The organism is Desulfogranum aggregans, assembly GCF_055398265.1.
In genome coordinates, this window is the sequence record NZ_AP042447.1 from 4,575,343 (window position 1) to 4,633,013 (window position 57,671).

The 57,671-nt window shown below is 52.8% G+C and carries 40 protein-coding genes (2 of these 40 only partly in view); 26 read left to right on the forward strand and 14 right to left on the reverse strand.

Going from position 1 to position 57,671, the window contains the following annotated elements; all coding sequences use genetic code 11:
• From ACZ52Z_RS20030 to ACZ52Z_RS20130, 21 genes are all read left to right on the forward strand, one after another.
• Nucleotides 1-370 carry the final stretch of a cell division protein FtsQ/DivIB gene (locus tag ACZ52Z_RS20030; protein WP_464268537.1) on the forward strand. Its footprint begins 581 nt before the window's first position, so 370 of the gene's 951 nt are visible here — the last part of the coding sequence; the start codon falls outside the window, past its left edge; the stop codon is at nt 368-370.
• Nucleotides 371-375: 5 nt separating this feature from the next.
• On the forward strand, nt 376-1,599 hold the full coding sequence (gene ftsA / locus ACZ52Z_RS20035; RefSeq protein WP_464268538.1) for a cell division protein FtsA: 1,224 nt from the start codon (nt 376-378) through the stop codon (nt 1,597-1,599).
• A gap of 90 nt (nt 1,600-1,689) precedes the next feature.
• The gene (gene ftsZ / locus ACZ52Z_RS20040; protein WP_464268539.1) at nt 1,690-2,913 is read left to right on the forward strand and encodes a cell division protein FtsZ; all 1,224 of its coding nucleotides are present in this window, start codon (nt 1,690-1,692) and stop codon (nt 2,911-2,913) included.
• Nucleotides 2,914-3,029: 116 nt separating this feature from the next.
• Nucleotides 3,030-4,781, forward strand: coding sequence for a radical SAM protein (locus ACZ52Z_RS20045; protein WP_464268540.1), 1,752 nt, complete (start codon nt 3,030-3,032; stop codon nt 4,779-4,781).
• The gene (locus ACZ52Z_RS20050; protein ID WP_464268541.1) at nt 4,690-6,255 is read left to right on the forward strand and encodes a two-component system sensor histidine kinase NtrB; all 1,566 of its coding nucleotides are present in this window, start codon (nt 4,690-4,692) and stop codon (nt 6,253-6,255) included. The genes ACZ52Z_RS20045 and ACZ52Z_RS20050 overlap by 92 nt, the downstream gene beginning before the upstream one ends.
• The gene (locus tag ACZ52Z_RS20055) at nt 6,252-7,334 is read left to right on the forward strand and encodes a hypothetical protein (RefSeq protein ID WP_464268542.1); all 1,083 of its coding nucleotides are present in this window, start codon (nt 6,252-6,254) and stop codon (nt 7,332-7,334) included. The genes ACZ52Z_RS20050 and ACZ52Z_RS20055 overlap by 4 nt, the downstream gene beginning before the upstream one ends.
• Before the next feature lie 214 nt (nt 7,335-7,548).
• Nucleotides 7,549-9,873, forward strand: coding sequence for a PAS domain S-box protein (locus ACZ52Z_RS20060; RefSeq protein ID WP_464268543.1), 2,325 nt, complete (start codon nt 7,549-7,551; stop codon nt 9,871-9,873).
• Nucleotides 9,866-10,483: a response regulator gene (locus ACZ52Z_RS20065; protein ID WP_464268544.1), complete on the forward strand. Its 618-nt coding sequence runs from the start codon at nt 9,866-9,868 to the stop codon at nt 10,481-10,483. The genes ACZ52Z_RS20060 and ACZ52Z_RS20065 overlap by 8 nt, the downstream gene beginning before the upstream one ends.
• 4 nt (nt 10,484-10,487) lie before the next feature.
• Nucleotides 10,488-11,117, forward strand: coding sequence for a LysE family translocator (locus ACZ52Z_RS20070; protein WP_464268545.1), 630 nt, complete (start codon nt 10,488-10,490; stop codon nt 11,115-11,117).
• A 256-nt stretch (nt 11,118-11,373) separates the two neighbouring features.
• Nucleotides 11,374-11,928 carry a YdcF family protein gene (locus ACZ52Z_RS20075; protein ID WP_464268546.1) on the forward strand — a complete coding sequence of 185 codons (555 nt, stop codon included), beginning with the start codon at nt 11,374-11,376 and terminating at the stop codon, nt 11,926-11,928.
• A 14-nt stretch (nt 11,929-11,942) separates the two neighbouring features.
• On the forward strand, nt 11,943-12,125 hold the full coding sequence (locus ACZ52Z_RS20080) for a YdcF family protein (RefSeq protein ID WP_464268547.1): 183 nt from the start codon (nt 11,943-11,945) through the stop codon (nt 12,123-12,125).
• A gap of 176 nt (nt 12,126-12,301) precedes the next feature.
• Nucleotides 12,302-13,573: a hypothetical protein gene (locus tag ACZ52Z_RS20085; RefSeq protein ID WP_464268548.1), complete on the forward strand. Its 1,272-nt coding sequence runs from the start codon at nt 12,302-12,304 to the stop codon at nt 13,571-13,573.
• An 83-nt stretch (nt 13,574-13,656) separates the two neighbouring features.
• Entirely contained in the window at nt 13,657-14,127 is a 471-nt protein-coding gene (sixA, locus tag ACZ52Z_RS20090) for a phosphohistidine phosphatase SixA (RefSeq protein WP_464268549.1), read from the forward strand.
• A gap of 45 nt (nt 14,128-14,172) precedes the next feature.
• On the forward strand, nt 14,173-14,604 hold the full coding sequence (lpdD, locus tag ACZ52Z_RS20095; RefSeq protein ID WP_464268550.1) for a prenylated flavin chaperone LpdD: 432 nt from the start codon (nt 14,173-14,175) through the stop codon (nt 14,602-14,604).
• Nucleotides 14,605-14,650: 46 nt separating this feature from the next.
• Nucleotides 14,651-15,190, forward strand: a complete 540-nt coding sequence (locus ACZ52Z_RS20100; protein ID WP_464268551.1) for a methylated-DNA--[protein]-cysteine S-methyltransferase — start codon at nt 14,651-14,653, stop codon at nt 15,188-15,190.
• Nucleotides 15,191-15,417: 227 nt separating this feature from the next.
• Entirely contained in the window at nt 15,418-18,939 is a 3,522-nt protein-coding gene (locus ACZ52Z_RS20105; RefSeq protein ID WP_464268552.1) for an AsmA family protein, read from the forward strand.
• A gap of 4 nt (nt 18,940-18,943) precedes the next feature.
• On the forward strand, nt 18,944-19,339 hold the full coding sequence (gene crcB / locus ACZ52Z_RS20110) for a fluoride efflux transporter CrcB (RefSeq protein ID WP_464268553.1): 396 nt from the start codon (nt 18,944-18,946) through the stop codon (nt 19,337-19,339).
• A complete protein-coding gene (locus tag ACZ52Z_RS20115; protein WP_464268554.1) occupies nt 19,336-19,692 on the forward strand; it encodes a DUF190 domain-containing protein in 357 nt (118 codons plus the stop codon). Before crcB ends, ACZ52Z_RS20115 begins: the two co-directional genes overlap by 4 nt.
• A gap of 148 nt (nt 19,693-19,840) precedes the next feature.
• Nucleotides 19,841-20,347: a PocR ligand-binding domain-containing protein gene (locus ACZ52Z_RS20120; protein ID WP_464268555.1), complete on the forward strand. Its 507-nt coding sequence runs from the start codon at nt 19,841-19,843 to the stop codon at nt 20,345-20,347.
• Between the two features lie 540 nt (nt 20,348-20,887).
• Complete coding sequence (locus tag ACZ52Z_RS20125; RefSeq protein ID WP_464268556.1) at nt 20,888-22,615, forward strand: FAD-dependent oxidoreductase; 1,728 nt, start codon at nt 20,888-20,890, stop codon at nt 22,613-22,615.
• A gap of 36 nt (nt 22,616-22,651) precedes the next feature.
• The gene (locus tag ACZ52Z_RS20130) at nt 22,652-24,292 is read left to right on the forward strand and encodes a response regulator (protein WP_464268557.1); all 1,641 of its coding nucleotides are present in this window, start codon (nt 22,652-22,654) and stop codon (nt 24,290-24,292) included.
• Nucleotide 24,293: 1 nt separating this feature from the next.
• On the opposite strand, the gene ACZ52Z_RS20135 is transcribed toward ACZ52Z_RS20130, so the two are convergent.
• The gene (locus ACZ52Z_RS20135) at nt 24,294-25,118 is read right to left on the reverse strand and encodes a histidinol-phosphatase (protein ID WP_464268558.1); all 825 of its coding nucleotides are present in this window, start codon (nt 25,116-25,118) and stop codon (nt 24,294-24,296) included.
• A gap of 51 nt (nt 25,119-25,169) precedes the next feature.
• On the reverse strand, nt 25,170-25,367 hold the full coding sequence (locus tag ACZ52Z_RS20140) for a hypothetical protein (RefSeq protein ID WP_464268559.1): 198 nt from the start codon (nt 25,365-25,367) through the stop codon (nt 25,170-25,172).
• Nucleotides 25,368-25,834: 467 nt separating this feature from the next.
• Here ACZ52Z_RS20140 and ACZ52Z_RS20145 point away from each other — a divergent pair, with 467 nt between their 5' ends.
• Nucleotides 25,835-26,791 (forward strand): YkgJ family cysteine cluster protein, encoded by a 957-nt coding sequence (locus ACZ52Z_RS20145; RefSeq protein WP_464268560.1) that lies wholly within the window; start codon nt 25,835-25,837, stop codon nt 26,789-26,791.
• Nucleotides 26,792-26,954: 163 nt separating this feature from the next.
• On the opposite strand, the gene ACZ52Z_RS20150 is transcribed toward ACZ52Z_RS20145, so the two are convergent.
• The 3 genes from ACZ52Z_RS20150 to ACZ52Z_RS20160 all read right to left on the reverse strand — a co-directional run bounded on the left by ACZ52Z_RS20150 (nt 26,955) and on the right by ACZ52Z_RS20160 (nt 31,791).
• Nucleotides 26,955-27,419 carry a CBS domain-containing protein gene (locus tag ACZ52Z_RS20150; protein ID WP_464268561.1) on the reverse strand — a complete coding sequence of 155 codons (465 nt, stop codon included), beginning with the start codon at nt 27,417-27,419 and terminating at the stop codon, nt 26,955-26,957.
• A gap of 166 nt (nt 27,420-27,585) precedes the next feature.
• Complete coding sequence (gene nifJ / locus ACZ52Z_RS20155; RefSeq protein ID WP_464268562.1) at nt 27,586-31,161, reverse strand: pyruvate:ferredoxin (flavodoxin) oxidoreductase; 3,576 nt, start codon at nt 31,159-31,161, stop codon at nt 27,586-27,588.
• A 447-nt stretch (nt 31,162-31,608) separates the two neighbouring features.
• A complete protein-coding gene (locus ACZ52Z_RS20160) occupies nt 31,609-31,791 on the reverse strand; it encodes a hypothetical protein (protein ID WP_464268563.1) in 183 nt (60 codons plus the stop codon).
• A 362-nt stretch (nt 31,792-32,153) separates the two neighbouring features.
• On the opposite strand from ACZ52Z_RS20160, the gene ACZ52Z_RS20165 reads away from it, so the two are divergent.
• The 4 genes from ACZ52Z_RS20165 to ACZ52Z_RS20180 all read left to right on the forward strand — a co-directional run bounded on the left by ACZ52Z_RS20165 (nt 32,154) and on the right by ACZ52Z_RS20180 (nt 36,554).
• The gene (locus tag ACZ52Z_RS20165) at nt 32,154-33,935 is read left to right on the forward strand and encodes a chloride channel protein (protein WP_464268564.1); all 1,782 of its coding nucleotides are present in this window, start codon (nt 32,154-32,156) and stop codon (nt 33,933-33,935) included.
• 182 nt (nt 33,936-34,117) lie between these two features.
• Complete coding sequence (locus ACZ52Z_RS20170) at nt 34,118-34,486, forward strand: RapZ C-terminal domain-containing protein (protein ID WP_464268565.1); 369 nt, start codon at nt 34,118-34,120, stop codon at nt 34,484-34,486.
• A gap of 47 nt (nt 34,487-34,533) precedes the next feature.
• Nucleotides 34,534-34,845 (forward strand): phasin family protein, encoded by a 312-nt coding sequence (locus tag ACZ52Z_RS20175; RefSeq protein ID WP_464268566.1) that lies wholly within the window; start codon nt 34,534-34,536, stop codon nt 34,843-34,845.
• 11 nt (nt 34,846-34,856) lie between these two features.
• The gene (locus tag ACZ52Z_RS20180; RefSeq protein WP_464268567.1) at nt 34,857-36,554 is read left to right on the forward strand and encodes an ABC1 kinase family protein; all 1,698 of its coding nucleotides are present in this window, start codon (nt 34,857-34,859) and stop codon (nt 36,552-36,554) included.
• A 49-nt stretch (nt 36,555-36,603) separates the two neighbouring features.
• On the opposite strand, the gene ACZ52Z_RS20185 is transcribed toward ACZ52Z_RS20180, so the two are convergent.
• The 9 genes from ACZ52Z_RS20185 to ACZ52Z_RS20225 all read right to left on the reverse strand — a co-directional run.
• Nucleotides 36,604-36,927: a YdbL family probable chaperone protein gene (locus ACZ52Z_RS20185; protein WP_464268568.1), complete on the reverse strand. Its 324-nt coding sequence runs from the start codon at nt 36,925-36,927 to the stop codon at nt 36,604-36,606.
• A gap of 13 nt (nt 36,928-36,940) precedes the next feature.
• Complete coding sequence (locus ACZ52Z_RS20190) at nt 36,941-37,129, reverse strand: YnbE family lipoprotein (RefSeq protein WP_464268569.1); 189 nt, start codon at nt 37,127-37,129, stop codon at nt 36,941-36,943.
• Between the two features lie 34 nt (nt 37,130-37,163).
• Nucleotides 37,164-39,647: an intermembrane phospholipid transport protein YdbH family protein gene (locus ACZ52Z_RS20195; RefSeq protein ID WP_464268570.1), complete on the reverse strand. Its 2,484-nt coding sequence runs from the start codon at nt 39,645-39,647 to the stop codon at nt 37,164-37,166.
• Between the two features lie 61 nt (nt 39,648-39,708).
• Complete coding sequence (locus ACZ52Z_RS20200; RefSeq protein WP_464268571.1) at nt 39,709-41,847, reverse strand: site-2 protease family protein; 2,139 nt, start codon at nt 41,845-41,847, stop codon at nt 39,709-39,711.
• A complete protein-coding gene (locus ACZ52Z_RS20205) occupies nt 41,844-43,715 on the reverse strand; it encodes an efflux RND transporter periplasmic adaptor subunit (protein ID WP_464268572.1) in 1,872 nt (623 codons plus the stop codon). The genes ACZ52Z_RS20200 and ACZ52Z_RS20205 overlap by 4 nt, the downstream gene beginning before the upstream one ends.
• A 17-nt stretch (nt 43,716-43,732) precedes the next feature.
• Nucleotides 43,733-44,032, reverse strand: coding sequence for a hypothetical protein (locus tag ACZ52Z_RS20210; protein WP_464268573.1), 300 nt, complete (start codon nt 44,030-44,032; stop codon nt 43,733-43,735).
• A gap of 100 nt (nt 44,033-44,132) precedes the next feature.
• Complete coding sequence (locus tag ACZ52Z_RS20215) at nt 44,133-45,083, reverse strand: efflux RND transporter periplasmic adaptor subunit (RefSeq protein WP_464268574.1); 951 nt, start codon at nt 45,081-45,083, stop codon at nt 44,133-44,135.
• A 37-nt stretch (nt 45,084-45,120) separates the two neighbouring features.
• Complete coding sequence (locus ACZ52Z_RS20220) at nt 45,121-46,932, reverse strand: TolC family protein (RefSeq protein WP_464268575.1); 1,812 nt, start codon at nt 46,930-46,932, stop codon at nt 45,121-45,123.
• Between the two features lie 22 nt (nt 46,933-46,954).
• Nucleotides 46,955-57,671 carry the 3' portion of an SdrD B-like domain-containing protein gene (locus ACZ52Z_RS20225; protein WP_464268576.1) on the reverse strand. 788 nt of this gene lie beyond the right edge of the window, so the window shows 10,717 of its 11,505 coding nt (coding positions 789-11,505); its start codon lies off the right edge, out of view; it ends in the stop codon at nt 46,955-46,957.

Here is a 57,671-nt window from a genome sequence, read left to right on the forward strand (position 1 = left end):
GGACTATGATTTTCCTGTTATAACTGGTGGAAAGACGGAACGGATCGGGGCGTATGAACGGCTCACTGCGGATAGTCCATCCGCCTCGGCATTATTGCTGTTGAAGTTAGCAGCCAAAGGCAACGCCATTTTACCTGTGCAGTCCATATCAGAGGTGCACGTGGACCCTCGAGAAGGACTGGTGGTCTATCTGGTCGACCACCCCTTCCCGATTTATTTTGGTGTAGAGAACGTGCATACCAAATATTACCGCCTGGTAAAAATTCTGGAACGATTGTATCGTAAGGAGCAAATAACTGGAATTTCATCCATACGGATGGACTACATGGAAAATAAGATTTTAGTCGCTCGAGCGGAACTTGACAGGTAAAAAGTATGGAAGAAACGGAAATACGTGAACCCGGTGAACTCGTAGCCGGCCTGGATATAGGGACAACCAAGATTCTTGCCGTAATAGGTGAAGTCTTTGATGATCGAATAGAGGTGGTTGGGGTCGGTACGGCGCCTTCCTCGGGATTGAAGAATGGGGTGGTTGTTAATATCGAAGCTACGGTAAAAGGTATCCGGCAGGCTGTGGCGGCTGCCTCGGACCAGGCCGGCTGTGATATAGAGACAGTATATGTAGGTATAGCCGGCAACCATATTAAGGGGTTTAACTCTCCCGGGATTATTGCCGTTAATAACCAGGAAATAAAAGAAAAGGATATAGAGGCCGTTATCCGAGCCGCCCAGACGGTGAAAATATCTGATAACCAGCAGATCATCCATGTCCTCCCGCAGGAGTATATGGTGGATGACCATACAGGTATTCAAAATCCTCTGGGGATGACCGGTGTTCGCCTGGTCACCAACGTGCATATTGTTACCGCCGATGTAACTGCCCTGCATAATCTGGTTACCAGCTGCAACCGTTCCGGTCTTGCGGTATCGGAGATTGTACTGGAATCAGTGGCCTCTTCCCATGCAGTGCTGACCAGGGACGAGATGGAATTGGGGGTTGCCCTGATCGATATAGGCGGCGGCACCACCGATTTGGCTGTGTTCTGTAATGGTACGATCAAGCATACCTGGGAACTGGCACTTGGCGGTAATAATTTGACCAATGATTTGAGTGTAGGATTGCGTACACCGCTGCAGGAAGCGGAAGAACTCAAATACTTGTATGGCGGCGCACTTTCGTCCATGATCAAGGAAAACCAGATCATTGAAGTGCCGACAGTTGGGGATCGCAAACCAAGGAAAGTCTCTCAACGGGTGATGGTGGAGATACTTGAAGCCAGGATCGAAGAAATTCTGGAGATGGTGAACAAAAATATTTACGGCTCAGGTTTTCGTAATCGCATCAATGCCGGCGTGGTGATCACCGGCGGATCAGCATTGCTTGCCAATATTGTGGAAATGGCGGAGCAGATATTTGATCTGCCGGTCAGGATAGGGTATCCGTCTGGGGTAGAGGGGCGAATGGAGGAGGTTAATTCGCCGCGATGCACCACCGGCGTGGGCCTGGTCCTCTATGGCAGCAAGGCCAATCACTATGTGCCGAAAGAGGCCGGCAATATGGTGACAAAGTTGAAAAATTGGGTAAAACAAATTGTATAGATTCCATGAAAATACCTTTAGTATGGGTACGTTTGATGGTATATTCGACTGCAATAATTCAACCAGGAATATTGTTCACGGGAGATGAGCATGCCGTTTAGAATGGCCGAAGAAGAGTCTGTTGCTGTAATCAAGGTAATCGGTGTCGGCGGGGGTGGTGGAAATGCCATTAACACGATGGTCGAAAACCGACTGGCCGGCGTGGAATTCATAGCGGCGAATACAGACATGCAGGCACTGGAAAAATCCCGTGCCGATGTCCGTATGCAATTGGGGCCGGGAATAGCAAAGGGCATGGGTGCAGGTGCCGACCCGGAGATGGGCAGAGAATCTGCTCAGGAAAGCTATGATGACCTCCAGGAGGCCTTACGCGGTGCGGATATGGTCTTTGTGACCGCCGGACTGGGGGGCGGAACAGGAACCGGTGCAGCACCGGAAATCGCTAAGCTCGCCAAAGAAACAGGTGCGCTGACCGTAGCTGTTGTCACGAAACCGTTTTATTTTGAAGCAAAAAAACGGATGCGCAATGCAGAGGCGGGGTGGGAACAGCTCAAGGAGTATGCCGACACCATTATTACCGTGCCCAATGACCGTCTGCTGGGGTTGATGAATAAAAATTCAACCTTGGTCGACATGATGAAGATGGTCGACAACGTCCTGCTGCAGGCGGTGAAGGGTATCACCGACCTCATTAACCTGCCGGGGCATATCAACGTCGACTTTGCTGACTTGAAGACGGTAATGAAAGAAGTCGGTCCGGCGATTATGGGTTCTGGCGCCGCTGTTGGAGAAAACCGAGCCAGTGAGGCTGCAAAGCGTGCGATCGACAATCAATTGCTGGAGGATGTCGGCATTGACGGTGCCCGTGGTATCCTGATCAATATCTCTGCTGCTGAAGAGACGTTGACCATGAATGAATTTATGGAGGCCTCTGCGCTTATCCAGGAAAAAGCCCATGACGATGCCAACATTATTATTGGAGCCCTTTTTGACGAGTCTCTCGGAGAGGAGTTGCGGGTAACTGTGATAGCCACCGGTATCCAAAGCATTGATGAGACGGAGACTATCTCGCAGCTCGAAGTCGTCCGTCGAAAGCAGCCGCAACAACAGGAAGCCAAGGTTTCGCAGCCGAAACAGGCGAAGCAGGCCAATGCAGGCGAGGAAAGGAGCAACAATCATGATAATGCCTCGTTTACCATTGCCAAACCCAACCGGGTCCCGCAAGGGCTGCCATCCATGCCCCGACCGATCTTTGAAGATCGCGAGCTGCACGATTATGATGAACCTGCCTATCTGCGTAAAAAGGCCAATTAAAGCAACGGACAGGCTTTTCCACGCCTGACCCGCAAAACAGGGCCGGGATATCTACGGAGGAGAGTTTTCCTCTCCGATCCGTGAGATTCCGGCCTTTTTCTCTTTTTTGTATATCTTTGCATCCATCGCTTACCACAGAAACCGGAACGGTCTATAAAAAGTGGGCGAACCGTCTGCCCATTGCTCTGCTGTATCCAAACATCTACTCGGTTGCTGTATCCAATCTCGGGTTCCAAATCGTTTACAACCTTCTTAATCAGTACGAGGATATTGTCTGTGAACGCTTTGTCTATCCTGAAGCCGGTGCACCGTTTCGCTCTCTGGAAAGCGGCCGTGCACTCAAGGAATTTCCTCTGATTTGCGGGTCAGTCAGTTTTGAGGATGATTTTCCCCGCCTTGCAGCGATGCTACCCGCAGGTCGGATTGAACCATATGCCGCGGATCGAAAAGGCCGTGTGCGAGCCGGAACCCCGCTGGTGATACTGGGCGGAGTAGCGGTGATGATGAATCCCGAGCCATTGGCTCCCTTCGCTGACCTCATGATTATCGGTGAGGCCGAAGGGATTGTATCCGATTTGGTCACCTTGCTGCAGGAGCACCTGACCGCTGAGCGCAATGATCTGTTGCTTGCGGCTGCGCAGACGCTTCGGGGGAGCTATGTCCCTGCGCTGTATACCTTTACATATGATAATCAGGGCAGGGTTACGGAGGTAGACGTTCCATCCGGCATTCCTGAACGAATACCTAAGGTTACGGCTCCGCCTCCACTACGTGCAGGGCACTCTCACCTGCTTTCTCCTGACGCGGAATTGAACATGTACATGGTCGAACTCGGCAGAGGATGCAGCCGGGGATGCCGATTTTGCGCTGCCGGCTATATCTATCGTCCGCCTCGCCTGTGGCTAGGCGAAGCCGTTCTCGCTGCAGTTGAGGAAAGACCGCAGGGGGTGGCAAGAGTTGGTATGCTGGGCATGGAAATGGCCCATCCCTCTACCCTGGATGCTCTGGCCAGTCATCTGCAGACCAGTAACTGCTCTCTTTCTTTTTCCTCCCTGCGGGCGGACCACATCTCTGACAGTCTGCTGTCATTATTGGCAGCATCGAACCTCAAAAGCGTTGCCATCGCTCCTGACGGTTCCTCTGAGCGTCTCAGAAGGGTTATCAACAAGGGGCTGTGTGAAGAGGATCTGGTGGCAGCGGCCGTACGACTGGCAGGCGCAGGCATATATCATCTCAAACTCTATATCATGATCGGCCTGCCAACGGAAACCAATGAGGATCTGGCGGAATTGGCCGACCTCATCCAGCGCATACAGACCGAACTCCTGGCCATAGGGCGTGAGCGTGGTAGGTTGACCGAGCTGACGCTGTCGGTAAATTCCTTTGTTCCCAAACCATGGACCCCGTTCCAGTACTGCTCCTATGGAGGCCTTTCCTCGGTTCAGGCCAAGGAGGATACAACCCACAGAAAGGCAGTCATGGCGTTGAAGGAGAAAATAAAGTATCTTCGAAAAGCACTGCGATTGATTCCCAATGTACGAATCAATGTTGACCGGCCAGAACGGGTGCTTCATCAAGCCGTTTTTGCGCGGGCTGACAGAAGGATCGCTCCGCTTTTACTGGACCTGGGTATGGGCAGATTGTCCTTTACACAGGCTGCCCAGCGCCACAACCTCAGTCCCTGGCAGTACGCCGTTCGTCCACGGGAAGAGGGCGAACGTATGTGCTGGGAAATTATCGATCACGGGCTGAAGCCTGGTTATTTGTGGAAAGAATATGCAAAATCAATGGCTGGACAAGTTACGCCGCCATGCGAGACAACTGTATGCCGTCGTTGCGGCATATGCAACCAGAATACCCCTTCCTGATATCCAGCGACTCCCCCACCTCCTGAACCATTGGAGAAAAAGCGAAGGGCTGCTCCCGTTTGAGCTGGTCAAATACTTTGCCTTTACCGCTTTGCTGGCCATGCTGATCAGCTCTGTCATCCTTTCCTGGATGATTTCCAACAATGCCCGTCAGGTGCTGCTGCAGCGCAGTGAAGCATATTCTCAGTTATTTGCCGACAACCTCAATCGCCAGGTTTTCCTCCAGTTTGTGCTTCCGACAGTGGTCCGATATGGACGAATAGCGCTTTCCGAGGAAAAACAATACCGGCGACTTGATCAGATCGTCCGCAACATCACCCAGGGGATGCGGATTGATTCGGTTACTATATTTGACGCCGGTGAAAATCGAATCAGCTACTCCACCAAACCTGAACTTATGGGAAAGCTCAATATGGGGGGGCTGGAATACCAGCGAGCGCTTGAAGGTCAAAATACAACCATTCTCATTACAGGCGGGTCACTGTTGAGCCTGCTGCCGGGTATGCCCGCTGTTTTCTGTACCCTCAAAACCTATGTACCGTTTCATCAGGAGGATCGCCTCGGCAAGCGAACCGGTGAAATCATGGGCGTGGTTGAGATTACCCAGGACCTCTCTGATGACCTGAAAGCCATCATTGAACTCCAGGCCCGAATCATCGTTTTCTCTCTCTTTATCATGGGGCTGCTGTTTTCGATTCTCAGCCTGATTGTTGTCAAAGCCAACCGCACCATGGCCAGGCGGGCGGCCGAACGGATACTGCTTGAAGAGCAGCTGAACAAGGCGCAGCGGCTCGCATCACTGGGAAAAATGGTTGCCTCTGTTTCGCACGAGATAAAAAATCCGTTGGGGATTGTACGGTCCACTGCTGAGATTCTTCGTAAGCGTATATCCACAGTCGCCCCTGGCAACGAGCATCTAGCCGACATTATAGTTGAAGAGACAACCCGTCTGGATACCATTGTTCGAGAATTTCTTGATTTTGCCAGACCGCGCGAGGGAGCAGTGAAACCGGATAGCCTCAACAGTGTCGGTGAACGGGTGCTGCGTTTTCTCGATTCGGAACTCACCAAGCATGACATAGGCGTAAATGTGCGGTTTCAGCCTGATCTTCCCCTGATTCCAATGGACTCTGAGCAGATTTATCAGGTTGTCTTTAATATTGTTTTCAATGCCGTTCAGGCCATGGCGCAGGGCGGTGAATTGACCATGAGAACATCCCACGATCCACAAGGGAAAACCGTTGAGCTTATGGTGCAAGACACCGGTCCGGGAATAGATCCAGATAAACTCGACCAGATATTTACCCCTTTTTATACCGATAAGAACAGGGGAACCGGGCTGGGGTTGGCCATTGCTAAAAGTATTGTCGAAAAACACCACGGCCTCATCGACGTGAACAGTACCCCTGGTGCAGGGAGTTGCTTTGTCGTAACCTTGCCCGTACCGGTTTCGGAGCCAGAGAATCCTCGGTGAAGACAGGCTTCTGTATTACTGCTCACGGCTACGGACATGCTGCACGAGCAACGGCGATCATGCAGGCGTTGGCAAAAAGAGGTAGCCCGGAGTTAATCATCCTTTCCACCGTCCCGCGTTGGTTTTTTGAGCATTCCCTTGAGGTTCCTTTCCACTATCACCCGATAGTTACCGATGTCGGACTGGTTCAGCAAACCTCATTTGCGGAGGATGCAGAGGCTACGGTGACAGCACTCGACTCGTTTCTGCCCTTTGAGCGCGAACGGCTGCTCGAGGTTGCCGACCTGTTGGCACAGTGTCATCTGGTGGTCTGCGATATTGCGCCCTTGGGAATCATGGCGGCAAAAATGGCAGGGGTACCATCGGTGCTGGTGGAAAATTTCACCTGGGACTGGATCTACGCCGCTTACCAGCATAAGTGTCCAGCCATAGGTCGGTATATTGATGCCTTTGCAAAAATCTTTCAGCAGGCCGACTACCATGTACAGGCACAGCCGATCTGTGCTCCTGCACCCTGTGACCTCACGGTGCCGCCCATTTTCCGAGAGCAAAAAAATACCAGCGGCGAACTTCGCAGGCGATTTGCCTGCGGTCGTGATTACCTTGTCCTGCTCACCATGGGGGGCGGAACGCAGTCTCGTTCTGCGGCGGTGGCATTCCTGGAGCAGTATGACAATTGTATGTTTGTACTCACCGGCAATCCCGGGGTGACCGAAAGGCAGGGTAACCTGTGGTTCTTGAGTCGCAGTAGCTCGGTCTATCACCCCGATCTGGTCGGCGCCGCTAACCTTGTTGTTGGTAAGTTGGGGTATTCAACCCTGGCTGAAGTGTATCAGGCTGGAGCTGTTTTTGCCTATGTTCCCCGATTGTATTTTCCCGAAAGCCAGTCGTTATCGAGTTTTGCTGCCCGGGAAATGGTCTCCAGGTCGATTGCACCTGCCAGCTGGACAACTGGCCGTTGGGCTGATCAGCTTGTGAAGCTGCTTGGGCTGGGAAAGCAGAGGCACAGGCAGGTCAGGGTAAATGGTGCTGATTTGGTTGTTGATTTGCTTGTTCGAATTCTCGAGCAGGACTCCTGACCGATAGCGTCTTTTGTCGTCAAGGCCTTCTGCCTATTAACCTCTTTATATTTTTAGCGTTTTTGATTGTCCGGCTGTGCGTTGAACAGTATGATGTTGGGTTGCTTGTAGTCCTCTGTATTACGGGAGGGAGTACATGAGATGTCATCTTGCGGGATAAACCTTTGCGTTGATTTTCTTCTGTTCCATATGCAATCCGCCTGCGGTTAGTGCAATGAACGTCTTTCCTAAAGAAAGTATTTATCGTCTTTTGGTTGAACAATCGCCTGATCTTCTGTGGGCAAAAGATAGGCAGGGCCGATATCTGTATGTGAACAGGACCATCTGCGAAAAACTGCTTATCGCTGAAAATACCCAGGAGCCTCTGGGGAAAACCGACCTTTATTTTGCCGAGCGGCAGCGGGCTCTTTTCCCTGATAATCCACACTGGCACACTTTTGGAGAATTATGTGTTGATTCGGACCAGGTTGTACTTCAGTCAGGACGCGGACAGCGATTTGATGAGTTCGGCAATGTACAGGGAAAGTTCCTCTATATAGATGTCTATAAGACTCCGCTGTGGGACGAAAACAGCGAATTGGTCGGAACGGTGGGAAGTGGACGCATTGTTACGAGGGAACACAAAGAGCAGGGAATACTGCGGCAGCGTGAAGCCCATTTTCAGCCATTTGCCGAGAACTCTGAGGACCTTTTTTTTCGACTCGATCCTGCCGGAGGCGTTACTTATCTGTCGCCTGCCTGCCGTGCTCTGTTTGGCATAGAGCGAGAACAGCTGCATGGTACGTTTTATCTCAATTCCATTGTCCCGGATGATCACGCTCTGGCGGAAAAATCCTTTGCCGAACTGCTGAATGGCAAATCGGGGGAAAGGATGCTGTTGCAGGTGTACGACCTACAGCGACGAACCCTGTGGGTAGAGGTCCACGCCGCCCCATATTACGATCAATCAGGGATTGCGGGGGTGCAGGGGAGATTGCGGGATGTTTCCGAGCGCAAGCGTCATGAAGAGCAGCTGCATCTTTTCAATCAGCGTCTGTTGCGCATGGTTGACTTACGTACCAAAGAATTATACAGCAGCACCCAACTGCTGCAAAATGTGCTTAATACCGCAGCCGCAGGCATAGGGATTGTCAGTCAGCACTGCTTTAGTTATGTGAATGACACCATGGAGGAGATCAGCGGCTACGGAGTAGAAGAACTGGTGGGCCTGGAGTGGAAAACACTTTTGGCAACAGCCGAAGACGAGCAGGTTATTGACCGACTCGTTTCGAGCAGTTCTGCCGTTGAGCGGGCGGATGCTGCAGAAATACGCTGGCGAAGAAAGGATGGCCGGCTGTGTACCGTTCTTCTCGACGTGCAGCCGATTTTTCACGAAGAGGGTGCAGCCGGTGATCTGCTGTTTACCGCTTTTGACATTACCTCTGCTAAACAGATGGAGAGTGAGCGGGCAAAAGCCTATAATGAGCTCAACCAGATATTCAATGTGGCTATTCCGTTTTGCCTGCTGTCAACAGAGTGCCGGATTATCAGGGTCAATCAGGCCTTTTGTGATTACTTGGGTATGGGGGAAGCCGATATACTCGGTAAAAGCGGCCGCAATGTATGGCAATGTAACAGTTGCAGCGATGAGAAATGCTACATTAAACGCTTCTCTCGCGGGGTTGATAGAATTGTTGACGATATTGAGTTCACACTGAACGGCAGGGTATTCGTCTGCGCGGTGCATGGTGTGCCATATCGTAATACAGAGGATCGCTTGAAAGGGATTATCCTCAACTTTCTCGATACGTCGGCGCAAAAGAAAATAGCCCAGGATCTGGAGCATACCCAAAGACAACTGATTCAAGCGGAAAAACTCAGTGCCGTCGGCGCACTGGCGGCCTCTATCACACATGAATTCAATAACCCCGTCTGCGGGATAAAAAATGTGCTGCAACGGGTCCTCCGGAAAGAGCTCCTCGATGAAAAAGAAAGCGCGCTTATGCAGATGGCAAGGGATGAATGCGCGCGTCTTGAACAAATGGTGCGTGAGTTGCAGAATGTCTGCGTGCCGCCGACTGCAGAAAAAACGGTGTTTGATCTGCATGCGATGTTGACGAGTGTGGCACTTTTGGCCGGAAAATATCTTCAACAGAGCAATGTTTTACTGAAGCAGGAATACCAAGGTGCGCTTCCAGTCGTTGCTGCCGAAGATCAGGTCAAACAGGTATGCATTCTTCTTATATTGAGTAGTATCAAGTGGATGGCAACCATTGGTGGGGAGATTGTCCTGTCAACCTGCACCTTTGCCGATCACCTGCAATTATCTATCACCTGTACAGGGCCGGATATGGGTGCACACCTGGTGACAAAAATGTTTCAACAACCTGAATCGCTGCACAGCAGTGATTCAGGCAGTGGGTTGGCAGGAGTATCCATCGCCCAGAGTATGGTGCGGGATCATGGTGGGGATGTGCAGGTTCAGGCAGTATCCGAGAGTACAGCGGTAATAAAGCTATTGCTGCCTGCCTCTCTAGGCGAGGGAGAGCCGGATGAGTGAAGAAGGGTATTCCATACTGGTGGTCGATGATGAGCCAATCGTCCGACAGACCTTGGAGCAGGATCTCCTTGATCAGGGGTACGTCGTTAATACTGTGGAAAGCGCGGAAAAAGCATTGGACATCCTCGAGCAAAAACAATATGCACTCATTATTACCGACCTGTTGATGGGAAAAAAAGACGGGATTGAACTGTTGGAGTGGGTGAAAAAGAAAAATCCCGAACAGGCTGTCTTTATCCTTACTGGTTACGGCCGGTTAGAATCAGCGGTAGCTGCCCTTCGCTTGGGAGCGACCGATTACTTGCTCAAGCCCTATGATTATGACGAGATGATCCTCCGGGTAGGTCGCTGCCTTGCCATGCAGCGGATGGAACAAACCCTTTCTCTCTATGAGAACCTGCTGTCTATTTGCAGCGAGTGTAAAAAAGTTCGTGACACTACAGCCGTCGGCGACAAGAAAGAGGAGGCATGGATTAGTATTGAGCAGTATCTCAGCAAAATCACAGGAAGTGACTGCAGTCACGGTATCTGTCCGGATTGCTACAAAAAAAAGATGGAAGAACTGGAAAGGTTTATGAGAAAGAATCCATGGGCTGGTAAAAAGGTGTAAGCCAATGGGATTTTTACACGGCTTGCTTGTTATAACCTTTGTTCATCTGCTGGCCGCTGCTTCACCAGGCCCGGATTTTGTTTTGGTTTCCCAGCAATCGCTGGCCCATGGAAGAAAAACCGGAATCCTGTGCAGTCTGGGGATAGCCTTTGGTCTGTCTGTACATCTTACCTATTCTGCACTGGGCTTGGCTGCACTCATTGCCAGCTCGACGTCTATCCTCCTGGGTATCAAGCTGCTGGGAGGGTGCTATTTGCTTTTTCTTGGTATCAAGGGGCTGGGCGCACGACCGGAGACGGTCAGCCTCGACCTACCGGTCAGCCTTTCTGGCGCCTCTGTCAGTCGGACGGTCGGTAAAGGGTTTCTCTGCAATGTCCTGAACCCCAAGGCCCCGGTATACTTTGTCTCGCTGTTTACCATTGTTCTTTCACCATCGATGCCGCCAATCTACCTGGCCGTGTATGGTATATGGATCATGATGCTGCAGTTTTGCTGGTTCTCCGCGGTGGCCATTTTGCTTTCCAGTCCGCCGGTTGTGCAGCGATTCACCCAATGCGGCCATTATCTTAACCGGGTCATGGGTGGCGCAATGGTTGTCCTTGGAGTAAAGGTACTTACATCTCACACGGGATAGGCAGAACGTGCGGCACATGCAGGTGCCCCTATCGAAAAAATCAGCCCTCGCACTGCGGCCGGTTTCACAGCAATGAACAAACAGCAAAACAGTCTGTGCACAACAGACCAGAAGGATGTTCTCCCGGATAGTTGTCCTGGTTCTTGGGCGACGATCACGGTCTCTGCCCGTGAGGATGATGAACAGGCAGCTGACACCACATCGGCAGTTCAATAGCGAGAACACCGCCAGGAACACCCAGAAGGAGTGAACGAGGATGGAGCTGCGCTATCTGCTGAAGAGCTTACTCCAGCCACCCGCTGTGCAGTTGCTGCTATTATTGTTTGGATGGTGTATTCATCGCCGGTTTCCCCGCACGGCCCGACTGTGCATGGTCATAGCGCTGGGCACGTTATGGGGGCTTGCCACCCCGATTGCAAGCACGTATCTTGCTCGGACCTTGGAACACCACGTTCCGTTATCCGTGGAGCAGGTCGACAATATACATGCTGATGCCATTGTCGTGCTCTCGGCAGCACAACGGGAGTATGCGCCTGAATATGGCCAACCCGTGAGTGGCCAACGTCAACTTTGTAGACTCAGATACGCGGCTTATCTTCACCGAAAAACAAGGCTGCCTATACTTGTTAGCGGTGGTTCCCTTTATGGAGACGAGCGACGCACCCTGGCAGAAACAATGCATTTTGATCTTTTCAGCGGATTTGGTGTAGAGGCACGCTGGAAAGAGCAAACGAGCCGCACGACTGGGGAAAATGCGCGTTATAGCTACAGAATCTTGGCTGCAGAGGGAAAAGCACGGTTTTGCTGGTAACTGGCAGTCTGCACATGAAACGGGCGAAATGGTCTTTTGAGCAGGCAGGTTTTACGGTGATTCCCGGACCTACCTGCTTCATTGATCGGGAGCCGATACGGCTGAACGCTTTCATTCCGGGAGCCCATGCGCTGGCGCTCAGCGCTGAGGTATTGCATGAGTGGCTTGGTTGCTGGTGGTACAGGCTGGTTGGGTAGAGGTGAGGCGAGCTATGACCACAGATAACAGAGCAACTACCCTCTGCATATGGCGAGAGAGCAACACCAGGGCTGGAGAGAACAGAAGTGAAGAGGGGAAAGATGGAAGGGGGGTGCTTGTCTGCAAAAGGCCCCGTTGAGACTGTGAACGTAGCAGCAGCACATACGGAGCCGGTATGACAGGCCCTTTCGCTGAGCATATCGGCTGGGTGATTTTCGGGACCCTGGTGTTTTATCTGCTGAGCATTCCCTTTCCCTTTCTGTTGCCGGTCTCCACCTTCCTTGCCTGGCTGGTACCGCTTATCAGTTGGGCCAGGCTGGCAAAAAATGCCCGTCGTCAGGCCCTGCTGCTGCTCATCCTTGGTGTGAGCACCTTGGTATATGCCGCTGCCCATGGTGTCAGCATTCACTGGGAACAGGCATTGACCACCAACCTCCCATTGCTGGCCATGTTCGTGGCTGTCTCCTTTCTTACCTTGACCAATAGCAGTGACGGTGAGGACGCCCTCCCACAAGGCCGAACGGCAGTTGTCGCCACTGCGATAGGAACGCATCTGCTAGGTGCGGTGATCAACCTTTCGGTGCTGTTTGTTTTCGGTGATCGGCTGACCAGGAAGTCGCTGCTCGGGAAAGGTCAGCTGGTGGTACTTAGCCGCTCTTTTACTGCCGCCGCCTGGTGGTCCCCTTTCTTTATTGCTACCGGCGTTGCCCTTACCTATGCGCCGGAGATGCACTGGCAGGAGGCCATGGTCCCCGGCCTGTTAATGAGTGCCATCTCCCTCGTCTACTCAAGTATCGAGGTCAGCTGCTTGCACAAGGGTACTTTTGTCGGTTACCCCTTGAAGGGGCAGGGGATGGTTGTGCCACTCTTTCTTGCCGCCCTGGTACTGCTGATCCATCTGCAGTGGCATCAGGTGAGGGTGTTGCTGCTTATTTGTCTGTTCGCTCCGGTCGGAACGCTGGTATTTATGCCGGGCCGTCCGAGAATATCGACCCTGGCAGACTATATCGCCAACCGGATGGTTTCAATAGCTAGTCCTTTTGCCCTGTTTCTGGCTGCAGGTGTGTTTTCTACCGGTATACAATCGCTCACATACCTCTATCCCTCCCTTTTTCAGCTGCATGATACCTCTCTGAGTCCCATGCTCTTTGCCCTTATTTCGGCGGCAATGATACTCGTCGGTATCGCCGGTGTTCATCCGGTGATCAGTATCTCTATTGTAAGTCCGCTGCTTCTTCCGTTGGAGCCTGACCACTCTCAGCTCGGTTTTCTTTTTCTTACCAGCTGGGCAATATCTACCTGCAGCAGTCCTCTGTCCGGGGTCGGGTTAGTCATGGTCAGTCGCTTTCAGGTCGAACCGAAGACGATTATTCGCAGCAACCTGCTTTATGCGGTGGCGATGTGGGCAATTGCCACGCAAATGAATATATTTTTTTTCACGATGTAAAAGCGGGTTGTACAGCTGCAGGCTGAGCGCCCAGGACGCGCTTGGCCAAACCGTATCACGTTGAAATGAAACAGGAGCGCAGCATGGCACTATATCTTGTTCAACATGGTGTGAGTGAACCAAAGGAAAATGATCCTGAAAAGGGGCTGAGCCCGCAGGGCAGAGAAGAAACCACGCGAATTGCTCGGGTTGCTGCCGGCTATGGGGTTCGGGTCAATCAGATTTTCCATTCAGGGAAGAAACGGGCACTGCAGACTGCAGCAATTTTTCATCAGGAGCTTGCGGTTCCTGCTCCGCTGGAGGCCGTCAGCGGAATCGCGCCGATGGATGATGTGGTGTCTTTTGGTGCCAAGCTCAATTCGGATTCCGGTCTGATGGTGGTGGGGCACCTGCCGTTCATGGCGCGTTTGGTCGGCCTGCTCACCGCCGGAGATCAGGGGAAGCTGGTCTATCGGTTTCAGCATTCCGGAGTGGTATGTCTGGATGCTGAGGAGCAGGATAGTGGCGGACTGAATTGGTACATTTGCTGGACGCTTAACCCGCACATACAATGAGTGTCGGCATTTTTTTTCATGGTATCGGCCTGGAGGGGTGGGGTATTGAAAGGTGAATATGAGCGAGGGGTAATCCATGCACAATATAAGGGACGCAGCCTGTTCATGAAGGGAGTGAGGGCAGGCCGTGACCTCAATATTACCTTGTCCGGTGGTGATATACCACATATCGGGGCAGTAGCTGTGAGCAGTATTGGTCCGGCATTGCATCAGCCGGAACGCCTCACCTGTACCGATTCCATGATCGGGTTGTCGGGCCATAAGGAGGCCGAGCTTGCCAGGCAGGTGGCCAGCCGTCTGGCATCACAGCTCCAGTGCACCGTTGCCGTTGCCTGTGGAATCCATTTCAACCAGGCGACCGCAGAGGAGATTAGCGGTATCCTCAAGGTGGTCGATTCCATGGTCGAGCGTTTCCTCCAGTTCCCCCTTGTTGACGCGTCTGCAAAAAATGAGGCAACGGGAGAGCAGGCGCAATAACCTTGTGTGTCCTGGCGGAATTATTGCCGGGAAGGTAGGTGCCTCTATGGCTGAAAAGAAAACATATTACTATGCCCTCTTTCCTTCTCCTTTCTGTGATATTTTTGTCGCAGGCAATGGGACGGCGGTTCAAATGCTCCATCTTGATACCGGTGAGGGGAAACGCAGGTTTGCGGTGGATGAAGAGTGGGTCAGGGCAGATACAGTGTTTGAACAAGTCGGCAGGCAGCTTAAAGAGTATTTTTCGTTGAAGCGACAAATCTTTACAGTTCCGGTGGAACCGATTGGCACCGCCTATCAGCAGCAGGTATGGCGGGCCCTGCAATCCATTCCGTACGGAGAGGTGCGCACTTATAAGGAGATTGCCACCCTTGTCGGCAACAAAAACGGTTCCAGAGCTGTTGGTTCGGCCAACAGCAGGAATCCGATTCCGCTCCTCATCCCCTGTCATAGGGTTATCGGTACGGGAGGCAGTCTGGTCGGGTTTGCCCACGGTACAACGATAAAGCGCCAGTTGTTGGAATTAGAGAAAGCGGGCGTTTCCGGTCTGGCCCGAAAGGGAATCCATCCGCCCCTTTTTCGGTGATGCAGCCAGGTCGTGGGTGTCCGTTGCAGCGTATCGCCCAGAGCAGGTTCGTTTTCCCATGTATGCACTCCCTATCCGAAAGAGGTGTTTCCTGTACGGAGAACCGTGAGTTAACATCTTCTTTCTTTCCTGCAGATAAAGGATAAATCACCATTGACAACCACCGGCTTTCGAGGCAAGGTGCTGGTGTTGTGCTGAAAACAGTGGCAGATCGGGGAGGAGAGGTTATGGGAAATACGGGAAAAAGCAAATGGGCGTGGATTCTTCTTTCCTGCCTGGGTGTTGTTGTGCTGGTGGTGGCCCTCTTGCCCACACTGCTCCTTTCTTCGCCTGGATTGCGTCTGCTGCTCCCCCCGCTCAATGAACGGATTGGCGGGAATCTGACTCTCGGTAATTGCAGCGGAGGGTGGTGGACGGCAATTGAGTGCAGTGAGGTTCGTTTCCAGGAGGGCACGGATAAATCAGTTTTCCACGCTCGTCGGGTAGCCACTGACCGGAGTCTTCTACGACTGATCGCTGCTCCGCATAACCTCGGTGTTGTTGCTGTCGAGGAACCGGTGTTTGTGTTGAAGACGGCGCAGCGGAGAAAAGCGGCAGCAGGGATTGGAGATACGGAGCAGAAGCCGTCTTCACCACCATCGGAAGGGGGGAAATCCACATTCGGCGACTCCACTGTTGCTGATCAATCCTCCGCCATTAAAACGGACAAACCGTTCTGGGAGGGGATGCTGGCGGGTCTTCACCTTACTCACGGAAAGGTGGAAGTGCCCAACACGAGTGTCCCACTAGGGACGCTTGCTGAAGAAATCGATCTTCAGGCCAGCCTTCGCGACGGGACCGTTACCTATGATCTCCACTTTCTCTCAGGAGAGCAGCACGGTCGTTTTTCGGCCCAAGGCTTTTTTAATCTTCCCATAGCCAATCAACCCATCCTTCCCTCCCTCGTCTCTTCTACTGATGTCGCAATTACCAGGCTTGATTTGTCCGCTTTTCTGCAGGCGGCTGCAGCGATGGATGGCGGTGGAACGGCTATTCCTACTGGCGCCGGGGTATTGGATGGGAAGTGGCAGATTCGAACGGCCGGGCTGCACGATATTAGGATCAAAGGAGAGAGCCGGGTCGAGCAGTTGGCTCTCACTGGTGGAGCATTGGGCGCTGATCACCCGGTATTCGACCAGCTTGAACTGACAGTGGATGCGGCCTCCAATACTCGGGGCGAGTGGCAGCTCAACACCTTCTCTCTTGAATCGGCGCTTGCTGATATTGAGGGGCACGGGGTGATACGTGATGCAGTCGGAGAGATACAGGTAAACGGGAAACTGTATCTCCCTGTCCTGCTCTCCATGTTTCCCAACACCCTGCATATTCAACCCCATACCTCGTTTTCCCAAGGTGAGTTGGACGTAGCCCTTTCTGTGCAAAAAACAGCCGAAGGAAGTGCGGTGGGACTAACCATAGAGAGCGGCACCTTGCGTGGTACCTATGGTAACCAGCCGATTATATGGGATAAGCCGCTGTCTTTCTCCGCGAAGATGCAGCATGAGCCGGATCGAGTCTTCTTTCCTGAGGTGCGGCTGACAACCGACTTTCTTTCTTTGAGCGGAGGCGGCAGCTTGGATAATTTCTCTCTTGCTGGCAACGTCGACCTGGACAAGGGGTCACGGACTGTGCGCACCTTTGTTGATACCAGGTATGCAGCCCAGGGGAACATGCAGTTCAGCAGCACATCCACCGCAGTGCCAGACCATGGGTACCAGGTGGAAACATCCCTGACGGTCGATCGTTTTTCACTGAAAGCCGACAAGGCAGAAATTGTGCCCCCCCACCCTCTTCGTTTGTCCTTGCGTGCAGTCGCTCCACGCAATTGGCCTGGGGCAGCGGAGCCACTTCGTTTTGACCTGAACATGGAAAACTGGTTGGGAGAGGTTGATGTTCAGGCACGGGATTTCTTTGCACCTCTCCAAAACAAGCAATGGCCGCGAGGCACGTTCACCTTTACCTCCACCCTGGATCTTGATCCGCTGACCGGTTTCCTTCAACAGCTGCAGCCACCGAGCGTGCCTTTTTCAGCTCGGGGTGCGCTTACGCTTTCAGGGACAGTTGCAACCCAGGCTCACATGCTCAGGGTAGGCGAAGTAAAGGCGGAAGCCACCAACCTGGATATGGCGTACCAGGAGACGAGTTACCAGGATCAACGGATCAGCTTGACCCTCTCTGGCAGCCCTTCGCCGACTGACCCCGAGGTGCCGGTAGTCGTCCGTCCGCTGGCGGTTTTTCCAGCTGTTGATACCTACCGCGTGCCCATGGATGAATGGGCAGTTTTTGATTTTGAGCACCGTCGAATGGATGTTCCGTTCATTGCTCTTGATTCAGGCATTCTTGCTTTATCCGCCACAGCCGTTCATGCGGGAGATTGGCGGGACCCTTACAGCGATTTTCGTCTGGATTTTTCTTCGGCCTTCCGGGTAGAACACCTGATGGATGTGCTGCACCAACTGGGGCGGGTAGCTGAGCATACCCGCGCTGATGGCGAGGCAAGGCTGAAGGGTACGGTCACCGGCCATGAGCGACAGCTCGAGACCAAGGTTCAACTGGAAGGGGATCACATCGGATTTACCCATAAAGATCAACCGATCCTGCAAGGCGAGCAGGTGGCTGCGCAGGCGAATCTGGTACAGGCCCAGGGAAGCCGAAACGTCGAATTACCGGTGGTGGCGATGGAGTCGTCACTGCTTACCTGGAAGGGAAGCGTCGCCTATGAAGGGGATGTCCAGCGTATACTGACCATCGAGGGAAAAGCCCTGCCTGATTTTTCCCGTCTGGCGCAGGTTGCCGAAAAGCTTATTGACAGACCATTGCTCATGAGTGGAAAGAGCCCGCAACAGGTCAGCCTGCAGCTGCCGTTGCAGGCCGCAGCAGGGCAGGAACGGCGTATAGCGTTCACGTATGAGGGAGTCGTCGATACATTTGGCTATCAAGGGATCGATGTGCGTAGTTTGGCAGTTTCTTCTGCAATTGGCCAGGGCAAAGGTGAACTGGATATCAGGGGCCAGCTCAATGGCGGTCTGCTTAGAATAAATCCCAGCTTTGACGGGGCGAGCAAACCTCCAGTGTTTTTCTTGTCTCAGCCACAGGCGGTGCTTTCGGATGTGCAGTTGAAAGAACCACTGATGCAAAACGTTCTTGGCAAGGTGCACCCGCTGTTTGGTGTGTTGGTTCGTCCCCAGGGAGTGGTCAGCATGCAGGCTAATGCCTTTCGCTGGCCAGCGGGAACAGTGGAGCAAGCTGAGTTTGAAACCGTCTTCGATGTACGGCAGCTGCAACTGGAAAGCAATGTTTTTCTGCGTGAAATTCTTCAGTTGCTAGGGCTTGCCGACGAAGCCATGGATCTTAGGGATGCGGAAGTAACCTGTCATGGGAAAGAGGGTCGTGTCAGCTGTTCACCCGTTCATATACTGATCGCTGATTCGGAGATGACCATGAGCGGCTCAGTGGGGTATGACGGTTCCCTGGACTATCAGCTGAGTGTACCGGTCACCCGCAGCCTTGTCGGTAAAGAGGGGTACCGGGTGCTTGAAGGCACGACTATTGATATCCCCATCAGGGGGTCGGTTGATCAGCCGCTTTTTAGCAGAGACAATCTTCAGGACGCTATCGGGCAGATCATGAAACAAACAGCCACCAAGGCAGTGGAAAAACAATTGCAGAAAATGATTCCCGGCCTTTTGGAAAATGTATTCGGCCAGTAGGGGTATGGATGGCGTGTGGAAGCTTTTGAGTATTGGCGCCGGCGGATTTTGCGGAGCCATTCTCCGTTATCTTGTCAGTGGTTGGGTGCAGGATCGTTCCGGGTTGCAGCTTTTTCCCATCGGAACAATGGGGGTGAACCTGCTTGGGTGCTTCTTTATAGGGCTGTTGACTTCCCTGGTTGAATCGAGACTCCTCCTCTCTGTCGAGATGAAGAGCTTTCTTCTTGTCGGTTTGCTTGGTGCCTTCACGACCTTTTCCACTTTTGGCAATGAAACTTTTTTCCTGCTGCGTGAGGGGCGATTTGATCTTGCGGTGTACAACAGTGTGCTCCAGGTCGTGGTTGGCTTGTTAATGGTATGGTTCGGGCGTGTTTTGGCTGTGGTAATCTGGAGGGTATGATGAAACTTCCCGAAGAGGGGTACCTGCTGCGAATTATTGTGGGAGAGGCTCAGCGGTTTAAAAAAAAACCATTGTATGAGTGGATCGTTGTTACCGCCAGGTCGCAAGGCATTGCCGGCGCTACCGTTTATCGCGGTGTAATGGGATATGGCGCCAACTCACGGATAAAAACCAGTTCCATCCTCCGCTTGTCAGAAGACTTGCCTGTTATCATTGAATTTGTTGATACCCAGGAAAAGCTGGAAAGGTTGCTCGACCAACTTGATCCTCACCTCACAGGGGGATTGGTCACAATGCAGCATCTTAATATCCGTATGTACAGGCATGTACGCGAAGAGAAAATAGACCAATAACGCCGGATACAATGTGGCAAAATAGCTGTTCGTTGCTTCATGTAGAAAACGGTTTTCTGAACGTTATCGTCTGTCTTTTACGTGAAGGCAGTTTTTTTAAAATTGGGCGTCACATCGGTGATGTGGCAGCCGTAATGAGGAGTGCACTATGAAAATGCTTAATTTGCTTACCAAGGAGCAATGGACTGATTTTGAGAAGACCCTGCACCATGACTGGGGAGTTAACGCTTGCGCCTATGACGATGCGGGCTTTACTTTTACCGGCTTTAAGAATTTCGTCAATCCGTTGTGTAAAGAGATTAAATCACATCCTGAAGGCATACAGGCTATCTGTTCCGTTGCCCACCAGCACATGGCACAACAGGCCAAATCCAGCGGTGCAACTATTATAGAATCCTGTGATGCCGGACTGCTTAAAATATGTACGCCTGTAATGGTCAATGAAGAGTTCGTGGGTGTTGTAGGAGGGTGCGGTCGCATCCTTGAAGGTGAAGAGGTGGAAACTTTTATCGTCCATAAAGCTGCCGGAGTTCCCTTGGAGAAAGTGGAAGCGCTTGCTGCGCAGGTACCAGCCATCACCATGGAAAAGGCGCAGGAGATGGCAGCTTTTTTAGAACATTTTGTTGCTGAACTTAGTGCAAAGTCTGCTCACTGAGCCGGGAGGCTTTTGAGCACCTTGCCCGATTGATGGTAGCTGGATGTTGAAAAACTCCCTGCGCTGCAACTGCCGGGTGAAGATCACCTAAAAATGGTTGCTTGCTTTTGCAATCCGCCATTTTTAGATGATTGCTCCCCTGCAAGTGTTGTCGTATGTATCAAGTATACCCCCTATCACTCTCTGCCTCTTTTGATTACAACGACCACCTGGGTTCCAGGATTATTCCCTTCGTATTCAGAATGATTGTAGCAGGTTGTCCGTCATCCGGATTTATTCTGCTTGTTTATCCCTTTATCCCTGGTATCTGCGACAAGTAACAAACCGTGTGGAATAGTGCTTTTAGGCACTGTAAAAAGTGTGGCTGGGCTCTGAAAAAAAACAGGTGCGTATTTGAAAATATTTTTCAAAAAATTAGCGCTTTTTGGTATCTAAGGGTAAAAAATATTATCCGCATTTATGGCTGGATAGCTGTCTGTGACGTATTGATTACATCCAGTTTTGCTACAAGAAGGAAATGGTAATACGAGGAGAAATATTGTGAAAAAAGAAATTGTTGTTGTCGGTGCTGTTGCTGCAGGGCCAAAGGCTGCATGTCGTTTAAAACGCTTAAAACCAGACTGGAATATAACGTTGGTGGATCAAGACAGCCTGATTTCCTATGGCGGGTGTGGTATTCCTTACTATGTAAGTGGCGATGTTTCTGATGAAAGTGAGCTGCGTGCCACCAGTTTTCATGTTATCCGTGATGAAAAGTTTTTTGAACATGCAAAAGGATTAAACGTCAAGACGCGAACTAAAGCAACCTGTATTGACAGAGAACGAAAAGTTGTCAAGGTAGAAAACCTTGACACTGGTGAAGCGCAGGAACTGCGGTATGATAAATTGATTTTGGCCACTGGCGCAAAGCCCTTTGAGTTGCCCATCCCGGGCGGGGATCTGGATGGCGTTTTTACCATAGCCAATCTGCACAAGGCCATTGAAATTCGTCGACGTATAGCTCAGGGCAAGGTGAGCAAGGCGGTTGTCATTGGCGGTGGTGCCATTGGTATCGAAATGGCTGAGGCTATGAAAGACCTTTGGGGGGTAGAAACCACGTTGATTGAACTTGTCCCCCAACTGCTTAACCGCGTTGTTGACTGGTCTTTGGCAGGCATGTTGAAAAAGCACCTTATTGATAACGGGGTCGATGTTTTCACCGGTGAGTTGGCAACCGAAATTATCGGTAATGAAAATGGCCAGGTTACAGGGGTAAAAGCCGGAGAAAGAACCCTTGAGGCGGATTTGGTGATTGTGGCTGTTGGAGTTCGGCCGCGCAGCGAGTTGGCCAAAGAAGCCGGGCTTGATGTTGCCCCGTTTGGCGGCATTAAAGTGAATCAGCGGATGCAGACTTCAGATCCTGATATTTATGCTGCCGGTGATTGTATTGCAAATACCAGCATCATAACCGGCAAGGAAATGTATGCCCCGCTTGGCTCACTGGCAAACCGTGAAGGCAGGGCGGTCGCTGATAATATCGCAGGCATCCCGACCCTTTTTAAAGGGGTGTGCGGTTCCTTTATCATGAAGGCCTTTGAACGGTGTATTGCTGCCACAGGCCTTAGCTATGAGGCCGCCCTGGCAGAAGGGTATGACGCAGCCTACGCCATTACCTCTCCACCGGACAGGGCACATTTCTTTCCCAATCAGGCGGTCGTGATTCTGCAGATGGTCTTTGATAAGCGGACCCGCAGGGTGCTTGGGGTACAAGGCTTTGGGATGATGAATGATTCGCTTTCCGCCCGAATCGACACCGCAGCCGGATTGATCGGCAAGGGAGCAACCATCGAGGATTTTATCGATGTGGAAATGGCTTATGCCCCTCCTTTTTCTTCTGCCATTGATTCTATCAATGCCGTAGCCTATGTGGCGGAGAATCTCTGTGATGGAAGATTTGCCCAGGTTGATTTGGATCGTTTTCTTGCATGGATGGAGAAAATGGACAGGGAACCGGATTGGGTTGCGCTGGATATCCGACATCCATTGGAAGCGGAACCATATGTGGAGAAATATGGCGCTGACAAATGGGTTGCTGTACAGTACGAGCAGATGCGCGCTCGTTTCCGGGAAGTACCAGATGATAAGACCTGTATCATTTTATGCAACGCCGGGACCCGTTCCTATGAGGTACAGGTATTTCTCCGCCACATGGGCAAGTGCAATACCTATGTGCTCGGCGGCGGGTTGAATGTGGTTAGCAGGCTTGCGGTTGATTGGTTCATCAAATAAAGACAGGTCGTCAATGGCTTGCTCAGCAGGAGGAATATGGCTGCTCTGAACACAGACCATATGCTTGAAGAGATTCGCGACAATATCAGGACAGGTGACGGGTTGAAAGCGCGCCTTGTCCTGTCTCATCTCGGCGACGTGGACCCACGGACCCAAAATAGACTGTTGTATGAACTTTTCAAGGCTGAAGTTGACTTCACCGTCCCCATACTCAGTATGCTGCTGGTAGAGCAGCCGGAGCTGGCGTCGCGTCTCCCGGTCATACGGGAAACCCTGTTATCCATGCTGACCGCCTATCCGGATGCGCTGCTGCATGCACTGGAAGATCCCGCCATTGTCGATAAAACCCTGTTGATTGAAACAGCAGGCGAGTTAAAGCTGGAAGCTGCTTCACCGGTACTCACGGGTATCCTCGCGCAGAGCAAGGATACCCGTGAGATAAAAAGCATCATCGAGACTCTCGGGCGTATCGGGGCCTGGGATTCGATCCACACCCTCACTGATTATCTTTATGCCGCCGATCGGCAACTCATCCACAGTGCCATTCATGCGCTTGGTAAGATCGGTACGCCCTCGGCCATGCAGAAGCTTGCAGAAAGATTAGGCACGGATAATGAGCTTGACCTCGTTATTCTGGCAGTATTTGCCCAGGTGCAGGATGAGGTTTCTTTGGCTGTCCTTAATGATACCTTGCGTGCCCATCATGCCCATATGCGTATTTTTGCCAAGGATGCCCTGGTTCACGCGGGTGCCAAGGCTGTTCCGCTCCTGACTGAAAACCTGAAAGAAACGGATAGCGACCTCCTTGTACACACGCTAAACGTCCTTGGTGAAATAGGCTGCGAAGAAGCAGTAATGCCCATCAGGAACCTTTTGCACGGTGTACCCGAAGATGCCAATGTCCGTTTTGCTGCCTATGAGGCCCTGGCCATGTTGCCGCTCCATAAGGGTGCCTATACGCTGGCAGCAGGACTGACTGACAACGAAGATCACGTCTGCGCGGCCGCTGCTCGTGCTATTGATCGAAATTACAATGAAATTTTGGCGACCGGGATCAGAAACCTGATCCGTATCGGTGATGATGCTTCAAGGCATATCATCAAAATAATCGTCAATGCCGAGGTGGATAATATCTTTCTAAGTTTGACGGAGGAGGAGATGTTCCGGGAGCCCGCCCTCACTTACCTGGCGCATGCTCATCCGGAGACCCGGCAGCATTACGCAGCATTGCTCAGGAAAAACGGGCTGAAGGATTTTGCGGCACGCATAGAAGGGGAACCTGATGCGGAAACCAGGCTGCATAAGGTGTGCGCTGTTGATGATTCACGCATGGTGTTAAGCATCTATAAGGCAACATTGCATGAAATGGGATGTGAACCGGTCCTGTTTGAGTTTCCGGCAGCCGCCATGGAGTGGTTGGCACAGGAACAGCCGGCCATCGTCCTGACCGATCTGAATATGCCAGAAATTTCCGGGATTGAGTTGGCCGAGAGGATCCGTCAAAAATACAGTCAAAAAGAATTACCGGTGATCATGGTGACGACCCAGAGTGATGTTCAGGATCATGAAGCTGCAGCAAGGGCCGGAGTAAATGACGTTATACACAAGCCCTTTAACGTGGAGAGTCTGCGCCGGGTGATGGGCAAATACATCGACCTGGAATTAAAGAACGAATAGATTATTGCCGAGTACCTTTTCCTGATTCGGGCCTGGCAGCGAGTGGCTGGAGAAACGCGTCGAGGTGACGAAAAGAGCGGCCGACCTGTCGAGGACTATGTGCGTCTGAACCGGCGACGAGTGGTATTCCCCGGGCAAGGGCACGTTGAATGATGGTTGCACGTGGAAAGGGGGTACCCCTGAGCTGAAAGCCGGAGGTGTTTATCTCTAATGCCGTACCTTTCTCCTTCAGTATATCCAGGATTCGTTCTACCTGAACTAGGTGGGCTGCAGTCAGTTCCGTGTTGCGTTCATGACGGAGAGCGGCATCCATGTGGCAGAGAACATCACAACGGACCATCACCTGGAGAGCCTCTACCAGGGCGTTGAAGTAGCCGGTCAGTACTCGTTCCCGACCATACGCTGCCAGTGCCTGTCGACTGTGCTGTTTGCTGCTGAGCAGATTGAAGTGCTCGGTACCAATCCGGAAAAAATGGCAGGAGAGTCCTATTCGGTCCCATGGAAAGACTCGCAGTGATTCCTGGAAAAGGTGTTGCGCTTCCGGGTTATATCCAGCCTCTACACCAAGCAGTATCCTGATCCTGTCGTTGTACTTGCGCTGCAGTATTTGCCCTTCTTGAAAATAGACGGCGAAGTCATCTTCGGAAAGCCAGCTCCGCTGCGGGTAGGTTATGCCGGCTTCCAAATGTTCCAGAAAACACAGGGTGTGCAGCCCTTTGCGTATCGCTTCCAGGACATATTCTTCCATGGTTCCGGAAGCGTGGTTGCAGAGAGCCGTGTGAACGTGCCCATCAAAGCCAGTATCAATAAGGGCTGAAGATGACATTTGCGATCCAACCAGGAGTGCGGTTACGGGGCGTGGAAACCGTTGATGGTATCAGGCGTTGCCCCGGGGGAAAAAATGAACGACACCATCAATATCAGAGGTGTCGCACACGTCTCCGAGCTCCATCTCAAGGTCAAGGAGTTCTGCCATGTGATCCATTTCGAGAGAAAAGGAAGGACCGTCTGGAAGATGATAGATGAGGGTTTCAACCTTGCTGTAATCGATGGGATGAGTAAAGAAAAGTTTCATTGGAAGTACTCTGGGAGCCAATCTGTGCCTCGGGGAAGAAAAACCGGAAAAAATGTCCATCACCTTGAGCAAAAAAGGTCGGGTTTGATTCCGTAACAAGGAGTGTGACACATAAATATAGCCCGCACTTGTACCAGCTTTTCAGGTAAAAAAACATAAAATTACATTGTGGCGGGCTTTTTTTATAAAAATACCCCATGACGCACCACGCGGAATAACGCACCTTTTTTATAGAGATGATCAGACATGATTTCGATGGCAGGCCAAGGAAAAGCGGAAAAAAGCGGTCAATAGGTTTGACACTTGAGAGGGAAATGGTAATATAAAAAATTCCGACAAAATTGTTTGACGGTGTTTTTTTTTGACTCTCCGGGACTGCCATCCTTTGCGAGGGGTAACAATAATTGTGGAACTCCTGTATGTGCAGTGTTGCAATCTCCTCGGGAAGTTTCCGAAAAAGGTGAAGCATGTCTGATAAAGTGCAGCATGAATTGAATGATGCAAAAATTTTTTCCAGTACTGATAAAAATCCATCCAATATTCTTCCTGAAAAACTGACCCTTGACTCAACGCTGCAGTTCGAGTGCCATCCCGGAGTAAGCTGTTTTACTGCCTGTTGCCATAATATAAAAATAATCTTGACCCCCTACGACATTCTGGTACTCAGAAAACGGCTGAATATTCCGGCTCATGAACTGATAACGCAGTATACTGAGCCCACTTACCTGGAAAAAACCGATATGCCTGGGGTACAGCTCAAGCTGGTGGGTGAAAAAAAGGCATGCCCATTTGTGACCCCGGAAGGCTGTACCGTCTATGAGGATCGACCAACTGCCTGTCGTTATTACCCTGTGGGGATGGCTGATTTTCATGAAGGTGGTACAGACGATGCTGAAGAAGAAAAATTCTTTTTTATTGTTAAGGAAGACCACTGCAAAGGACATGAAGAACCAAAAAAGTGGACCATTCGTGAGTGGCGCGCGGACCAGGGAGTGGACCTTCGCGATGAGATGAACAAGGAGTGGCTGCGTCTGGTGATGCGGCGTAAATCCTTTGGACACCAGGCCACACTCAGTGAAGCGGCCAAGCGGATGTTTTTTATGGCCTCCACTGACCTGGATACCTTCCGTAAGTTTATTTTCGAGAGTTCTTTCCTGCAGACCTACGAGGTTGACCAGGAAACGTTGGACAAAATCAGAGAAAATGATTTTGAATTGATGCTCTTCTCGTTTAAGTATCTTGCCAATACCCTGTTTGGTGCAGAGGGAATGGCGATCAAAAAAAATAAGCTGGACGCAAAAATTCAGGAGATCAAAAAGCGTCAGGATGAATCGCTGCAGAAAGCTGAACAGGAATACCAGGAGCTCAAAGCTGAAAGGGATCGTTTACGGGCCGAGCGGGAAGCTGAGCAGAAGAAGGGATAGCGGAGCAGAGAGAGTTTGCTCCATGCGGGAGAGACCCATGGAGGGAAAGGGCTGTATTTAGCTGCTTTTGTTCAGCAAAGGATTATTTCAAGCCGAAACGGATATCGTTTCGGCTTTTTTTTTTGTGCTGGCAGAGCAGGCAAACCCGGCCTGCCTGAGGCGACTAATCGTTAAACAGATGGTAGAAAATATCTGAGAGGTAGACGACCCCCACCAACTTTCCGTTATCAACTACCGGCATCCGCCGTATTCTATCCTTCACCATTCTGTCGACAATGGCCATGAGTGGTTCATCGGGCGATATGCTCAAAATATTCGCATTCATAATCTGCCTGACGGTCTTTTCCTTGACCGACTTGATGAATTGATCCAGTTCGCCCTGCCAGGAGAGGGTATCGCCGTCAATGCCGTAATTGAGGAAGGATGGGCGGAGATGGTACAGGATATAAAACATGCTGATGGTACCAACCAACCGGTGTGCATCATCAACCACCATCAGACTGACCGTTTTATGGCCGGTGGGCCTGACTTTGGCGGTAAGTATTCTGCGGATAGCCATATCTGCAGGCGCATCCACATGAATGGTATCATAATTTTTAATCATGATATCTTTTGCAAATAACTGCATGACTCTCTCCTTTTAGGGTGCATGATGTAATGCTTGATTTTGCCCGTATAGGTATAACACCAGGTAGAAAACAAACAGCAAGAGAAAAAAGGTTCAATGTAAAACAGCCCTGCCGAGTAATCGGCAGGGCTGTTTGGGGTACAGCAAACGAGGGCAGAAATGTGTCTTATTCTGCCTCAAGCGCTTTTTGCCACGCTTTGAGCATCTTCCAGGACTTATCGGTATCCGCCTGAGACTGTGCCATCAGCTCATCAACCATTTCAGGGTTGGACAATTTGAGCATACGGTAACGGTTCTCGTTTAAGGCGTAGTCTGCAAAGGAGATGGTCGGTTCCTTGCTGTCAATAGTCAGCGGGTTCTTTCCTTCTGCCTCAAGCATCGGATTATAGCGATACAGTGACCAGTGACCACACTCAACCGCTTTTTTCTGCTGCTCAAGACCAGTTGCCATGTTTATACCATGGTTAATGCAGTGAGCGTAAGCAATGATCAGGGATGGTCCGTCATATGCTTCAGCTTCTGCAATAGCCTTGATCGCCTGCTGCGGATTGCCGCCCAGGGCGATACGGGCAACGTAAACCGTACCAAAGGTGGAGAAGATCATGCCCATGTTTTTCTTGGGAGCCCTCTTCCCGCCAGCTGCGAACTGAGCAACAGCAGCACGTGGGGTGGATTTGGACATCTGGCCACCGGTGTTGGAGTATACTTCCGTATCCATAACCAGTACGTTAACGTTCTGACCGGAAGCGAGAACGTGATCTAATCCACCGTAACCAATATCATATGCCCAGCCGTCGCCACCGAAGATCCATACAGACTTTTTGACCAGATAGTCTGCTACAGGAACGAGCCGTTTGGCGATAATATTGCTGCTGCCGGCGAGGGCATCTTTCAGTGCTGCAACGCGTTCACGCTGCGCTTCGATTTCTGCCTGGTCGTTTTGCGTGGCATCAAGAAGACCGTCAGCCATAGCTTTTTCAATCAGACCTGCTTCAACAGCTTTTTCTAAGAGTTCTTTTGCCTGCATGCCAAGCTTGTCAACCGCCTGGCGCATACCCAGACCATACTCCGCGTTGTCTTCGAACAGGGAGTTTGACCAGGTCGGTCCACGTCCGTCTGCACGGGTACAGTAGGGAGTTGTTGGCAGGTTGCCGCCGTAAATGGAGGAACAACCGGTCGCATTGGCTACATACAAGCGATCACCAAACAGCTGAGTGACAAGTTTAACGTATGGTGTCTCACCACAACCGGTACAAGCACCGGAGAACTCGAACATCGGCCGTAAGAGCTGGCTTCCCTTGATGGTATCTTCCTTGAGGGTGGAACGATCAACTTCCGGCAACTTAAGGAAAGTCTCCCAGTTTTTGCTTTCGCGTTCCAGTACTTCCTCGGTATTGGTGATCATCTTCAGGGCAGGTTCGTCAGTCTTGTTGCCTTCCGCGTCTTTCTTCTTCGCAGGGCAAACACTTACGCACAGGGTACAGCCGTAGCAGTCAGCCGTAGAAACCTGAACGGTGAATTTCTGACCCTTGTAGTCTTTCCCTACTGCATCAGCGGTTTTGAAATCAGCAGTAGCACCTGCTGCTTCCAAAGCTTCAGGGGTGGCGATCTTCAGACGAATACAGCCGTGTGGGCAAACCAGTGAACAGCGACCACACTGGATACATGTATTCTGATCCCAGGTGGGGACATTCACCGCAACGTTACGTTTTTCCCACTGGGTGGTGGCGGTCGGCCAGCGGCCGTTGTCAGGTATCTGGGAAACTTTCAATTCTTCGCCCCGGCCTTCCATCATTGTTGCAGTAACCGTTTTTACGAAATCAGGTGCTGCTTCAGGCACGGTCGGAGGCATTTCATGACCGGTAATTTCGCTTGGCAGGGTTATCTCAACGATATTTTCAATGGCACCGTCAACCGCTGCGTAGTTCATGTTAACGATCTTGTCACCCTTGATACCATAGGTTTTCTTGATCGCTTTTTTGATCGCTTCAACCGCATCTTCCTTGGTGAGAATTCCGGAGATCATAAAGAAGGCGGTCTGCATGATCATGTTGATACGGGCACCAAGACCGATAGCCTGACCGAGCTTGACCGCATCGATGATAAAGAATTTAGCACGTTTTTCGATCAGCTGCTTCTGTACCAGAGCCGGGAGATGTTCCCATATTTCATCTTTAGAGAAGGTGGTGGTCAGCAGGAAAGTTCCTTCGTCTTCCAGGTTGGCCAGCATGTCGTAGCTGTCAAGGAAGGCAAAATTATGACAGGCGATGAAGCTTGCCTTGTTGATCAGGTACGGAGCAACAATCTTGTTTTCACCAAAGCGGAGGTGAGAAACGGTCATGGAGCCGGACTTCTTGGAGTCGTAAACAAAGTAGCCCTGAGTGGAATTATCTGTTTCATCACCAATAATCTTGATGGTGTTTTTGTTGGCGCCAACAGTACCGTCAGAACCAAGACCGTAGAACATTGCACGGTATACGTCATCACCTTCAATGTTAAAGGATTTATCATAATCAAGACTGGTGTGCATAACATCGTCATGCGGGCCGACACAGAATTTGTTTTTCGGTGCAAATGAAGTCTGGTTTTCAAATACCGCTTTGACCATTGCAGGGGTGAATTCTGCAGAACCAAGACCGTAACGGCCACCAAGGATGGTCGGTGGAATCATGGTCGGGTTTGCTTCGGCAGCCTCTGCAACTGCAGTGCGCACGTTGAGGTAGAGTGGTTCACCGAGTGCGCCCGGTTCTTTAACGCGATCAAGAACAGTGATGCGCTCTACGGTTGAAGGCAGGGTGTTAACCATGGCCTTGGCGTCAAATGGATGGAAAAGTCGAACGATAACCATACCCACTTTGTCACCTTGGGCAACCATGTAATCGATGGTTGACTGAGCAACTTCAACGCCAGAACCCATGATAACGACTACATCGGTTGCATCAGCTGCGCCGTAGTAATCAAACAGTTTGTATTGACGACCGGTCAGTGCTGCAAATTTGTCCATGGTCGCCTGAACGATGCCGGGAATGGCCGCATAATACTTGTTTACCGTCTCACGACCGGTGAAATACACATCCGGGTTCTGTGCGGTTCCGCCCAAAGAAGGACGATCCGGGGTAAGGGCACGTTCACGGAACTCGGTAATCAGGTCTTCGTCGATCATCTCACGCATATCATCCATGGTGAGTTGCTCGATCTTGGCAACTTCATGAGAAGTACGGAAACCATCAAAGAAATGAACAAAAGGAATGCGGGATGCCAGGGTAGACTGGGTGGCGATCAATGCCATGTCCTGTGCTTCCTGCACGTTGTTGGAGCAGAGCATTCCCCAACCGGTCTGGCGAGCGGACATTACGTCACTGTGATCGCCGAAAATAGACAGCCCCTGGTATGACAGGGCACGGGCAGTTACATGAAAAACCGTCGGTGTCAACTCGCCTGCAATTTTATACATGTTAGGCAGGATGAGCAACAGGCCCTGGGAAGCGGTAAAAGTGGTACACAGAGCACCTGAATTCAGTGAGCCATGCAGCGCACCGGCAACACCACCTTCTGACTGCATCTGGGAAATGACCGGAATGGAGCCCCAGATGTTTTCCTGCTTGGCGTTAGCCTTTGCATCAGCTTCAGCGGCCATCGGAGAGGACGGCGTAATGGGATAGATTGTGATGACTTCACTGGTAGCATAGGCAACGTGGGTACATGCCTGGTTGCCGTCAACGTTGACCATTTTTCGCGACATAGCTCATTCTCCTTACACGGTGGTTACTTTTTTCCGACTCATGGCGGGCCGGAAAGGGTTAACAAAAAACATTCTCTTTACAGCAAAAAAGAACCTAAATATTTGTGATGCCACGAAGATAATGCTTGTTGAAAGAAAATGATTGACGCTTCATTCAACAGCTAGCCTGTGTCCATCCTCGGGCAAGAATATAAAAGTCACTACAGCTCGCAGAAAATGCGTGTTTGCATCCGTGCACACACTCTGACAATCACCCAAAATCAGAAGAGGGTACGGTACAAAATAGCGACAAGATATACCAAAAACTGGGATTATGCAACGCTAAAGCGAGTGCGATGAAGACTGCCTGGTAACAGTTTGATATGTAATGAAAAAATGGGAGAGTGCGGTCCCGTAAACCATTGGTTAGGTAGCTTTGACAGACCGCGACCGCCTTGTAGCAGGAGACTAATTATCCGTATCCAGAATAATGAATTCCTTGATTTTTTCATAAAGCGATTCCGGTATGGCCTCTTCAAACATAAATTGTTCTGCCTCCTCGCCGGTGATGGTTTCCTTGATGTGTAAAGGAAGCGTGCGGAGAAAAGCGACTCGTTCGGGAATGGGCTTGCGTTCCTTTGGTTGGCTCATGGTCTATTCCTTGGTATGGATGAGTGCTGTGAACGGTTGTATTGGGCTGTACATTTTATTGAATATGCACTGAAGTATGTTCTGTAAACAGGCGTCTTTCGCTTTATGGTGGAGACCGGCTGCTGCATCTGTGGACAGCGTGCTTCTTCATCAAGGTAGCGCTAAATCAGCAATCCGCCGGAAAAAGCGTTCCAAATACAGGTGTTTCTGGTATACTCCCGGATTTTTACGGTGATAAAGTTGGCTGCCAGCTTTATAACTTTACCTGGTGGTGTCGGTGGAATGACAGGTCTGTTGCCGCAGGATTCAAGCAGACAACAAGTGATACCGTGCACCTGGAGAGACGGTATGTCGGAGTTCAGATGCGATCCAAGTTAAAACTATTTCTTCCAGGCGAACAGGCGAGAATGATCATCATCGCCGCCTTTATCGGGGTTATGGCCGGACTGGCCATTATCGCCTTTCGTGAATCCGTGGACTTCGTTCACCGGTTTGTCTTTGTCAAAGGCCAGGTCCTGCTCGGTATTGATCAGGGAGGATGGCGTATCCTGTTGTTACCGTTGCTGCCCATGTTCGGTGCTGCGGCACTGATCCCTCTTTCCATGGCTTTCCCCGGGAAGGTCAACGGCTACGGACTCACGGCCTTTCTTCGGCGGGTCAATCTGGAAAATGGGGTCATCCGGGCACGCAATATTTTTATTAAAATTGCCGCTACCGCTTTGACTATCGGTTCCGGGAATTCGGCTGGTGTCGAGGGACCTATTGCCCAGATAGGCGGAGCCGTCGGTTCGCAGGTCGGACAACGATTTCGGGTCAGCGGTAAGCGGATGAAGGTTTTTATTGCCGCCGGCTCCGCCGGTGGGATTGCCGGTATTTTTAATGCCCCGCTGGCAGGCATTTTTTTTGCGGCTGAGATAGTGCTTCTGGGGACCTACGAGATATCATCCTTTGCCGCCCTGGTCGTGGCATCAGCGCTGGCAACGGTCGTTTCCCGCGCTTACTTCGGCGAAATACCCGCTTTCCCGATTCCCGATTTCGAGATCGTGAATTATTTTGTTGAAATACCTCTTTATGCGGTCATGGCCCTGATTGTCGGGCTGCTGGCTGTGGCGCACATCCGTTTTTTTTATTTTGTCCGCGATCGTTTTCAGGCCCTTTCCATGCATCCCCAGGTCAAGCCTATTATCGGCGCCTTCTGTATTGGCTGCATCGGCATTTTTTTTCCGCAGGTCATGGGGGATGGGTATGAGTACATTGAAAAGACCCTTGCCGGTCACGGCATTATCTGGGTCATGCTGGCACTGGTGTTTCTCAAATCCATCGCTACCGCCATTACCCTTGGTTCAGGAGGTGCTGGCGGTGTGTTTGCACCGGCACTTTTTATCGGCGCTGTTATTGGTGGGGCGTTCGGGGGTCTGGTACATATTTTGCTTCCAGAGTATACCGCCTCTTCCGGCGCTTATGCAACCGTGGGCATCGGTGCCTTTCTTGCCGCTTCCACCCATGCTCCGCTGACCGCTATCTTTTTGCTTTTTGAGATGACCGGTAATCATATGGTGATCGTTCCGGTGATGCTGACCGCTGTGCTGGGCACCATGATTGCCACCCGATTTTATTCTGACTCTATAGATACGGTTGATTTTACCCGTCAGGGGATCAATATCCACGAAGGCCGTGAAGTTGCGATCATGAAGTCCATTCGGGTGGGTAAGGCAATTACTGAGGATGTGGATTTTATCAGCGAAAATGCGAACATCAACCATCTGTTGGAGCTGTTTCGCTATGCCCAGGACAGTTTTTACTTTCCGGTAATCAACCACAAGGGACTTATGGTGGGGGTGGTTTCCATGCAGGATGTAAAAAATATCCTGCACGATGCAGAACAGCGGGTCTGCTACTTGGTCGGAGCCATCTGTACCCGGGATGTGATCATGCTCACTCCTGATGACAACCTCTATGATGCCATGCAGTTATTCGATGTGAAAGGGATAGATGAGATTCCCGTGGTTGAGTCGATCGAGGAACCGTGGGTAATCGGCATGCTGAAGCGGCAGGAGGTGATTGCCGCTTACAATCGGGAAATGCTCAATCGCGGTATTAATGAAAAGGCGGAGTCCATTCGTATGCTCTGCTCAACGACCTGAGCAGGCAAGGGCGGAAGAGTAGAACAAGAGCAGCCTCGGCTGCTCTTTTTTTTTGTAACCGGGGAGCTGCTGATAAAGGCCGGATAGACAGCAATTCACATTATATCTGTTGATTAAGCAGAGCGGGTGTATAATACTATTCTACGAGAATTCTAAATTTTTCGGGCGCATGGAGGTGACCGGTGGAGATTTTTCTACACTCGTTCGGGTATAAGCATGGGTATCCGCAGGCAGATGTGGTCGTGGATGTGCGCTTTCTTCCCAATCCTTACTGGGTACCTGAACTGAAAGAGGGCAACGGCTGTGATCCCGAAGTGGCGCTCCATGTGTTGAATAATGAAAAGGGGCGCCGTTTTTTGGCTAGGCTTGAACCCTTTCTCTGCTTTCTGTTGGAGGAGCATGAGCGAAAGGCGAGAGAGCGCTTTACCGTAGCCATTGGCTGCACCGGAGGCCGTCATCGAAGTGTGGCGGTCATTGAACATCTGCGGAGATTCCTGAAAAATCGTGGGTTTACCCTGCAGGTATATCATAAAGACATCGATAAAACCTAATACACGGCAGAAGCCGTAACAGTCCATGAGCAACAGTGGAGGGAATAATGAAAGATACCATGAAAAACATTGTCTATGCAGGACTCGGGGCCGCCTTTTTGACCAAGGAAAAGATAGAAGAGCTGAAGGGTGATTTGATCGAAAAGGGAAAGATGTCTCAGGAAGAAGGCAAACACTTTGTTGACGAATTGGTGAGCAAATCGGAAAAAGCCAAAGAACAGTTGAATCTCTGGTTGAATATGCGGGTGGAGGAAAAAGTAAAGCAGCTGAACCTGGCAACCGCCGATGAGGTAGAGGAGCTGCGGCGTCAGATTGAGGAACTGCAGGTAGCGCTCAACCTGAAGCAAGGCGAAGAGTAGGCTGCCCAGGCATGTTCAGTATTCGCAAGCTGGGCGCCATTGGTCGTACCTACCGGCACCTGAATCGTTACCACCGCATACTGCGCGTTTTATTCAAGTATGGGTTTGACGATCTGGTCGATAGGCTCCATATAGACCAATACCTGGAATCGGGCTTGCGGATGATTAACCGCAAGCCCCGAGAACAGATCGCAAGGCTTTCCCGGCCCCAGCGTTTGCGGTTGGTGTTTGAAGAACTCGGACCAACCTTTATCAAGCTTGGCCAGCTGCTTTCCACGCGACCTGACTTCATTCCTGCCGAGTATCTTGATGAGCTCGCCAAGCTCCAGGATAAGGTACCGCCTTTTTCCTATGAAAAGGTGTGCACCATTTTCGAGGAAGAAATGGGGGCATCCCCCACAGCGGTCTTTCATCATTTTGAGAGCACCCCGCTTGCTGCCGCTTCCATAGCCCAGGTGCATAAGGCCCAATTGGAGGATGGCTCGGGAGTGGTGGTCAAGGTGCAGCGTCCCAACATCGAAAATACCATCGCTGTTGACCTGGAGATTCTTACCCACATTGCCGAATTGATGGAGCAGTACCTGGAAGAAGTTCAGGGGCACCGTCCATCTGCCATTGTGCAAGAGTTTGCCCGGAGCATCAGCCGGGAGATCGACTTTACCATCGAGCTCCAGAATATTCAGCGATTCCAGCTGCAATTCGAAAACAACCCCTTGATTCATGTACCCCGGGTCTACCCACGGCTAAGCAGTGAGCGGCTGCTGGTAATGGAATGCATCGAGGGGATCAAATGCTCTAATGTCCAATACCTCAAGGCCCACAATGCGAACCTGGAGTTGCTTGCTGAGCGGGGTGCGGTCCTGGTGATGGAGCAGATTTTTATCCATGGTTTTTTCCACGCTGATCCTCATCCGGGAAATATTTTTATTCTTGATGACGAGGTTGTCTGCTTTATCGATTTTGGCCAGATGGGCCGCCTTTCGCTGAAAGACCGTGAGGATTTTACCGAACTGGTGCTCAGTCTGGTCGCTGGGGATGAGCGCAGGGTGACCAAGGCGCTGTTACGGATTACCCTGCAGCATGGGGAAATCGACCAGTCACTTCTGGCCAGTGATCTTGGCGATATGATGGATATGTACCTCTACAAGCCTTTGGGGGAACTGGAGGCAGGGAAGATACTGCAGGACATCTTACACCTGGTATCGCGGCATATGCTCAGTATCAAGCCGGGATTGTACCTGATGATGAAGGCGCTCACCACCGTCGAGGGGGTAGGGCGCATGCTGGATCCGGAATTAAAGCTGATTGAACTGGCAAAGCCGTTCATGCGAAAAATACAATATGGTCGTATGCACCCGGATCGGATCATGGATGAGGTAGCCCATACAGCTACCTCCTATCTGCATCTTTTCCGTGAAATGCCAGAGGAGATTCTCAGTCTATCCCGTCAGTTGCGAAACGGGAGGATGCGCTTGGAGTTTGAACATAAAGGGGTGCACTCCCTGGGGGAAGCGATGGACAGGGTCTCCAACCGGGTTGCCTTTGCCATTGTTCTTGCCGCTCTGATCATCGGCAGTTCTCTGATCGTTCTTTCCGATGTCCCCCCACGGTGGCACGGGATCCCGATTATCGGCCTGATCGGGTTCGTGGTGGCCGGTCTCATGGGGTTCAGACTTCTGCTTTCCATTTTACGGCATGGCAAGATGTAACCTCAACGCCTGTTGCCTGACCTTCGTCTGCTGCACAACCGCGGCTGCTCTATTTTTTTCTCCACTGTCCCTTAATCTGGATGAATTGACCAGAGGGCGTTTTTTCAATAGCCTTCTTGCCGGCAAGTTGCTCCACACTCTGCAGAGGGGCGTTGTTACGCTGAGCGATTTGTTGGTATTGCTGCTTTCTCTGCGCATTGATGGATTGAGCGATCGCGGCCGCCTGGCTGTTGTTTGGGTCGACCGGCGCCAAGTACCCACTGGTGGTCTCGCCAACCAGTCCCTGGTCCTTGGCTGCCTGTAGGTCGAGCGCGCAGAGATTGCCGCACAGCAGCAGTATCGCAACAAGGGTGATTGATATTATTTTTTTCATGGTATCTCTCCTGTTAAAACAGTCCGCTGTCTTCGCTGAGGACATTCTCCAGCTCTTTTTCCACCTTAACCCTGATTTCATGCTCGATTTTGACATTTAAGTTGATGGTAATGGGTTTTTCAGGCGGAGCTACCTGCACGGTTGGGGTGCAGCAGGCAAGGAAAACGAGAAAGATGAGGCCGCTGAAGAGCAATTTCAACATGGGTGCATCCTCGGGGGTGCCGTACCCCTCTTGGTTAATGGTGTTTGCGCAGTTGCTTATCCAGGTCCCTGGTTAAGGTACGATTATACCGAAGGCTTTTGAGAAGCGAAAGTAGATTCTGTTCAGTATGGATGTTGAGGTGGACCGGCCTGGTGGCGGAAAGGCGGGGGCTCTTTCCCTGCAGATGCACATCGATGAAGAGGGTACCATCCTGGAGGTAGCGGACCGGTGCCTTAAGAGAGGTGTAGTGAAATTCCTCCAGCGCCTGCAGCGCATAGGCCGTCAGTCCGGATTGCTCGGCCTGGCTCTGTGGCGGACGGTAGCGGATGGTCCCCCCCTCAGCCTCTCCGGTGAATTCACCGGCCTCCAACCCGAATACATTGTTTGCCAAGCTCACCGGCAGGTAGCCGTTTATCCTGCCGTTTACTTCCAGTCCCTTGACCTTTATCAGGGCGATCAATTGAGCAAGATCAAGCCCGCGTGCGCGAATAGCTAGAGTGGGGATCCGGGTACCCGGCGAATGGGTAAAGGGATCAATGCTGACGACACCACCCATGAGTGATGCCTTCAGCTGGGTAAACGCTATCCCCGTCCGATTGCCCGGAGAGGACGATTGAAGGGTGAAGCTGCCTTCGAGATTGTCGACTGGGACAGCTGCACCGATTGTTTGAATGTGGAGGGTGCCGGGCTTTTGTGATTGCAGTACAGGGAGAATGTCGATGCTTTTCTGGAATCGTAAGCCGGAAAACGGAACTTGCTTAACGCTGCCGGCGAGTTCGGAAATGTTGACCATGCCAGCCAGGTGAGGGCGGACTCCCTTTTGCCATTGTCCGGCCATGTCTGCCTGGAGGAAACCGGCAGTCACCTTCACCGGCAGGGCTGTACCGCTTAGGAGTTTGTCCAATCCGCTTGTTGAGGAAAACTCTACAGGGGCAATGGTCGTCAGGGCGACTTTCCCAGCTCTGGAGTATGTATCATGATCGATCTCCAGGCGAAGTTGACCTGGGTGAACGGCAGGCCGGAGAGCAACCGCTCCTTTAATGGCCGTACCTGTCAGGTCAAACTTTCCATCAGCCTTGAACGGGCCCAGGCCAAGAGTGCCTGAGAAAACGTGCAATATCCCGCTGGAGAAAGCAAGCGTCATTCTGCGTTTTTCGCTGCCGGTAACAGTAAGCGGGCCCGGAGTAATGCGCATGTCCTTGCAGTGTATGTGCTGGTTGCCCTTGCGTACACTCAGGTCTGCAGCCTGCCAGGCTGGCGAAGTCAGAGTAAGGGACGCGTCCGACCTGACCAGGCGAATGGGCTGGGACGATTCAGGGGAGATGGCAATATGGGCAACACCTAGATCAGACACCGCCACGTCATCAACACTCAGCGGTGTACCCGGGGCAGGGGTGAGGCTCATGGTGTCCTTTGATATCAAGATTTCATCCATCGGCGGCAGGGAAAGCCGACCGATGGTGGCCGAACCAAGATCAAGTCCCCTGATCTGCCAGGCCTCGGGGGGAGTGAACTTGACCCTTATCTTTTCTTCCTGGAGGGTTATGGTGCCGTCAAGCTGGCCATTGATCGACTCTACTGCCAGCAGAGGGTGGTGCACATCATGGAGTTGTAGCTGTGATCCTTGAGTTATAAGGGTGTGCCCATGGTCAAGAGTGATATGCAGATCTGCCCTAGCTTGTCCTGCGGTAAACCACGGTAGCTGTACAGCCTCACCGTGCATGCTGAGTGTGAACTGTGGTTCGCCGGTCAGGTGGAGGGCGAATGTTCCCTCGAGTTTCCCTGCCAAGGGGGCCATGGAAGCCAGCGGCAGGAGATCGGCCACCTCGTTCAGGACCAGGGCCGTCGTCCCCCGAAGGACAGCGGCATCGGCGGAAAGCTGCAGGTGCTGTACAAGGGTGTGCCCCCTGAAGTGCCGCAGTTCTGCCTCGAGGATTGCATCTGTTGAGCGTACTGCATTCAGGAAAAGACGTTCTTGCTTGTCCAGCCTTGCCGTAATGGTCGCCTGAAGAGAGGTTGCGTTTTGCTGTAAAACAAAGGTCATTGACCTGCCGATCAGGCAAGGCAGAGAAAAAGAAGGCGAACGGAGCTGCTCTACCGTCACCCTCTGCACCGGAAACCTGAGCTGCCGCAGAGTGGAAAGGGCCTGGTTGAGTGTGGCTTGATCCAGCTGGCCGCGCCGCTCTGGTGTGGACCGGGTGACCGTCGGCAGGGAAAAAAACGCCTCTTTGATCGCAAGTTGATCAAAGGTGCCGTCGATGAGGCCGCGAAGGGTGTAGTGCAGTGAGAGCTTGGATATCTCGAGAGTGTATTTTTGTTGCTTTCGAGTGATCTCTGCTGCTGCGTGGTCTATTTTCAGGGCTGTGAAAGATAGACTGCTCAGTTCCAGGGAGGTGAGGTGAATATTGTGACGTTTAAGCAGCAGGGGGGTGATCTGTTCAAGCAGCGGCAATCTGCAGAGCAGGAGCAAGATCGTTCCCACCACGACACCGGCCAGCAGGAGGAGGAATCGTCGCATCTTTATTCTGTTTTTTGGGTTTACGCGCGGCCTTGGAAAAGACGGTTGCCCCATGATCGGCTCATGCCCCCTCATCCTTGCCCGTCTGCCAGGCATGCAGCCGTCCCCTCAGGATGTCCAGCAGCCTGACCCGCTTGCCGCGAACGGTAATGGTTGCCGGCTGGCCTGCCCATACCCGCTCTCTGACATGCTCAGGTATTTCGACCGCCATGGAAAAATGGGGGGCAAAGAGTTGAAAGGCAGAGCTGAGCTGTTCCTGCGCAACCTCCTGCTCCCCGCTTTGCTGTCGAACATCCAGCGGACCACCGTTTATCGCGCTCAGTGCCGGGTGAACAAGTTCCGTTGTGCCCGATGGAACAACCTGGAGCAAGGAGCCTGTGAATACCCCGATTCCCGCAGACCGCATATCAACTCTTACAGGGTTGCCGATCAGTGACCGAAAGGTATCGACGCTCTCCTGGGGAGCAAACGCAGTCAGCTGCTTCTGTTGGGCCGTTACGACCCATAACAGTTCCTCTCCCTTGGGGATGTAGGTTCCGAGCTCATCGGCAAGCGATCGGCATATGACGGTCCCCTCTCCTGGCGCCCTGATGGTGAGTGCGTTCAAGTCTTCCTCGGTTTTTTTACGCTGTTGCTCCATGGCCTGATACTGTTCACGCAGGTTTTGGCGTTCTGCGATATTGCCGGAGCTGTGTGCCAATCTGATTTTTAATTCCATTTGCCGGAGTTGGAGAATTAGCTGTCTATAGGTCGTGCGGAGTTCCCTGTTTTCCAATGTGAGGAGTACATCTCCTCGCTGCACCCGCTGTCCATCGGTGACCTGAACGGTAGTGATAAAGCCAGGGCTGGCGCTTTTCAGGCTGTACTGTTGCCGGTACTCGATGATGCCATGGGCCTGGAGACGTTGTTCCCATCCAGCAAAGAACACGAGCAGGAGAACTATGCCGGCGCATATCCCGCTGCGAGTCAGCAGTTGTAAAAGGCAGCGTGGGTTTTGTTCGGTATACGACGGCCAGCGCCTGAACAGTGCCAGCAGGGGAAAACCCGTCCAGACCGCAAGCGCGCCAACGGTGATAAATATTCCCAGTCCCCCGGCGAGCTTACTCGCCAGGTAGGCCAACGAGAATAAAACGGTGATCCGCCAGAGATAGGCAGCGATACCATACAGGCCGATATACCACGGAGTTGATGCCAGAGGACCAACCCCAAGAAAGAAATGACGGAGCCTGCTGTGGACAGTTCCCATGCCCAACTGGTAAAGGTTGGGAACGCCGATCAGGTCGGAGAGAACATAGTACCCATCAAAACGCATGAGAGGGTTGGCGTTAAAGAGGAGTGAACTTACTCCCGCCACCAGGGCGGTTTGATAGGCGATGAACCCGGTAACCGTTGTTGGCGACTGAGCCCAGACGACTATGGAAAGAAAGGCAATGCCAAGTTCGATGAAGATTCCGGCTATAGCTACATGCACACGCTGCCAGCGGGAAGGAAAGGTCCAGCTTGAAGTGGCGTTGACATAGGTCAGGGGGATAAACAGAATAAAGAGCAACCCGGCCTCATATACTCTGCCCCCGTATCGGTAGCAGACCAGAGCATGAAAAAACTCATGAATGAGCTTGAGTCCGAAATAAATCAGCCAGATTCGCAGCAGGTTGTCCATGCTGAAGAATCCCTGGGCATGAGCAGTGAACTGAGGCCAGTTGAGGTAGAGAAACCATCCTGCTGCCAGGGCCGCCAGCCCCCAGAGGAGAAAAAACACACTGCCGGTCATCCACAGCAGTGGGCGGCAATACCGCAGCAGGGGATCAGGGTTGAGCAGAGGGAGCTTTACGGTTATGAGGTTGAGCCGGCTGAACCGTTTAAGCGAGCGGTTGCGGCGATCCTGCTCCAGGGAAGCCGCCAGCAGGCCAGGGGCTTTCTGTTGGAGTAACTGGCGGCTGTGCAGCCAGCTAAGCAGGGTTTGGGCCTGGTCCTGATCAAGAGAAATGCCTAGTTGCCCTCCAATGAAGGAGAGCAGTTCATCCAGAGTGGAGAACCGTTCCAGGTGGGTGAGAAAGAGATACTCTTCCTTGCCGAGACGAAAGTACTTATTGCGGACAGGATCCTCGATGATATAGCAGGTTTCGCCTTTTTCCGTGACCGGGAAGAATTTCAGGTCTCGTCTCGGTCTGGGAAGGTGTTGCGAGTTCGGATCCATCATGTAAGAAAAAATCGATCAAGAAAAGAACGGAAGGTGTACCAGGGACGGCGAAACAGTTGCCAGCCAATAGGCTTGAGTCCGGCACCTATCCTGCCTTTTCCCTGCATACCCGGACGAAGCATTTCGCGTTCGTTGTTGACAGTGCACTGGGCCAGAAAAACATTCCTGTTGTCGCGTACAATGGATTGGGGGACAATGTGCTCAATGGTTCCTGTCCATTTTTTGTCGGGAAAAGACGAAAAACGAACAGCAACCGGCATGTCCCGCTGCAGGTAGGAAATGTCTGTATCCCGGACGGCCAGTTCAATGGTCATGCGAGCAAGCGGGGCAACGGCGAAAAGGTTTTGCCCTTTTGTTACCGGGCTGCCCTGGCGGCGCTCAAGGTCACCGGTGAGAACGATGCCATTGATCGGGCTGCGCAGGATAAGGTAGCGTTGCTTTTCTGCCAGCAGGTTCAACTCTTCTTCAATACGTTTTTCGTCGAGCCGGGCAATCTGTACGGCTGCTGTATTGCCCGATGCCATATACTGATCCCGCAGCTTCCTGGCTCTGTGCTTGTCGGCGATCAAGTTGGCCTGCTGTATTTCTACCTCCTTGCCATCCAGGTTTGCCAGTATGTCTCCCGTACTGACCGGGTCTCCCGGTTTGACCTGTACCGTCTCCAGGATACCATCGTATCGCGAGATCACATACCGGACTGTTACCGGTTTGACGACACTCTCGGCATTGAGGGTGTGAGGTACAGGAATACAGAGCGCTCCTATCATGCAGAGGACGAGCAGTATCGCCACCATTCCCCTCCTTAAAAAGGGAAGACGGGAGGCGGTTGCCTTCTGCTTTTCGGTTATGACGTTCGCTTGCCGGCTGGTGGCTGCGAGGACCGCCCGAGAGATGAGCGGAGTAAAATGAACAAGGTGCCGGAGTTTTTCAGTGATCTCCTCGGGTGGAGAGTGATCCCACAGGAGGACCAGCGCACCGCCAAGTTTAGCATCCGGATCGTTTAAACGCATGCCCACTCCCAAGCAGGTTCCCGTTTCTTTCAACAGGTCGTTGAAGATTGGCTGGTCGTCCAGGGCAAAGCCGGCAAATTTTCTGGGCCAGCAGCATGGGGCTTGATGGTTGAGGCAGGCGGAAAGGGCCTGTTCTATGGTTTTGACATGGGTCGTGCGGTGGTCAATGGTTGTTGCATCAGAGAGCGAGTGCAGCCGCAGCTTGCGATTGGGGGCTGCAGTGCCGATAGCCACCTGGGCGCATTGACACCAGTGCCTGAGCTGTGCATTAAGCTGGAGAAGGCGTTGTTCCTGGTCCTGCACGCTGAAGGCGTCGGCCAGAACAGTGCTGAGTTCCCCTATGGTTTGCAGGCTGCTGCTGGCGGTGTCCTGGCGAAGTATGGAAGAGGAGAGAACCGATGCCAGCAGTTGAATAGTGATCACAAAGGGATCAGGGGCCGTCTGCCCAAGCAGGATAAGGAGGGTGAGGCAACCGGATTGACCATTGGAGGCGATGTATGGGGAAGAGATGATCCATACCGAGGGGAGCGCCTTGAGCGGCTGGTAGGCAATGTGGCCGCTGGAATGCGCTTTCTCGGCAACAGTCAGAAGTTCTTGCCGTAGAGTCGCTGACCAGGACATTGCCTGGAGGGAGAGCATCTCTTCCGCGACTCTGACCTCCTTCCCTTGTGCTTCGCTGATTATCCCTCCGGCGGCGTTGACAAATCCCACACAGAAAGTGAGGAAACAATGGTACAACTGTGCGGTGGTGCTTGTCTGCCCGGCGAGCGCAGCTATCTGGCAGGCAAGCCGCGTGGTATCCGGAGCGTCTGGATTGAGTCGTTGTTCTTCTGGGGAGGTTTGCGGTTGATTGACCACGCTTGCTGGCTATGGGGCTACTGTTTGATCTTTGGCAGTTGTGCTTGGGCTGCCGGGGGAATGCCGTTACTGTCCTTTTGCTCAAGGATGGTACCGAGAACAGCGTGCAAACGTTGTGCACCTCCCCTGGTCATTGCCAGACGGGTATGGATCGGTAAAAGGGTTTCTCCCGTTTGCGGGTCGGTGATCGGGCCAGATGAAATATTGAGTATCACGTCTTCTTTGGTGGTATTGACAATGAACTGGGAGGCGTACTGAGCGGTGGTTTCGTTGTAACGGACTTTAATCTGCTGGGATTGCTTTTTTTCGGCAGTCATGGAGTATGCTCATGTATTAATGTTGGTGGAACAGTAAAAAAAGGGTTGAGGAAATCGTTTATTGTTGGCTGGATTGCATCGCGCCACTCTGGTGGTGCAGTTATTTGCTTTGCACCTGGGGGAGCAGGAAATCACTCGGTTGCTGCAGCGCCTCTGTTCTTTGTTTCTGACCAGGCGTGCCTGGCGAGGACAGAGGCGAAGCCGTGGAGGATGTAAACTCCAGGCTGCAGAGGCTCCCTGCGATCAGGGAAGCATCCGGGTTGGGAAGTTCAAGTTCTATCTCGACCGTCCCGCTTTGCGGGTTAATCAAGGGGGCGACCCGGGTAACCGTTGCCGTGACCAGTTGGTTGGTGCTGCTGACCGGGAGGGTCGTCCCTGTTGTGAGCGAAAGGCCATATTCAGGCGGCAGGTGGAAAACGGCTTTCAGCGGATCAAGTTGTACGATGGTCATCAGCGGCTGGGTATCTGCACCACCGACAAGTTCGGCTTCCTGAGTGTAGATTTTGAGTATAACCCCATCAATAGGGCTGGTCACCATTTTTTCCTGGAGCTGGATCGCTACAATAGCCGCTTCCTGTTGTCGGAGTTGCTGCGCCTCCCGTGCACTTTGGAGTTCCGCCCGGGCAATTGCCAAGTCGGTTTGTGCCACTGTTAATTCCTGTGGACGGATATTGCCGCTTTGGTTGAGTTCTTCCAGCAGCTTGAGCCGGTTTGTACGCATTTTGACCAGATTTACTGCACCATTGATCTCTCCCTTAAAGGCGGCAGCTGTCTGCGCCCGATCAAGCTGTGCTTGGAGAACAGTCGTGTTGAGCTGCGCGAGAAGTTGCCCTTTGGTGATGATGTCGCCTTCCTGTACATGGAGTTTTTCCAACCGATCGCGAAAGATGCTGGAAAGGTCGATGGTGGTATTGGGCTCGAGAAAGGTTTCAAAACGCTCGGCCCTTGATTCGGCGGAAATGTTTCCAGTGCACCAGAGCACGAGTGCAAGCACGCAGACTTTAAACCGTCGGGACCGGTCTCGTGAGTACCCTGTACGTCGTTGTTGCATCGTATCCCATTTGTGAAAAAAGATGAGCAATGGCTGATCAGGGTGCGGCTTGAGCCTGCTCGGTGCCAATGAGCATGACAGGCAATTCATCCGTATCAGTTGCCTGGGTCGGTTCTAGCTTGTTTTCCTTTACCAGTACGCCCATGGCCCTGTACAGGTTGTAGGTGGCATAGTTATAGGCAAGCTCGCTTTTTGCGTAGAGCTCTTCTGATTCGGTCAGCCGCTCACTGGCATCCATGAGTCGGTAGAGTACATCTCCATACGGATCGTTTCGGGTGAGCATGAGGTCGATCTGGGCCATGAGCGATTTGACCTCCTCCTCGTCTGCCCGTAGGATTTGATAGCTTTGTACCATGGAACGATAATTTTTTATCAACTCACGGTAACTGACCTGAGCTTCCAGGAGAATGTTGTTTACCGTGGTATCCAGTTGGTGGAGCTGCTGGCGAATTTCAATTTTTTTCCGCAGGTTGCGGGCTTCAGCGCCGTTATTGCCCAGTGGATATTCAAATCGGAGCCCGGCAATATAACTGGGACCGCCCTCGTCGAACTGGTTATTGTAGGCGGTGCCGTAGCGATAGTCTCCTTCAAGCCCCTTGACGTAGGTCTGGAAGAAAAGATCCAGATCAGGGAGGAGTTCATTGCTGGAATTGTCCAGTCGTATGGCCGCCGCCTGAATATGTTTGATGGCCTGAGCCATTTCAGGACGATTCTCAAGGGTCGTCTCTATCACTTTGGCAAATGGAATGTCCAACAGGGTATTGGATGGCTGCTGGGCTGTGACCAGTTCAAGGCCTCCGGCCTGGAGCAGTTTGGGGTCATTGACAAGCGCATTGATGCGTGACTGGGCGTTGCGTACGGCATATTCCGCCTGCATGGCAGCCAGCTCGTGAGCGCTGGCCATGGAGCGGGCCCGGGCGAGAAGACTGGCCTGAACGTCCATTCCTGCACGGCTTTCCATTTGCTCAAGGATCTTTTGTGAACGCTGGGCGAGACTATTGCGTTGGACGAGCAGAGATCTTTCCAGGTAGAGGCCCCAGTACGCTCGGCTGACTTCCAGGAGGTGACTTTCCATATTGCGACGGAACTCATCCAGGGCAATGCCGTGATCGATGGTGGCGAGATCTATCCCAGAGCGGTTGTAGGCGATACCGAAGCGTTTGAGCAACGGTTGGCTGATGGTCAGATAGGTGCCGGTGCGGGCCTGATCGGAAGGGTTGAAGTAGATCGAGTTTGTATCTAGCCCCCCGATATTCTGTTTCACTTCCACCTCGGTTCCGGTGACGAATTTTTTACGCACGCCATAGGCGAGGTCGCCGCTGTTCTCTTCATAACGGAGCGGCCCTCCGGTTTTCAGGTCGTCACCCACCGGCTCATCCAGGTCGGTGAGGCTGCCGTCAGCAAAGATGCGCCAATCAAAAGGACCTTCAGCCTCCTGGATGGTCGTTTCCCGGATGAGGGGCAGATCGCTGAACACTCTGATCTGGGAGCTGGTCTGCACGGCCATGGTAAACAGGGCTGTGACATCCGTATCCAATGCGGCGATATTTTTATTGAGGTGGCTGCTCACCTGTTCCTGCCACCAGGGAGCAAAACCAGGAGGGAGTGCGCTGGCGACACGGTCCTGGGTGAACATGCTGGAAAAATTCTCTTCAGCACGTATGACCTGGTCAACAAGCGGCGTGTAGCGTTGAAGCAGGCGGTCGTGCAGCTCCTGGTAATCCAGGTCACTCTCGGCCGCAGCGTTGACAGCCAGGGTGTAATCAGAGTGCTGCGTCTGTGCAGGCGCTTGAACGGGAAAAAATGCGGCGATCAGAGAGATGATGGCAAGGAGGAATAGGTGTTTCATGTCGTTGATATCATGTTTTTTTCTAGTGGCCGTTTTTGGAAGGATTGATCGACGGAGCAGCGAACTCATATCCGTTGAAGTCATTCCAATGGAGGTCTATCGGGGTGTGGGTACTCGCATGCATGGAAGCCATTATGGTTGATGGCAGGTAGGCAAAAATAGTATCCACATTCAGGGTTGACCGGGAGAAGACCAGGCTGGTGAAATTGGGGTTGAAATATGTTCGGGTATTAAACAGGCCCGGCGAACTGCTGTTGTAGCTGGAAACTGTCTGTTCGATATCCATGTGATGCGGCAACTCGAGCATACGCGTGGCCGGAAAGCTCGCCAGCCAGTTGCCGGCAGTATCGGCCATCACCGTCTGGTAGCCGATGGGGTTACCTGAATTGTCATACAGGGTGAGAAACAAGGTAGTTCCTGGCTCTGCCATGCCGGTGTAGACGGGACTCACCTCCAGCGGCGGAAATTGGGCGGGAAGACTAAATTCCCAATTCCAAGGAAAGCTTTCCTCCCTGCCGCCGAACTGACGGTAGAGAAAAAAGGCATCTGCGTCCAGCTCGGCAAGAGGCGCTGGAGGACTCACCGGTGGCCTGCCCGGCGGCCTCCCCGGTGGCGTGGGCGGCGGTCCACCCGGCTCGATAGGTTGTGCATCAGGGGCGTCATCTTCAAAGTAGTATCCGAAGTCAACCGTATCGATTTCTTCTCCCGGGCCCAGGGCGACGACAAAGGCGTTGTCCAGGGTACCATCCGGATCGTAACTCAAGATGATATCCTCCGGCAAGGTGGCAGGATTGACACTGACCACGTGACTGCCGGAGGGCAGGTTGTCAACGACATACTTGCCGCTGCTGTCGGTAACAGTGGTCACCGTAAAATCGGGTATGCCGTCGGAATCCAGGTCAATGGCGACGGTGAGTTCAACGCCGCTGATGCCGTTTTCAGCTCCATCCTGAAGACCGTTTTGGTTCTGGTCGTTCCAGATGGTGTCACCGATAGAACCGGTGCCGGTATAGCCAAAGTCCGCATCCACACGAGTCGTTCCTCCGGTGAGGACAAGGCTGGCACTATTCGGGGTACCGATGCCGTCAAGATCGTCGGTGGGGGTCAGACCGCCGGTCGGCAGGCTGGTCGGAAGAACAGTGACCGTGTATGCTCCGGGAGGAAGGTCTGTGAACAGGTACTGCCCATTCTCGTCGGTGGAATCGATGAAGGTATTGCCGTCCGGGTCGGTCAGTACTACGGTTACACCGGCGAGACCTGGCTCGCCGGAATCCTGTATGCCATCCGCGTCATAGTCGAACCAGATCGTGTCCCCGATATTGGCCACGGTATTGTAGCCGAAGTCTATGGTATCAATGCTGTTGTTGCCATCGGTCAGGATCACTTCGGTGCGATTGTCCGGCAGGCCGTCGGCATCGAAGTTGGGTTGCAAGCCATCCGGCAGGCTGCCTGGATCGACGCTCACACTGTATTGACCATTGGCAAGCCCGGTAAAAGCATAGGTGCCGTTGGTGTCGGTGCTGATGCGGATCTGCTCAGTGGGATCAACCCGACCGTCGTTATTGAAATCGCCGGTGAGGATAACTTCGACCCCGGGCAATAGGGGCTCATCCGGGTCGACGATACTGTCGCCATTGAGGTTCTGCCAGATCGTGTCCCCAATGGCTCCAGAGCCCCGGTAACCGAAATCCTGGTCCAGGTCGCTGGGGTGTTGATCACTCAACAAGGATAGCGACTGATGATCACTGCCTCCATCCGGATCAACCACCAGATCGACGCCATCCGGCAGGTCGCTTTGATCAATCGTCACGGTGTACGTACCATAAGGGAGCCCATCAAACAGGTAGCGGCCCGTACTGTCAGTGGTGGCGGTCATGAAAGTGTCAGGAGTGCCGTCACCATTGAAATCAATCTGCAGGGTGATATCGATATTAGCCAGGCCGAAATCACCAGCGCCAACGTCGGGAACGTTGTTGCCATCCAGGTCGAGCCAGACCGTGTCACCAAGGAGGCCCTGGCCCCGATAGCCGAAATCCACGGTGTCGATGGCATTGTTGCCGTCGACCAGGGTGACCGTTGACTGGTTGTCGCGGGCGCCATCGGGGTCAAAAGTCTGGATCATGCCGGAGGGGAGTGTACTTGTCTCCACCTCAATCGTGTAGGTGTCGTTTTCCAGATCGCCAAAATAGTATTTGCCGTCGCTGTTGGTGGTGGTTGTTTGTGTTTCACCGGCGTCATCGGTATCGCCATCATCGTTGAGATCCACACGCAACACAACATCTACCCCTCCCAGGCCGACTTCATTCCCGCCGTCCTGAATGCCGTCGCCGTCAATGTCCAGCCAGATCGTATCGCCGATGGAACCACGGTCGCTGAAGCCGAAGTCGATATCCTGATTGTTCTCACCGGCTGCCAGTACCACATCGGTGGTGGCATCGTTGCCCCCGTCGGCATCATAGTTGGGGTTTAAACCGGACAAAGAACCAGCGTTTGTATCCACACTTACGGTATACTCACCGGCTGGGAGATAGTCGAAGAGGTAGTCACCATCACCATTGGTGGTAACGGTGATGGACTCGCCCGCAGAAACCACACCATCATTGTTGAGATCACCGGTGAGGATCACATCAACGCCACTGATACCACCCTCGCTGCCATCAACCAGGTTGTTGCCGTTAGCATTGTTCCAGACCTTGTCGCCAATGGAACCGGTGCCGCGGTAGCCGAAGTCCTGATCAAGGTTTGTGGGACTTGCAGAGGTTAAGTTTAATGTTGATGCATTGGCGACACCGCCATCAGGATCGACGACCAGCGTAATGCCGTCAGGGAGGTCGTCGGTGTCGATGATCACCGTGTACTCCACAAAAGGCAGACCGTTGAAAGCGTAGCTGCCCGCACTGTCGGTGGTGGCGGTCAAGAAGGCGTCAGGGGTGTCGTCACCATTGAAATCAATCTGCAAGGTGACATCCACATTGGCCAGACCGACATCTACGGAACCCACATCAGGCGTACCGTTGCCATCCAGATCCAGCCAGACCGTATCGCCTATCCCTCCGCTGCCCTGGTAGCCGAAGTCAACACTGTCCCAGGTGCGCTGAGTCGCGTCAAGGGTGACCGTTGCCCTGTCAGGCGTGCCCAGGCCATCCAGGTCAAAGGTCTGTGCCAGGGTTCCGGCCTCGCCTGGAAGAGAACTGGTATCCACCGTAACCGTATAGGTGCCGTCCGCGAGGTCGCCGAAAAAGTACCGGCCATCACCATCGGTGATAGCTGCGGCAATAACCGTACCGCTGTCGTCAAGCAGGTTGACCGTGACGTCGGGCAGGCCGATCTCATTGCCGCTGTTTTGAGCGCCGTTGCCGTCCAGATCAAGCCAGACCGTATCCCCAATACTACCCCTGGGGATAACACCGCCAAATACCTCACGTTTGTAGCCAAAGTCCACCTCAAGGTTGTTTTCCCCTGGGCCAAGGGAAATGGTTGTAGTGGATTCGTTGCCGCCGTCAAGGTCGTAATTTGCATCTGCCGCACCCAGGCGAGCAGGCAGGGTGGAAGGATCTACGGTAATGGTGTATTCCCCTGCTGGCAGCCCGTCAAAAGTGTAGTTGCCGTTGCCGTCGGTGATGGTGGTGAAGGTCTCGTCCACTCCATCAAAGTTGATGTCCCCGGTCAAGGTGACGGTGACGTTGGCCAGGCCTGACTCTCCTGGATCGACATCATTATCGCCATTGAGATTCTGCCAGACAGTATCGCCAATGGAACCGGTGCCCACATAGCCGAAATCAACCGTCTCTACCTCGGGTTGGGTAGCGGTCAGTGTCAAGCTGTGGCGGGAGTCAAGCGTCGCATCAGGGTCGCCGGTCTGTTGGCCAAGCCCCCCGGGCAGAAAGGTCACCGAGACCTCATAGTCCACAAAGGGGAGGTTGGTGAAGAGATATTGACCATTGGCATCGGTAATGGCTGTAGCGGTGTAGTCGAAAATAGAGTCCCCGTCCAGGTCGCCCCGCAGCGTTACTTCTGCTCCGGAAATACCGGTGCCGGTCTCATCCTGGGCACCATCCCTGTTGGTGTCGTACCATACGGTGTCGCCAATGATACCGCTGCCGGTGTAGCCGAAATCGATATCAAGGATATTGTCGGAGGTGTTTTCAACATCAAAGATCGTCTGATTGTTGAGGGATGGGTTCGGGTCCAGGCTGTCAGGCTTCTCGGCGGTCTGCACGAACCCTGCTGGCAGGGAATTGGCAACCACCTCGATACGATAGGGTGGAACCTCATCCGGGGCATCATTAGTCAGCGGCAGGTTGGTAAACTCATACCAGCCGTTACTGTCTGTCACGGCGGTTGCAATGAGGATGGTATTGCCGAAGTTATCCGGATCGTTGCCGTACAGGTTGACCTCCACCCCTGCCAGTCCGGGTTCACCAGGATCCTGGTTACCATCAGCATTGACGTCGAACCAGACAAAATCGCCAACCACAGGCGGATTCACCTGGGTGATAAAATCGGCTGTCGCCTCATCCTGGTTGCCATCCACTGAAGGCCAAAGTGGTTGGCTGGCACCGTCGTCGTAGATCCGCTCGAAATCATCGGGTGTAGCGTGTGCACCTGGGCGACCACTCCAGTCAGCATCCACGAAATTGGTATGGGCGCCGACCACGTAGGCCGCTCCTTTTACCTGTACTTCATAGGTTATCAGAAGAGAATCTCCCGGGTCTATGTCCCAACCGTCAGTCGAGTTACTGATGAGCAGGGTTCCATCGCCATTGTCCGTGATACTGACGTCGGTGCTGGCCCCAGAGGCCGTTGGATTGCCAAAATAGACGACGCCCTCGGGAAGGATATCCTCAGCCGTCACTTCGAAAGCCGTTGAACGTCCAGAATTCTCCAGGCGAATGGTGTAGGTCAGTATATCATTGGGCTGCACTCCGTCCTGGGGATTGGTCGGATCGGTGACCGACTTGGTCGTAGTGATTTGCGGTTCGACAAGTTCAAAGTTGTCGGTTGCCGGATCAGGGGTGATGGTGATGGTATCGCCGTTGTCATCAACATAGGTGTGGCTGACCTGGGCGGTATTTTCTTTTGAAGCCCCGTTGGTGTTGACCGCGTCATTGGTTACGATGGCCGAGTAGGTGATGACGATGGGGTCGGTATCGTCATGGATGGTGTTGCCAAAGTTCCAACTCAACCCCTGGGAGCCGGCTGCAGGGCCAGCCGGTGTGGTATTCACATTGCCGGAAATACTGAGGGTCTCGACGAATTCAACGCCATCGGGCAGCTGATCCTGGACCAGGAAGTCATTGAGGGTGCCCTGGGGGGAGGTGATGGTGAGGGTGTAGGTGATGGTCTCGCCGATGGTGGCCTCGGTGATGTTGCCATCGCTTTTTGCAATGGAAACCGCCGGAGTGAGGAACTGGGCGTCATCTGTATCCTGGTCCGCATCGACGGCATAGAGGGGATCGCCGTTGGCATCGGTTTGGTCCTCGTAGCTGCGCTCTTCCGAGCTAGCGCTGCCATCCAGACCGGTCCAGTCGGCATCCACCGAGTTGGTCAGGGTGTCGCCGATAACCAGGGCATCCTCAACCGTGACCTGGTACCTGATGGTGATCGATCCGTTATCTTCAATGTCCCACCCGCCCTGGGAATTGGTAAAGGCGATGGTGTTCCCGCTTTGCGCTGCAACGACATCGGCAACGTTGAGGATTCCGGAGGCGCTCGCCATGGTCGCTGATCCATCAATAAAACTCACGCCATCAGGCAACAGGTCTTCCCCGGTGACCTCATAGGCGGTGGTATTGGCATTGGAAAAAGTCACCTGGTAGTACAGGGTTTGCCCTGCCTGTACATCAGTGATGGTATCCAGGTATGGACCGCCGTTGACGGTGCTGATCAGCTTTTCGCTTGAAACCGACGGCTCAACGATGTCCACGCCTACTGATGAGGTGTCGCTGCCATCACGTTCTCCTTCAGGGCCCCACGTCAGGGTAGCGGCGTTGTCGCGGGTTTGACCGTTTTGGTTGGCCACGTCGTCAACTACCAGTACGGTGTACTCTAATGTGATGGTCTGGGGATCGTTGCCGGAAATCCCGGGATTTTCCAGTGTGCCCAGGGCAAAGGAGACTGTCTGGGCATTGCCGTTCAGGCCGTCGCCATCAGTGGTAACGGCCACCTCGCCGAGCGATAGGCCATTGGCTGGAGTGTCGCCGTCTGCATCTGAAGTAAGCCCGGCGGGCCAGCTGATGGAATCCAGGCTGACAAACTGAAGCCCGGCCTCAAGGGCGTCTTCAAGTTGTGCCTCAACCAGAGTGCCTTCCGGGATGACCAGCTCTACCTGGTAGGTGGCGGTTTCCCCAATGGTGGCGTTTTCCACGCCGTTTGTTGCACTACTTGTGCCGATGAGGATTTTGGTTATTCCGACCTTGTCTATGTCAATGGGGGCGCTGTCCTGAGCAGCATAGTTGTTCAGACCCGTTCCTGGCCCGTCGTCGCCGTCGCGTTCGTTGGCTGTACCATTGTTAGTGTGCCCCTCATCCAGGCTCTCCCAAGTCACGCCTGCATTGTTGATGATGGATTGTCCCGGACTTACCGATTGACTGAGGGTTCCCTGGACCGTAATGACCAGAGAACTGCCCTGGAGGATGTCGATGGAGTTGGTGAGGGTCAGCTCATTGGTGAGCGGATCAATGGCGAATAGCGCTGTCTGGGAGGGGGTCTGATTGGTCCAAACAACATCCGACACTGTCGGGTTTTCCACCGCGGCAGGAATCTGGTCTGCAAAGGTGATGTCAAAGGCGTCGGTGGCGCTGGAATTGGCGATGGTAATCGTGTATTCAACCGTATCGCCTGCATCGCCTGTGGTGGTGCCGTTCCCATTGACTATTTTATCAATAGTCAGCTCAGGCTCGATAACGGTAATGTTGTCTGCACTGTCAGTATTGGATTCGCCACCGTCAAACACGAGTCTGGCGACGTTGTTGAGTTGTGTACCGTCCTGATTGCCAAGGGTGTTGTTGACAACAGCGGTGTAGGTGAGGGTCAGGGTCTCCAGTTCATCATTGTTGGTATCCAGGTTTGTCAGGTTGCCAAGATTAAATTGCAGATTCTGTCCTGACCCGCTATTGGCCACACTGCCAAATCCACCCGCAAGGTCGGTGGTTACTCCGTCAGTAGCAACAGCGTCCAGGCTGACAAAGGTTAATCCCGCCTCAAGGGTGTCTTGAAGAATGGCCCCTGCGGTTTCCCCTTCGGGGAGAGTGATGGTTACCTGGTAGTAGACGAGTTCACCGATCACTGCCTCGTTTTCCTCGTTCACGCCGGGTTCGTTGTTGCCATCGGTATCGTCGGCGCCTATTTCTGAACCAAGCAGCGTTTTTTCGACACTGGGAGCAGCGATGGAAATGACGGCGTCATCACTGGGCGGGTCTGTCGGATCCACCCAATTGGCCTCGGCAATGCCAACATCAGCAGCTTCGCTGGTATAGTAGGTGATTGAGGCCGTATTGGTGTGGTCACTGCCGACTGCAACCACATCGGGATCGGTAGTGGTCTCGTTATCCACTTCCAGGTCATAAGTGATGATAAACACGTCGTCCCCGGCCGTACCATCGGTCAGCGTGCCAGCGCGATCGCCATCCAACACCCCGTTTATCGGGTCAAAGACGATTTTCAGCTCTCCCCCGTTGAGGGTAGCGGTGTAGGCGGATGCATCCAGGGGAGAACCACTGCCCGGATTGTCGCCGCGCCAGACCTGCAGGTTCATGGCTGCAGTGGAGGCCGGAGCGATAAAGCCGGTTCCAGGGAGGGTGTCCTGGATGGTCAGGCCGTAAGCGGCAGTGCCACCGACGTTGTAGGCGGCAACTGCGAAGGTGACCAGGTCACCGCCATCGGCATCCGTGAGGTCGGCATTGATGGGGTTGGCGACCACCTCCCCGGCATCGACGGCCCCATCGCCAGTGAAGGTGATGGAAGGTCCACTGTCCGGGGCATTGAAGTCAAGGTCGGCAAGGCTCTCAGGCAGAGTGGAAAAGGTTCCGTTGCCGACAGTGGCCACAACCCCTTTGCTGATGAGCACTTCAGGTGCAGAGAGTTGGATCTGGGCGATGTTGTCAAGCGAGGTGTTGCTGCTGAAGGTGTTGTTGTAACTCCAGGTCGCCTGGTTGGTCAGGTACAGGCCATCGGCAAAAGGTTCATTGGTGACGGTGGAGGTGACCAGGATTTCTATGGTATAGGAACCGTCTGCAACAGTGATTGTATTGGATTCGGCGTGAAAGGTGGTGAGGTCAAAAGTGAGGGTGTTGGCGTTGCCATTGGAGCTGACAGTCGGGGTCCACGGGCTGGGTTCAGCTATGATTTCCGGCGCAAAATGCAGATCTGTCTCTTCGCCAAGAAAGATTTGGCCCCCGACGATGAGATCGCTACCTTCATCTATTACCAGGTTCTGAGGGTCGCCGGTAGCGTCAAACAACTCGTCCAGGTTGGCAAAGAGGGGGGTTGCTCCGAATTCTCCCACATCATAGACCGGAAGGGGGAGGTAATCGACAAGGATCAGGTCCTCGATGTCGCCGGTAGGGAGCTCCAGGGTGAAGGTGTAGGTGACCACATCGCCGGGAGAGATAATCGTTGCCGCCGGATCATAGGCAATGCCGTTGACATAGCTGATGCTCTTGTCGGTGGTTATGCCTTCGATGACTATCTGGGTCGCCGAATCCTCCTCCACACGCCCGCCGGTGCCGCCATAGTCTTCACCGGGTTCCGCGCTGTCAGGTTCCAGTACATCCCCACTGATAACAACATCATTGGTGATCGGATCATTGGCATCGACACTCTGGTCGATCCCGCTTTGCAGGAAATCTTCCTCAATCTCGACCAGGAAGGTTACCGTGCCCCGGGTGCCGCCAGCCGGACGACCGCCGGAATAATCCGGCGCCGTACCGCTATCGTCGTCAAACAGGTCGCCATACAGTTCTCCAGTTCCACCCAGCAGGCTGGATATATCAAAAGTGATGGTCGTCTCTCCACTGTCCTGGTTGCGAATAACGCTGTGGGCAGGTCCCGCGCCGCCTGCATCGAGGGTGGTATTATCCCAGGTGTCCTCGATGGATGTGCCATTCTGAAAAATGGAGAGGGTGGGGTTGGAAGCTGTAACGAAATGCTGGCCATCGCCAAGTGTATCGGTCAGGATGATGTTTTCAAAACCAAAATAGTCGGATATTTCGAAATCAATGGTGTAGGTGAGGAAGTCGCCCGGTGAGTAGCCGGCAGCACCGTTGTCTCCGATCGGGTTGTTCTCGGTATCGCGTTGAAAATCCACCCCCTTGGTGACCGTGATCGAGTTGATTTCCTGGGGAAAGTCGGAGCCGTCTCCATCGTCGGTGCCGTCACCGTCACCGGTGCCGGGCAGTCCGGCGCTGACGGCCTGGTCATCGCCAGGAACCGAAACCGGATTGTCGTACAGGCCGGTCGCATTGGCCTCATTGAGCGCCTCTTCAGCGGCACCTGTCACCGGGTCAATAACCGCTGCTCCAGCCGCATCTGTCAATCCGTAATACACTGAGTAGGTGACCGTAATTTCCGGAGTGCCATCCGCGGCATAGCCCGTAACATTGCCCACAGGGAGCACAAAATCATTGTTCGGCGCAGCATTCGCCTGCCAGGGGACCGGCGCCTGGTAGCCGCCTGTTGACTGGACCAGACCGGTTTCATTACTGCCCTTGACGGTGATGACGATATCATCCCGATAGTAGGCACTGTCGGGGAGAAAATCATTGAGGGTCAGACTATCCACTACCTGGTCAGGGGCAATATCCACCTCCAGGGTGTAGACAACCGGATAATTTGGCCCGGTGGCAGTCTCGGTCTCATTGGCATCAGCGGTCTTGGTGATGGTGAACAGCTGCGGAGTGACCGTGTCCGTTGCCAAACTACTCTGGACGATAACCGGATCGGCGTTGGGGTTATCCAGGGGATCGTCACCGTACCGGAAGCCACCGCGGGCCGTAACCTCCAGGTCAACCCCCACCACCGCATCACCGGGTGAATAGTCGGCGGCATCCGGTGTGTCGTCAAAGCCGGCAACCGCATCTTCATCGATTTCAGCGGTAAAATTGATGTCGATGACTGGTTGTTCCGGGGCAAAGGAGCCAAACGGCAGTTCAATAACGAACCATTGGTCGCCGTCATGGATGCCGCTTTCCAGGGGGATAACGCCGCCGACACTGTCAAACGGGTGGGCGGCCTCGAGATCGGAAGGATCGATGACCGTGGTACCGTTCACCCATGCGCTCTGGGCGCTGTCCCAGGTGAACACCTGGGTGTTGACCGGAGCCGTGCCGTAGCTCGGTCCGGATTGGATGTTGAGGCCAACAGGAACATACACATCCAGGTAGGGACCATAGCCGATATTGGTGGGGTCACCAGCGGCGGCGGAATTGTCAAAACTGACCGTAAAGTCGATAGTTTCTTCAATCAATCCCTGCTGAGGTAATGATACGGTGACTTCCGGTACAGGCGGATCCAGGGTCTTCTGCCATTCGCCGCCGGCGTCCGTAAGGGAATCCGCTTCAATACTGCCGGTTGCAACTTCCAGTTCCCAGTCCCCATGAGGACTGTTTCCCGTGGTATCATCAGAGGCTGCTACGTCGGCTCTAGTCAATTCTGCAAGCTCTGTCAGGAGGGTATCACCAGTCTCTCCCCGGGCTATATTGCAGCCATAGAGCAAGAGGTCACCATCGGGATGGAGGGCT

Excerpts from the sequence above, each read along its gene's own strand:
- ACZ52Z_RS20210 (WP_464268573.1), bottom strand. The coding sequence starts at position 44,032 with ATGACTGCCGAAAAAAAGCAATCCCAGCAGATTAAAGTCCGTTACAAC.
- ACZ52Z_RS20190 (WP_464268569.1), bottom strand. The coding sequence starts at position 37,129 with ATGTTGAAATTGCTCTTCAGCGGCCTCATCTTTCTCGTTTTCCTTGCC.
- ACZ52Z_RS20105 (WP_464268552.1), top strand. The coding sequence starts at position 15,418 with ATGGGAAATACGGGAAAAAGCAAATGGGCGTGGATTCTTCTTTCCTGC.
- ACZ52Z_RS20180 (WP_464268567.1), top strand. The coding sequence starts at position 34,857 with ATGTTCAGTATTCGCAAGCTGGGCGCCATTGGTCGTACCTACCGGCAC.
- ACZ52Z_RS20060 (WP_464268543.1), top strand. The coding sequence starts at position 7,549 with ATGAACGTCTTTCCTAAAGAAAGTATTTATCGTCTTTTGGTTGAACAA.
- ftsZ (WP_464268539.1), top strand. The coding sequence starts at position 1,690 with ATGCCGTTTAGAATGGCCGAAGAAGAGTCTGTTGCTGTAATCAAGGTA.
- crcB (WP_464268553.1), top strand. The coding sequence starts at position 18,944 with ATGGATGGCGTGTGGAAGCTTTTGAGTATTGGCGCCGGCGGATTTTGC.
- ACZ52Z_RS20070 (WP_464268545.1), top strand. The coding sequence starts at position 10,488 with ATGGGATTTTTACACGGCTTGCTTGTTATAACCTTTGTTCATCTGCTG.
- ACZ52Z_RS20050 (WP_464268541.1), top strand. The coding sequence starts at position 4,690 with ATGCAAAATCAATGGCTGGACAAGTTACGCCGCCATGCGAGACAACTG.
- nifJ (WP_464268562.1), bottom strand. The coding sequence starts at position 31,161 with ATGTCGCGAAAAATGGTCAACGTTGACGGCAACCAGGCATGTACCCAC.
- ACZ52Z_RS20215 (WP_464268574.1), bottom strand. The coding sequence starts at position 45,083 with ATGCAACAACGACGTACAGGGTACTCACGAGACCGGTCCCGACGGTTT.
- ACZ52Z_RS20080 (WP_464268547.1), top strand. The coding sequence starts at position 11,943 with ATGAAACGGGCGAAATGGTCTTTTGAGCAGGCAGGTTTTACGGTGATT.
- ACZ52Z_RS20150 (WP_464268561.1), bottom strand. The coding sequence starts at position 27,419 with ATGCAGTTATTTGCAAAAGATATCATGATTAAAAATTATGATACCATT.
- ACZ52Z_RS20195 (WP_464268570.1), bottom strand. The coding sequence starts at position 39,647 with ATGCGACGATTCCTCCTCCTGCTGGCCGGTGTCGTGGTGGGAACGATC.
- ACZ52Z_RS20100 (WP_464268551.1), top strand. The coding sequence starts at position 14,651 with ATGGCTGAAAAGAAAACATATTACTATGCCCTCTTTCCTTCTCCTTTC.
- ACZ52Z_RS20160 (WP_464268563.1), bottom strand. The coding sequence starts at position 31,791 with ATGAGCCAACCAAAGGAACGCAAGCCCATTCCCGAACGAGTCGCTTTT.
- ACZ52Z_RS20185 (WP_464268568.1), bottom strand. The coding sequence starts at position 36,927 with ATGAAAAAAATAATATCAATCACCCTTGTTGCGATACTGCTGCTGTGC.
- ACZ52Z_RS20145 (WP_464268560.1), top strand. The coding sequence starts at position 25,835 with ATGTCTGATAAAGTGCAGCATGAATTGAATGATGCAAAAATTTTTTCC.
- ACZ52Z_RS20140 (WP_464268559.1), bottom strand. The coding sequence starts at position 25,367 with ATGAAACTTTTCTTTACTCATCCCATCGATTACAGCAAGGTTGAAACC.
- ACZ52Z_RS20200 (WP_464268571.1), bottom strand. The coding sequence starts at position 41,847 with ATGATGGATCCGAACTCGCAACACCTTCCCAGACCGAGACGAGACCTG.
- ACZ52Z_RS20165 (WP_464268564.1), top strand. The coding sequence starts at position 32,154 with ATGCGATCCAAGTTAAAACTATTTCTTCCAGGCGAACAGGCGAGAATG.
- ACZ52Z_RS20075 (WP_464268546.1), top strand. The coding sequence starts at position 11,374 with ATGGAGCTGCGCTATCTGCTGAAGAGCTTACTCCAGCCACCCGCTGTG.
- ACZ52Z_RS20085 (WP_464268548.1), top strand. The coding sequence starts at position 12,302 with ATGACAGGCCCTTTCGCTGAGCATATCGGCTGGGTGATTTTCGGGACC.
- ACZ52Z_RS20065 (WP_464268544.1), top strand. The coding sequence starts at position 9,866 with ATGAGTGAAGAAGGGTATTCCATACTGGTGGTCGATGATGAGCCAATC.
- ACZ52Z_RS20135 (WP_464268558.1), bottom strand. The coding sequence starts at position 25,118 with ATGTCATCTTCAGCCCTTATTGATACTGGCTTTGATGGGCACGTTCAC.
- sixA (WP_464268549.1), top strand. The coding sequence starts at position 13,657 with ATGGCACTATATCTTGTTCAACATGGTGTGAGTGAACCAAAGGAAAAT.
- ftsA (WP_464268538.1), top strand. The coding sequence starts at position 376 with ATGGAAGAAACGGAAATACGTGAACCCGGTGAACTCGTAGCCGGCCTG.
- ACZ52Z_RS20175 (WP_464268566.1), top strand. The coding sequence starts at position 34,534 with ATGAAAGATACCATGAAAAACATTGTCTATGCAGGACTCGGGGCCGCC.
- ACZ52Z_RS20220 (WP_464268575.1), bottom strand. The coding sequence starts at position 46,932 with ATGAAACACCTATTCCTCCTTGCCATCATCTCTCTGATCGCCGCATTT.
- ACZ52Z_RS20120 (WP_464268555.1), top strand. The coding sequence starts at position 19,841 with ATGAAAATGCTTAATTTGCTTACCAAGGAGCAATGGACTGATTTTGAG.
- ACZ52Z_RS20130 (WP_464268557.1), top strand. The coding sequence starts at position 22,652 with ATGGCTGCTCTGAACACAGACCATATGCTTGAAGAGATTCGCGACAAT.
- ACZ52Z_RS20115 (WP_464268554.1), top strand. The coding sequence starts at position 19,336 with ATGATGAAACTTCCCGAAGAGGGGTACCTGCTGCGAATTATTGTGGGA.